Genomic DNA, 43,494 nt, shown 5'->3' with positions numbered 1-43,494 from the left:
CTTATACTGTCTATTTCATGAAGGATCAAACCCTCATTATGATGTTCAATAAACGCTTTTTTGTTATGCTTGTGATATGCCTGTGGCGTATAGCCCAACAGTATACATAACTGCTGTATACTTATTTTTTTGTGCGATTCTTTAAGTTGTTTTACTGTTGGGCACCACCCTTTTTTCTGATGGAGATATTCAGGTCTTTTTCAGCAATATCAATCATGGTATTCAACGCTTCTGTGCGCAGTTTCTCCCATTCCAGTTGTTTTTCTAATGCAGCTATCTTTTGCTGCAGTACTTCGGCTGATTGTTGCTCTTCTGTATTTAATTTCTTGCGCTTATTGGTCATGCTATAAACGGAGTGTTTCTGTTGTTTTTCTGTGAGCGGCAAGTTATGAATACCCTGGTGAATCATTACCCATTTACAAATAGTGGTTCGGCTAATGCCATACTTTTCGGCAAGCTTTCTGAAGCCGCCGCCTTGTGTTAAATACTCCTGAATAATCTGCTCTTTAAAATCCATAAAATTGGTTGTTTTTTACTCAACCTATTTCAGGACGAGACAAAATATTAGTTAATAACCAGGTTGTCAAGTCCCAGGTATATACTTCGCCCAACGCTGCAATGTCATATACTTTTCAATAAAAAAACTGTGCATAATATTAAAAATAAAAGTACATGGCATGAAAAAAATGTTCAGCACTTATTTAGTCTACATAATCTTTTCAGTATTCTCTTTTTCCTGCAGTAAAGAAAGGTATATTGATGCTCCTGGGAACTTAGTGCCAAAAACGGTTGACCAGGATTCTACGCTACCCTCGATTTCGATTAATGGTGCGTTGCTACATTCCGAAGCTTTTGGCCCGGCGGACAGCACATTAATTATATGTATTCACGGTGGGCCCGGAGGCGATTACCGTTACATGCTTAATTGCAAAACCCTAGCAACAAAAGGTTATAGAGTTGTGTTTTACGACCAAAGAGGAGCCGGACTTTCTCAAAGGTTTCCAAGAAATTGGTATCTCTCCCAAGGAAATGATGGAATGGATAAAATATTTTATGATGAACTAAAGGGAGTTATTGCACATTACAAAACATCTGCCTCACAAAAAATCATACTGTTGGGACAATCTTGGGGGGCTATGTTAGCAACAGCCTATGCAGGAAAATATCCTAATGAAATAGACGGACTTATTGCAGCAGAGCCTGGCGGCTTAAAATGGAATGATGTGGTTGACTATATTTCCGAATCCAGGTCTTTCAAGTTATGGAGCGAAGCATTAAATGACGCTACTTACATTGACCAGTTTATTACAGGGCAAGAAGACCAACACGAAATTTTAGATTATAAAGCTGGTTTGATAGGTTCTGTAAATACAATAGTTGGCGATGCAGGTTCTGATTTAGGGAATAATGCACCATCTTATGTTGCTTCCCGAAGTGGTGCCGTTGTTAATGCTGCATCGTTTGAATTGGGACAAGATATTAAACCTGATTTTTCGGCTGGTATCAATCAGTTTTCAAAAAAAGTGTTATTTATCTACAGTAGCAATAACAAAGCATATCCTGATAGTTGGGCGTCAAAGATTGCTGCTGCTTATCCAAGCAAAGAAATTTTTAAAGCGCAGGGAGTAGGTCATTCGGGAATGTTAGACCAGGTAGATTTCTGGACAACAACTATGGAACCTAAAATTATTTCTTATATACAATCACTATAACAACACAATGAAGACGGTTACTATTAAATCAATTATAATAATTATTGCTTTTGTCTTTTCTCAAAATATAATATATGCACAGGTTATAAACTGGAAAAATATTTCAACCCAAAATAAGCATCTGTTACATATTAATGCAGGAGTAGAATATGGCGCAATAGCCGGCGTGGGTTATCATCACTTAATACCTATTAAAAGATTTCCTTTTTGGATTGGGGGCGAATTCTCTGTACCATCAGGAAACCAGTTGGCAGATGACGATTTTAAAGTAAGGTTAGGTGGACAAATTAAGATTGTTGAATTCAATCATTTTCAATTTTCAGCAAGGGTTCAAGGTATTGCAAGGCGCTATCACAATCAGTCGGTTAGACTTTTCAATTTTGGAAGTGATTTGGCCGGAACAATGGGATATTATCGCAAACAATGGTTCCTGGGAGCTGAAGCAGGTTTTGATAAAGCCATTGTAACTCATTTTAAACATACTGATTGGTTCAAACGCAATATTTACAACAATGTACAGGACGGCTGGTTTCAGCCTGCAACCGGAGGCAATTTCTATTATGGATTGCAAGGTGGCTTTTCTATGAATAAAGTAGATATTACTGTTAAAGCCGGAAAAGTATTGCAACAAGATTTTAAATCACAGCCACTGCTTCCTTTTTATGGGCAAGTTGGGGTGAATTTCCGATTTTAAAAAAGATAACAATACGTCTATAATTCGTTAAACACTAAAAATTATGAGAATAATGCATTTAGTGAGTTTGTTGCTTTTATCAGCATTTGCCTTTGCTCAGAAGGGAAATAAAGTGTTGCAAATGACGGGAAATGCAATAATTCCTGTACTACAAGAACCTGCTGGTTTTGGATTGTCACTAAAAGGATTATATAGGGTTAATAGAAATGGGCTTTTATTGTTGGTTTCTCTAATTATAAATTAAAAAATCAGTACGGGTTTGTAAAAACGAAAGTTCTGTTGATACCATTTTTAGTTGGCTACAGGCATAATATTGATAGATTTTACCTTGAGCCAAAATTTGGGATTGGAGAATTAGGTGGCAAAATATTATCGAATGGGGATCATTTAAGATTGGTAGAAACAAAAATCTCATTGTAAGATTAAGTAATAGCTATTAGAGATTAACAGATGTTACACCCTTTTGCCCTGGTAATACGCCGTCAAGTTTTTCACTGCTGTTAGTAGTGCTTTATATATTTTTGACTGTTTCATGGCATTAAAAGCAAAATATAAGACCATTATTTATACCGCTATTTTAACTACGCCATTTATAGGTTTATTTGGAATAACGCCGATTATAATGCCTATCGTAATGCAGTATACAGGTCATGACCAGGTTGTGATGCATCGCATATTAGAGGCGCGTGAAAAGCTATTACAGCAATCTTCTCCGGCAACATTTCCATTTCGCCCGGAAAACAGCTTGGTGCCTTTTCTGATTATAACCCTTCAGGTGACGCTTATATGGCTGCAGAATATTTTGCTGCTTATATATGGTTCACGTTTGTTTTCGGGAAAAAATTTTGGTAATGTATTCAGGTTCGTATTAAGCTATATTATTACTGTAGCCATCGCAGTATTTATACGAAAAACGATTTTTCATCCTGGATTTCTGCTACGCGAACAACGCTCATTTGACATGTTAATGCCAATTATTTCAGCCGCCGCCACCAATACTATTGTGCTTATTATTATGCAGCTTTTGCTGATACGATATTCTGAAACGCAGGTGAGGATAGAAAATGCCGAACTTAAGATGCAGCATATACAGGCTGAACATGAAAAGTTGCTACACCAGTTGCAGCCGCATTTCTTATTCAATTCATTAAATGCTTTAAAAACGCTCATTAAACGCAATACAAAAGAAGCTGAAGATTACCTGGTAAAGCTCTCTGAATTTTTACGCTTTTCCTTATCGCATAATGAACATACAGTTGTACTGCTGCAGGAAGAAACCCAGTTCTCGCTTACTTACCTGCAAATGCAAAAAACAAGATTTGGCGAAAGCCTGCTTTACGAAATAAATGTACCAGAGGCGATAGCTGCACAAAAAAAAGTACCGGTATTTTCATTGCAACTGCTGGTGGAAAATTGTCTGAAGCATAATAAATTTACACAGGAACAACCGCTTAAAATAACTGTTTATCTTGAAGATAATTATCTTGTTGTCTCCAATAATATGCAAAGCCGCGAACAGGTTGAAGCCCCACCAGGCGTAGGTTTAGCAAATCTTTCTCAAAGATATAAATACCTTGCTGGCGAAGACGTAAAAATTGAACAAACTGAAAACCGCTTTACAGTTTATTTAAAGCTGCTGTAATGAAATCATCAAAGATTCCATCAGGCCATTGAAAAAAGAAAAAATAAACTGATGAAAATAGTAATTATTGAAGACGAGGCGATGAATGTAGAAGACCTCCGTTTAACACTCAGCGAAATTTCTTACCCGGTTGAAGTGGTAGCCGAATTGTCATCGGTGAAGGAAGCAGCGCTTTATTTCATACAAAACCGTGACTACGATCTTATCTTCAGCGATATTCATCTCGGCGATGGTTTAAGCTTTGATATTTTTAAAGAGATTGATATAACCAAACCCATTATTTTTTGCACGGCTTATGATAAATATGCGCTTGAAGCATTTAATAATAATGGCATTGCGTATGTTCTGAAACCTTATAATAAAGCAACAATTGAAAGGGCTGTTTCAAAATTTGTTAATCTTACCCAAAGCAATAATCCTTATAATAAATTACTGGAAGGTCTCAATGCAGTTGCTGATAAATTAAGACATGAAGAAAAGCAGGTACTGGTGCATCATAAAGATAAAATTGTGCCTATTGCCGCCGATTCCATTGCTGTTTTTTATATAGAGAATGATGTTACCAAACTCTGCTGCTTTAATCAGTCTATATTCATGCTGTCATCTAATCTTGATGACATGGAAAACCAATATGCTTCCAAATTTTTCAGGGCAAACAGGCAGTATCTTATTAATAAAAAAGCCGTAAAAGAAGTATCTAAATTCTTTGCAAGAAAATTACTGGTGCATCTTACAATCCGCTTTCAGCACGAAATAATTGTCAGTAAAACTAAAGCTCCCCAGTTTCTTACTTGGCTGGCCAGCTAAGCTGTCCACTTCAGGTTCAAAACTGTCCACTTTAATCCCCTTTAACTTTTCATAACGATAAGGCGAAAATATTTTCGTCGCGGTTTCATTAATGGGTCATGCAACGTTCGGCTGAGTCTTCAGCGGAACCGGTTAAATGAGGGTAAACATGACCCATTTTTTTTAAATTAAATTAAACTATAAATATGTTGAACCTGAAACAGGCCAGGATTTTAAACTGGAATGCATGGATGCTTATGCTTCTGTGCGGTCTTTTCTATAGCTGTGATAAAACCTCTTCCGCCTCCGATGATTATGAAGGTAACTGGGCACGCAGTTCAGACTTTGAAGGCGTTGCCAGAACGGAAGCCGTAACCTTTACCATTGGTAATTATGCTTATGTAGGCACAGGCTATAAAGGCAGCGATACAAGATTGAAAGATTTCTGGCAGTTTGATGCTTCCACCGGCACCTGGAAACAAAAGGCTGATTTGCCAGGTGTAGAAAGAAATTTAGCTGTCGCTTTTACTATTGGCGAAAAAGGTTATGTGGGCACAGGGTATGACGGCGTGAACAAACTGAAAGATTTTTATGAATACGATGCTGCTAACAATGCATGGACACAGAAAGCAGATTTTGGAGGCACTGCACGTTATGACGCTATTGGTTTTTCATTAAACAATGAAGGCTATATAGCTACAGGTTTTGATGATAATTATTTAAAAGATAACTGGCAATACAATCCATCTGCAGATACATGGACGCAGAAAGCAAGCCTTGGCGGTTATAAAAGAAAAGGCGCTGTTGTATTTGTAATTGATGATCTGGCCTATGTGTGTACCGGTATTAATAATGGCGATAACATTAATGATTGCTGGGTGTATAACGGCAACGCTGATGAGTGGACAGAAAAAAGAAAAATATCTGATGCTAATTCAGATGAGGACTATGATGATGATTATAACATTGTGAGGGACAATGCAGTTGCATTTGTAATGAATGGCAAAGGTTATGTAACCTGCGGCCAGCAAAGCGGCATTATTTCGACCACATGGGAATATACGCCTTCAACCGACTTATGGGTGCAGCGTACCAGCTTTGAAGGCACTGCCCGTATAGGAGCTGTAGCTTTTACACTTAACGATGTTGGTTATGTAGCCACTGGTAATAACAGTACTTACCAATTTGATGATTGCTGGAGTTTTAATCCAGCTAAAGACCAGACAGATGACGATAACTAATTGGAAAAGGGCGCTGACAGTTGCCTTGCTCACTGTTTGCATTGCGGCATGTAATAATGAGGTCGATACAAATGCACATGCGTATCAGCAGCATGCTGACAGCAACAGGGTAGAGGTTTATACCTTTCCAACGCAACAAGGTTTTGGGTATTCTATTGTTGTTGATCACAAAGAATTCATAAGGCAGGATTGTATTCCCGTTATACAGGGCAATAAACCTTTTCCAACAGAATTGATGGCAGCACAAACAGGCAAACTGGTGGCACAGAAAATAAGGAATAACGAACTGCCCACATTAACGTTACAGGAATTAAATAAACTCGGTATAACACAGCAATAAACCATGCTACATTACTGATGTATAAAATGAATTGTATCAATCATACATACAGGTATATTTTGATGTTCGCCCTTTTGGCAACAGGCTTTTTCTCCTGCGAAAAACAGGAAGTTGATTTTGGCGGAAGTGCTTTAACAGACGATCCCAACATTGTTGCAATAGATACCATCAGCGTAAATGCTTTCACAACACAGGTTGATTCTTTTAGCACAGTTAACAGCGGATATTTCATTGCGGGCAATCATTACGACAGTACAGTTGGCAAACTGCAGGCAACCGCATATTTTGATTTCACTATTCCCTATGACAGCGTCCAAGTGCTTAATGGCTGTACAAGCTGTTACTTCGATTCGCTTGTTTTGATTACGCAATTTTCAGGCGGCTTTTATGGCGATACCACAGTCCCGTTTACATTAAACGTAAACCAGCTTACACAACTTATTTCAGACAATAATACATTCGGCTATAATGTTAACAGCCGTGATTATACAACAGAACCGTTAGGAAGTTTTACGGCAACGGTATCTCCGGGAAGGCAAAGTACTATACGCATAAAATTGTCAGATGATTTAGGTAAGGATTTATATAATAAGATCCAGCGCAATTCAGATACCATTACCGATAACGATGTTTTCTTGAAGTATATAAAAGGTTTCTGCTTAACAGGCGCTTCAAGCAACAACACGGTTTACTACATGAAGCCAACCGGAGATTCCAGCCTTGTTTTGTTATACTATCATAAAAATGCGCCGCTGCCGGTAAATTATGCTATAAAACTGCCATTGAATACAGCACATCAGTTTAATGGTTTTACAACAGATCATTCAGGTACCAATCTTTCTGTTTTTACAGCTAAAAAAACACAAACATTGGAAAGCAGTAAAACCGGCGGCTATGTATATATGGAGGCAAATCATGGATTGTACCCTAAGTTTAATTTTCCGTCTTTGTATGCACTAAAAGAAATAAGTAATTATGTAAATATTGTGAGCGCAACGCTGGAGATATATCCATTAAAAGGCAGTTATGGATTACAGTCTTTTTACAGCCTGCCCGATACAATAAATTTAAGTATACTGAATGAATATGATGAAACATCGGGCTATCTGTATTATTCAGGTACAAGCACACTTCAAACAGGTAATCTGTACACAGATTATCTCTATGGTGAGAGCACGAAATACACTTACGATATAACCGGGTTTGTAAGTACCGTTTTAGCAACAGGCACATCTTCTACTTATTATCTTTATATGCAGCCTACAGATAACGCTTCAAATTCAAATGAACAACGCCTCATTTTACAGGCTCTGAATAACGGAAGTTTCAAATTAAAACTTAATGTACTTGGTTTGTGAAAAAATATACATACGGTTTACAAAGCTGCTGTTAAGCATGATTGTAATAATCAGCAGTACGGCGGCTTTGGCGCAAAACGTTACATCGCCTTATTCCATATTTGGCGTGGGCGATATAGAAACAAAAGACTTTGGGCGTTATTTTGGAATGGGCAGCACCTCTATTGCTTTGCGCAATGGCGCTGCATTTAATTTCAGCAACCCGGCATCATTAACGGCGCTCGACCCAAAGGTGATGAACTTTGATTTTATCATGCGCGGCAGGGTCAGTAACTTTTTAGTGCCTGGCAGGGATACTGTTACATCCCCTTCCAAAGATTATGCTATACGCAGAATATCTTTAGCATATAAGCCGGAAAAAAGATGGGCCTTTGCATTCGGCTTAAGACCGTACAGCACCGTAAATTATCTGCTCAACGATTCCGCAAAGCTTGCTGACAATACGAGTGTATTAAATAAATCAGTTGATGGCAATGGCGGTCTTAACCAGGTTTTCCTGTCTAACGGGTTTGGGTTAAACAAAAATTTTTCTGTTGGGGTAACCACATCGGTTTTGTTTGGAACACTTCAAACAAATACTACTTATACAAGCTCCGGCATTGGCCTCGATGTTACCAGGAATGAATACGATGCTTTGCACGCATTAATGTTTACGGGCGGCCTGCAATACGTGGGCAAATTAGGCAAACATATAAGGCAGCAATTAGGGTTTGTTATTTCCAATGTTGCTAAGCTTACAGGCCAGTGGTCAACAGAATATATTACCAGCGATTCAACCATTACAACAGAAGTAAATGCTGCAAAGCACATTACATTGCCTGTGCAGATTGGTGTTGGATATGCCCTGGTGTTTAATGATAATCTTACCGTTAGCGCCGATTATACATCTTACAACTGGAAATATCAGAAAGTGGATTATCCCGGTTCTTACATTGATAAGGCATTTCGCTTTTCTACCGGTCTTGAATACAGCTTTAAAGGAAAAGCAGGGTTACAAACTGTTGAAAAATATTATCTACAGGCAGGCTTTTCTTATGAGCAAAGCTATATACACGTTAACAATAACCCTTTAACTGATTATTCCTATTCAATTGGGTTTGGCAACAGGGTAACGAACGGTTTCGGCTATCGCAGATCCAGCGGCGGGTTGAGCTACAATTTAGGTTTTGAATTTGGTAAGAAAGGATCAGTAAGCAACAACCAGATACGGGAAAGCTATACGCAGTTTGTAATTGGTCTGTCCCTCAAAGGTTTCTGGTTCAACAGTGCGAAGTATGGTAAGTATCAGTAGCCCTGCCTAATTTATCGGATTTTTATGTTCTTTATAATTTAGCCCTTCAAAAGACGATACTACCTCACCTGTTCACTGGCAGCGGCACAAAAACGGTTGGCAACACTTACACCACCGGTACCGCAAAAAAGGCTCAACAAAAATTGCTGCACATGAAGATGGCCTTGTTAAAAACTATGTATACCCAACCAGCTATTCAGTCAATAATAAAGCGGTACCCAATTCCTTTAATAGTTAGTATCTCCAGGTTTTTATCTGCTTTTAAATAATTTCTCAACCTTGTGATATACACATCTAAATTGCGGCTGTTAAAAAAAGAATCGTTACCCCAAATAGTATTTAAAAGATCGCTCCGGTTTATAATTGAATTACGATGTTTCCACAAATATTTAAGTAGCTCATTTTCCCTATAAGACAGTTTTCTTTCCTCGCCTTCAAAGCGAAGCATTTGCTGAACCGTATTAAAGCGGTATTTTCCAATAGGCAATGTTATGGGCTCTTTTTGATCGGGCAGCTCTTTCTTTATGCGCAAAACATTGTACAAGCGGGCAATAAGTTCTTCAATGCTAAAAGGCTTTCGTATATAATCATTACCACCCATCCTGAAACCGTTTAGCACATCCTCCGTTTGCGTTTTTGCGGTCAAAAAAATTATAGGAATATCATTGTCGAGCCTGCGTATATCTTCTGCCAGCTCAAAGCCATTGCGATGGGGCAGCATTACATCCAGCACACACACATCAGGCTTTACTGCAGTAAAGCGTTCCAAAACTTTATTGCCGTCTTCTTCCATGTAAACAATAAAGCCGCGGCTTTCAAGTGTGTCGCTTACAATCTTGCCAAGACTTGCTTCATCTTCTGCATATAATAATTTTATCGTCATTATTGCTCATGGTTTTTCTTTTCCAATGCAGTATTAACAGGCGTTTCATAAGGAAGTTTAACGGTGAATGTACTACCCTGGTCTTGTACTGATTCAACTTCAATAATCCCCTCGTGCAATTTTACAATGTGGTTAACATAGCTTAATCCAAGTCCATAGCCTTTCGCTTCATGATGTGCATTTGAAGGCACGCGGAAAAACTTATCAAATATTTTTGTTTTGTATTCGTTTGAAATTCCAATACCCTTATCGTTTACACTTAATTCTACAAACGTTTCGAATGATACAAGCTGTACAGTTATGTGCGGCGCATCTTTACTATATTTCAAAGCATTATCCAGCAGATTATAAACTAAGCCGCTAATATGTACCTTATCTGCATAAATCTTGAAATGTTCACCTTTTTTGTGCAATATTACTTCAGCATGTGCTTTTTCAAATTGCAACTTCATGGCAGCAATTATTTCTGCGGTTAGTTCATACATATTAAACCACACTTTATTAAGTTTTATTTCTTTATTTTCAAGCATAGATAAACGCAGCACTTTATCAACCAGCATGGAAAGCCGTTGCAATTCTGCTGACGAAATTTCCAGGTATTCCTGCGTGCGGGCGGCATCGGCTATTGCATTAAAATTTTTTAGTGCTTCCACAGCTACAGTTACGGTGGCTATAGGTGTTTTTAATTCATGTGTTATGTTGCTTACAAAGTCATCTTTCATTGTTGAAAGCTTTCGTTGGTTTTCCAGGTTTCTATATAAAAAAATAAATGAAGCAACTGTAATTAAAACAAGCAGAAAAGAAAAACAGATTTGCCATTTTATGTTATTGATGATATAACTAAATGGGTTTTCAAATACGGCTTTATAAGCACGGTTCTGCCTTAAGCCAACATAGCTTAGGCTTGTTTGCAGCCGGCTGCTATCGGTGCTTTTTATCGTATCATTTTTAAAAGACAGAACGGTAAAAGGAAGTTTAATATTATTCTTTAAAAGTGTGGCTTTATAAGCTGAATCAATCTGATAAACCGGCAGCGAATCGTTCAAAGCCCGGTTACCGGCTAAATGACGAATGACATGTACAGGTTTACCAGGTAGAGGGGCAGGTAAGCTGGAATCATCATCTATATTAATAAACTGTACATTCTGTACACCCGCTTCACCTTTAACAGATCCTCTTATTGATACAATGGGGCCATCTTTGCGTCTTGTACTCACACCCACAAAATCAACAGAATCGGCCAATGCCCGCCTCGTACTGTCGATTACATCCATTAAAAATAAATTATCACCAATATTTCTTGGGAAGAATGTGGTATCAGTGCGAAAACGCTGCAATTGCAGGCGATACAATGTTTCTTTAAATAATACATCTGTACGGGAAGCAAGGTTATTATTTTCCTCCTTATACAAACGCATTATCCAGTACATCTGAAATGCAACTACCAATATGATAGAACATGTCATTAACAGGGTTCCTAACTTTTTACCTGTCGCCTGCTTTTTCATGATGTGAAATTAATTGTTCCGCCGCATCATACGCCTGCCATCAGGTGAAGCAGGCCCAAATATTTCATCCATCTTTTTTTCAAAATCTGCCCGTGTAATGCGCTTCCCCTTTGCAGGTTCTTTCAGTTCACCGATATCATCGTTAAAAACGGTTGCTGTAAAAACAATATCACCATTATTTACATCAAGCAGGAGAATAGCGCCGGGCAGTCCGCCATAATTTTCGGGGCCAACGGGGGCAGCAATATCTTCCGCATACCATGCAGTTACATCATTGCCAAGCGGGCTTTTTGCAGATGCTTTTTTGCAGGTATGCCCAATTATATTTTTTGTTTCTTCGCCAAGCTTCCATGATAAAATTTTTATACTATCGCTGATCAGGTATGTTTTACCGGCAAGATCAGTTTGTTCTGTAATCTTTTGGCGTGCATAGTCTTTATACAAAATATTATTTTCTCCGGGGCCGCCAATTCTTATCATTATCCTGTTCCCGTTATCATCAAAAGGATCAGGCCTTTGCGCTTTCTCTATATTTTTATAAAGCGATATATTCTCTTTAAAAATAAGTTCTTTCTGTGATGTTTGAAATTGCGGTACCATCGCCTTCATCTGATTATCATCTTTCATGTGGCGCCAATTATCTAATTTACATTCAAGGATAATCGTGCCTTGTTTTGTTTGGGCCTGAACAAAACTATGCATGGTGCACAAGCATATAAACAAAATGGTTTGTTTCATATTTATTGATGTTAATTATTAAAATTTCTTATAACTGCTCTCGGGCCATTATTCTTTAAACCGGATTTATTCAGGCTAAAAGTGAAGCTGATGAGGAAGTAACGTTTTAATGCATTGTATCTTTCATCCGTAATAAATCCATTGTTAGTGTAACGGTTGATGCCTGTATTATTATTGAGCAGGTCCTGCACGCTGAATTTTAATTCACCCCTGTTGTTCTTTAAAAAACTTTTGCCTATAGTAACATTCCATAAAGCAATGCCGGTATTAAAACCATCGCTTCTCCCTGTATAAATGTTGTAATTAAAATCGTTTTGAAGATGAATATTTCCAGGTAAGTAATTAATGATATTTATTCCATACACCTGCTGGTAATACATTGCATTAGCAGCCCGCTGCGCCGAATACTTTGTTGAATTGATTGTAGCTTTTGCAGATACATCAATATTAATAATATCATCTTTATCAAAATGGTAACTTATGTTTGGGCCAACCGAAAAATCCCTGATCACATTTCGTTGTGCATTAATGAATGAAATATCGTTGTTAAATTTTATAAATGCACCTGTTTCAATTCTTGACGCTGATTTCTTTACCGGAAACCCATAAACAAAATGGCCAGCCAGTGAATAAACGCCATTGGCATTTGTATATGTTCTGGTGCTTGTAGCATTTTCCATGATATTATCTGCATTTACAATAGCATTGTTAACCGTTGAGAAATTGAGCAACCCCAGAAGGCTTTTTCTCATAAGAGGATTGCCCGCAAAAAAATGAATGCTTATTTGCTGCTGGTATTCACGTTTAAGGTTGGGATTGCCTGTTATAATGTGCAGCGGGTCGCTAACATCTGCTACGGGTTGCAACTGCGTTGTAGAGGGTTGGATAGTGGATGTGCTGTATTCAAATCTCAGGTTCTTAATATTACTAATATTATATTGAAGAATAACTGAGGGCAGCAGATCTGTGAAATTCCTTTGTGTAGTTTGCTGATGCGTATTGTCTATTGTTTTAAGGTTTGCCGACTGGAGCTGTGTGCCCGCCGTTATATTTAATTTGCCAGGGTTTGTTCTAAAATTTACTCCGCCTCCTGTATAGGTGTAATTATTTTTAAAATCATTGCTGAGCGCAGAATTGAATGCATCATATTTATCCGAACTATTATTAAAATCATGGGTTTGCTTACGGCTGTTGCCCATATTCGTGTTGAAATAACCGCTGAATTCAAATAGTGATCTTTTGCCAACAGGCTCTGTATAGGTTATGTTTGAACCTATATTAATAGTATTGGCGTCTTTATCATATTGCTGGTTTACCAAAGAATCAGTTGCAATGCCATCCGGTTTGTATAACTTATTTTCTGATACGATATCTCCATGCAAACTACTGTTGTTATAAGTGATGACTGCGTTTACTGAAAAGGTTCTGCCGGGCTTATTCAACTGCTTACGAAAAAGCAGGGTGTTGCTTATATTAAAAGCATCAGCACCGGTATTGGTATTGCTAAACCCTTCGTTTAATTTACTGCCACTATTATCAAGCGCTGAATAAGCTGCATTTGTTTGTTTATTTGTCTGCTGAAAAGTAACCACGGGTGTAATTTTTAAAGAAGACGAGCTGTCGAATTTTTGATCAACAGATAAATTGACCCGGTGTTGCGTGTTGCCCGTTACTACTTCTTCTGTTTGATAATTTGTAAACAGGTTTGATGGTGTTACACTTTGGGCTTCTACCTCTTTACTGGTTATAAGCCTGATATTGCTGCCCATATAATTCGAGCTCCAGTCCGTTTTGCCTTCATTCCATAAATTGTTATAATTAATCCCTCCCGCAGTAGTAGTGGCAACGCCTTGTTGTTTCTGGCCTAAACCTGTTACCGGCAAGCCATCATTATCCTGCCCTTTGCTAGTTTTTATTACCATACCCCGGCCATTTCGCACACCTTTTGAGAGCTCTCCCGTGAAGTTGAGCACGTCTGTTATTTCAAAACCCTGTTTGTTTATATCATTGCTCATGCCCAAAAGGGAAAGTTGTTCATCGCCATTCAGCTTATTAATATTTGCCTGCGCATCATAATGTTCCTTATTGCCTGCACCAGCCATAAGCTTTCCGAATAGCGCATGGTCTTTGTCTTTTTTGAGTTTTAAGTTGATTGTTTTCTCACTATTACCATCATCAATTCCTGTAAATTGAGATTGGTCACTTTGCCTATTATATACCTGTACTTTATCAACTGCATCTGCGGGCAGATTTTTAGTTGCAGCTTTAACATCGCCAGTAAAAAACTCTTTCCCGTTTACCAATAGCCGTTTTATTTTTTCACCATTTACGGTAATGCTGCCATCATCTTCAACAGTTACGCCGGGCATGCGCTTCAGCATATCTTCCACTACTGCATTGGGCATGGTTTTAAAATTTTCTGTATTGAATTCAATCGTGTCTTTATTAATTACAACGGGCGGTCGTTTCGTGTGCACTACAACTGTATCTGCATGCAACAGTTCCTGCATATACAGATTAATATTAATCAGCGTATCATCGATTATAATTTCTTGCCACAACGGCACATAACCCACGTAGGAAGTGGAAATGAGATAACTGCCTTGTCTTATTCCCGTAAAACTGAAATAGCCTTGTTCATCCGCACGTGAAAAAGTTACAAGCGTGGAATCTGTATGCAGAAGATTAAGGGTTGTATAAGCCAAAGGTTGTTTGGCTATACTGTCATATACGCGTCCATGAATAATAGAAGATTGTGCCATTGCGGAAGTAGGCAAAAGAATGATAATTGAAAGGATAAAAGCACGCATGTGAAGCATTTGAAATCAAAACTATTCTGCCTCGTTTGTAACAAGGGTTAACGAACCTTGCTTTAAGGTTAATGAAGGTTAAAGGATTTAAAAAGCGTGATATGCACTCAAATGCCTTCAAGCCATTTTAAAAATGCGGATGACCTTGCTTTGCTTATAATTATTGTTGCAGGAATATCCACAGTGAGTGTAACGGCCAGTTTTCTGGCAAAGAATCTTTCTGCGTTTACAACAGATACTTTGTTTATAAGGAATTGCCTGTTTGCCCTGAAAAAAAAGTATGGGTCCAACATCTTTTCCATGTCATCGAGCGCGGCGGACATATAATATTTCTGATTGGAAAGCATGGTAATACCGAGTATGTTATTATTGAAATAAAAGCAGGCAATATCCTTTACGGGCAAGGGGATTATTTTATTTTTTTGTGACACAAGAACAACGGTTTTGTACGGGCAATTTATATGCCTGGAAGATTGTTTATGACCAGGCAATGTATTACCGGAAAGCCATTGCGTGATATGTTCTGCCGAACTCAAAACAGCGAGCACATTTACGCCATCTGCTACATGTTCGAAAATATTTTCCAGTTTTTTTACATACTCCACTTCAGCTTCGATTATTAAAACATTCTTCATGGATGAATGAGTTTTTCAATGTGAATCTTATACATTATAAATGCAATTTTTTTTATAAGTTGACCGACAGCCGTATTTGACGTCAAAACTATTTGAGGATGACAATAGCAATAGTTAACAAACGTTGTTTTAAGGTTAACGAATGTTAATGAATTTAAATGCAACCTTGTGCTGTTTTACTAATTTTCATGAGATACATAAATTACTAATAATTATAAACAGATTTATTTCTTTATTAAACCACCAGTATTCATGCCAATGAGTTTATTTTTTTGTTACGATTACGGCTCCGGGAAGTGGTAAAGGATAAGTATAAGATCATTAAAAGTTTGAGTGAAGCCAGTGTTTTGTATGCAATCAATAGAAGGTCATGCCTGCCTGCTATTAACTTAAGTTTCTTATTCGGCCCTCAGGCTTTTTACCGGGTTTGTTATGGTTGCTTTAATGGATTGAAAACTTACTGTTGCCAATGCAATTGTAATGGTTACGATGGCCGTCATAATAAATATGTAAGTGTGTATTGAAATCCGAAAAGCAAAATGCTGCATATCGTTTCCATTAATGCGCAGCATACAACACCATAATTATTCCCCGATCAAAAAAAAATGGGGTTAATTAAAAAGATCAAGAAGCAAATCAATAAATTTGAAATCACTGGCAATGACCAGGGGTTAAATCCATCACAAACTTAAACTACATGTTACATTAGTCAGAATTTTAAACAACCTTTTAATGACTGTAAAAAATATTGCGAAACATCGCCCACTTTTTTCATTCTTTTTTTTAGCCTATCTATTTGCCTGGATAAGTTGGTTGCCTTTAATTCTTTCACAAACAGGATTAGGTCTTATTCCTGTAAAAATTTCTATGGCATACACAGTTATTGGAAGTTATGCACCATTGTTTGCAGTTTTATTGCTTCAATGGCTGGCACACCATAATTTAAAATTTTTTCATCTTCAATTTTCCTGGAAACACTTACTGTTGGGACTGCTCATTGGGTTTGCTTTGATTGCATCTGCTTTTATACTTATACCAAGTGCAATTATGACAAGGCCGCCTTTGAGTTTTTGGAATTGGAAAGCGTTTCTTTCATACCCATTCGCTATTATTCACAGCATCTTTTTAGCAGCAGGACCCTTAGGTGAAGAACCAGGTTGGCGAGGATTTGCATTACCAAGATTATTACAAAAATTTAATCCATTTTTGGCTTCACTTATTTTAGGCACTGTGTGGTTTTGTTGGCATTTACCATTGTTCCTTTTACCTGCGTGGACATCAAGTCCAATGTACATTTATGCTTTATTAGTTATCAGTCTTTCATTCACAATGACATTCATTTATAATATTTCTAAAGGCAACATTGCTATCGCTATAATTATGCATGGTATATTCAATTGCAGTCCTTTTATATTAAATGACTTTCTTTCTAATGCAGTAACTAAAGACTTTATTTCATTTGAGCAACTTTTAGCGTTATCATTTCTATTTCTTGCTATTATATTATTATTGTTTACACGTGGGAAACTTGGATACATAAAGTCAACCGCATATTCTAAACCCAAACAACTAAAGTCTCACAAAGAAAAAACGGCAGCTGATAACTAAGCATTAAATAGATATGATGTGCGGACAATGAAGGCGATGTTAAACATAACCTGCGGTTGCCGGCATTGGCCTAAAAAAAAGAAAAAAACATTTGGATAATTCAAAGATTAACGTTTACATTTGATTTATGATTACGTATTCATAAATTATGTTGCTCGTAAAAAGTGAAAAAAAATTATACTTCTGAAGATGTTGCAAAGTTGGCGGGTGTTTCACAGTCAACTGTGTCCCGCGTTTTTGCGGGTACGATAAACGTTTCCGAGAAAAAGAAGAAAAAAATTCTGGATGCGGCCGCAAAATTAGAATACAGTCCTAATGCGCATGCCAGAAGTCTCATCACCAAGAAGAGCATGATGATAGGAATCATTATGCGTAACATACGCAATCCCTTTTATTCGGCGGTGCTGGAGATTTTCCATAACAGGTTGTCTGCACTAGGGTATCATATTATATTTATTAATTCGGAAAACGAAGAAATACAGGAAAAAGAAATTTCAAAATTATTAGAGTATAATGTTGAAGGTGTTATCATCACTGATGCACTATTATCCTCATCTGCTTCACAAAAGCTAAAGCGATATGGTATAGTGGTAATACTTTTTAACCGCTACACACAAAAGCCGGGAACGAGCGCTGTATTTTGTGATAACTACCTTGCCGCTAAACAAATAGCCGCTTATCTGGTAGAAATGGGCCATAAATCTTTTGCATTTATATCAGGCCCATCCGATACATCAACTACAATTGACAGGCTGAATGGCTTTAAAGAAGTGCTTGCCGAAAGAAATATAAAGGATTTAATAATAGAACCGGGTAATTATACATATGAGAGCGGTTTTAGTTCTGCCCAGGAATTAATGGTTCGAAATAAAAACATAGACTGTATTTTTTGTGGTAACGATATTATTGCATTGGGTGTAATGGATGCCCTAAGGGTTATAGGTTTAAAAATACCCGAAGATGTTTCTGTGGTTGGTTTTGATAATATTCGTATGAGTGCATGGCCATCATACGCGTTAACTACCTGGGAGCAACCGATTGAAGAAATGATAGACAGTACAGTTAAATTATTGTTGGAGGAAATAAATGAAAAGAATAAACAGCCGCAAATAATAATGATGAAGGGCCATATAGTGATACGCAAATCAGTAAAACAAAAAAGCCAATAATTTTTTTTATTATATAATTTTTTGACTACGTAGTCAAATTTGTTTTAACATTAAAAATACGCCATGCAAAATCTAAAATGGATACTTTCCGGATAGGCATGCCTTAGCCGCAATTAAACTTAGTTTACTATAGCTCAGCTTGTATAAGATTGCTTTTCTAATGATTGTATTAACTAAAACCAGCTTATGTATCAACTTATAAAAAAATTCTGCTACTGTTTTTTACTTTTTCGAAAACTATTGTGTTTAACAACAATATTGCTTCTATGTGCATTTGTATCTGAAGGAAAAACTGGCCTGGAAAGATTTGGTTCGAGTAACAAAAATGCTTTTCAAGACACTATACCCTCTTTTGTTTTGCATGGTATCGTACATGATGAAAATGATAATCCCATAGTCGCTGCAACGGTAAGTGTTAAGGGTACAAACAATACAATACAAACGAATTTGGAGGGCAAGTTTATTTTAGAAGTTAAGCGTACGGATTCCCTTGTCATTTCTTATATCGGTTATTTAACGAAAACTATTACTGCCGGCAATAATCAAACAACCGCAATTAATTTACAACCCAATATTGAAGGACAAAAGCTGAATGAAGTTGTGGTGGTTGGGTATGGCACACAGAAAAAAACAACGATGGTGGGTGCTGTTGCAACGGTATCCGTAAAAGAAATTCAAAAGTTTTCAACGCCATCTATTACCAATGCCGTTGGTGGAAAGCTCGCCGGCGTTATCACACGGCAAACTTCCGGCGAGCCGGGTTATGATGCTGCCAAGATATTTATCCGCGGCCAGGTTTCGCAGTCAGGCGGTAATTCCCCTTTAATAATTATTGATGGAGTAGAGCGCGAATTGCAGGATTACTGGACCACCATGAATATACAGGACATTGAAAGTTTTTCTGTATTGAAAGATGCGTCTGCCACGGCCGTTTATGGTAACAGGGGTGCAAACGGCGTTGTTTTGATAACTACAAAAAAAGGTGCGACAGGCAAACCGGTAATTACGCTAAGGTCAGAAGCGGCCGTTGTAAAACCTTTGCGCATACCCGATTACATTAATGGATATGAATATGCGCAATTAGTAAATGAATCACTTATAAATATTAATGAAGCGCCTAAGTATTCTGATGCGGAACTGCAGAAATATGAAGATGGCAGCGATCCCTATTTATATCCCAATGTAAACTGGGAAGACATTGTTTTAAGAAAACACACCAAACAGTCGATTAACAACCTCGGAATTTCAGGCGGTAGCGAAACGGTAAAATATTATGTGAACTTAGGTTATACGCTGCAACAGGGTATTTATAATGAGGATCCGGACGTTGCTTATCCCACAAACGCAGCGCTAAAACGATATAATTTCAGATCGAACACCGATTTTAAACTTTCAAAATCATTCTCATTATCCTTAGGTATTTCAGGCATTATATCTACTACGAATTTTCCCGGCCGGTCTGCGCCGCAAATTTTCCAGGCGCTCATGTTTACGCCTCCCAATGCTTATCCCATCGTTAATCCCGATGGTTCAAACACAGGCGGTTTTGGCAACATCCAGCTGAACCCATACGCGGTTATAACCCAAACCGGTTATACTAAACAATATTATACTACGCTGATGAATAATTTATCAGCTAAATGGGATTTATCGTCTATTACCAAAGGACTTTCAGTAACAGGTTTAGCGGCTTATGATGTAGTAGATATCACCCAAAACGTGCGGCAAAAAACACCAGACTTATACAGCTATACAAAAGATGCTGATGGAAACGATGTGTATACTATTGTTTCAACTGAAACACCATTGGGTTTTTATTTGCTGAATGAAAATTATAAAACCGTTTATTTTCAAACCGCAGTTAATTATGCGCGTTCTTTCGGAAAACATAATGTTAGCGGATTAATTGCGGCTGAAAGGAGAGAATACACCAACGTAAATACTACCAGTTCTGTTGACAACCTGCCGCAGCGAAGGCAGGGAGTGATAAGCCGGTTAACCTATAACTACGATGCCCGTTACCTGCTTGAATTAAACGGCGCTTATAACGGTTCCGAAAATTTTCCCAAAGGAAAGCGTTACGGTTTTTTCCCTTCTATTGGTGCAGGCTGGGTTGTATCGAATGAGAAATTCTGGAATAAAAATATTATCAGCACACTTAAAATAAGAGGCAGTTACGGGTTGGTAGGAAATGACCAGATTGGAGGTGCCCGTTTCTTATATCTCTCCACCTATAATAAAACGGCAGATGGTTACACTTTTGGCATCAATCAAAATGTAAATCCTGGTGGTAAAAGTGAAGCCAGGATAGGCAATCCCAACTTAACATGGGAAGAAGCATATAAAAAAGACCTGGGTTTGGATATCGAATTTTTGCAGGGGAAGATTGCGCTTACCGCTGATGTTTTTCATGAACGCAGGGAGGGCCAGCTTTTGGCAAGAGGTTCAGTACCCGCGTACGCTGGTTATCCTGGCGGCACGCTGCCTTATGCTAACGTAGGTATTACAACCAATAAAGGTTTTGATGGAAGTTTTCAAATCAGAAATACAACACGAGGCGGATTTTATTATTCGTTTAACGGCACATTTACGTACGCCAAAAATACCATTATAGAAAACGATGCGCCGCCTGCCTTATATCCATGGCAGGAACTGAGAGGCTACCCAATTGGAGCCAATTTAGGTTATGTAGGAATTGGGTTTTTTAAAGACCAGGAAGAAATAGATAAAAGCCCCAGCCAAACTTCGTTGCAGTCAGTTATAAGACCGGGTGATATTAAGTACAAAGACATTAATAGCGATGGTCAGATAAATAATGCTGATATGACTGTTATCGGAAGCTATGGTTCAGAGCCACAGATGATGTTTGGGTTTGGGACAACGCTTGCCTGGAAAGGTTTTGATGCATCGATATTTTTTACCGGTGCTGCACACCGTGATTATTTTATGTCTTCCGGCAACCAGGCATACACGGTTTGGATATTTTCTGCAGGTGCCGGCAATTATAATGCTTTAAGTGAAGTGTATGATCAACGCTGGGTGAGCGGAGCGGATAACAGCAATGCAAAATTTCCAGCCGTAAGGCCACAAAGTACCAATAATTACGTGGGCTCTACTGTTTGGCAAAGAGGGGGTGATTATCTGAGAATCAAGAATGCAGAAATTGGTTATACACTGCCTGTAAGTGTAGCCAAAAAATTAACACTGAAAAACGTAAGGATATTTATACAGGGCACAAACCTGGCAACCTGGGATAAAATAAAAATAGTTGACCCTGAATCTAACTTCAGTACAGGCGCATATCCCATCACCAGGAATTACAATTTTGGATTAGATGTTAGTTTTTAATCACAAACTTTTAATCATGAAACTAAATACAACAACAATTATAATTTTCTCATCACTTTTTGTTTTTTCATCCTGCAAAAAAGATTTTCTTGACAAAACACCGGACGGAGATTTAACGCAGGAGCAGGTATTTACTAATCCAACGTATGCAGAGCAGTATTTGACTAATATATATACTGGCTTACCTTCTGAATTGCAAATGGTGGATAACCCGCCGGCCAATAGCGCTCCTTATAATCCATTTACCGGTGCTTCGGATGAAATGGAAATGAGCTATGAACCCAACTTTACCAATAACATGAATATTGGTAATTGGAACCCTACTTCTAATGTGGATGATATATGGGGTCAGAGCTATATCGCCATAAGAAAAGCAAATATTTTCCTTGAAAATATTGCACAGTTGCAGCCATCGTCTTTAGCGCCTGCAGACAAAATAAGCAGGTGGCGTGGTGAAGCCATTTTTCTCAGGGCTTTTTATCATTTTCTGCTCATCAGGGTTTATGGTCCTGTACCGATTGTAGATAAAAGTGTGGTTTTGGATGCAGATTTTCTTGCTTACAAACGGCAACCCATTGTTGATTGCGTTAACTTCATTACCAGCCAGTGCGATTCTGCCATCGCTTTACTACAGCCGAGAATTACTGCAGCTAATGATTATGGACGACCTGACCAAACAACAGCACTTGCCTTAAAAGCAAGGGTACTTTTATATATGGCCAGCCCTCTATGGAATGGCGGGACTTCGCTGGCAGATAAAGATGGTCAACAACTTTTTCCTGCACATGATGATGCGAGATGGCAAACCGCAGCCACCGCTGCAAAAGCCTGTATTGACCAGGCAGAATCTGTTGGGCACAAATTATACAGGTCTCCTTCTAATAATCCAGAATTCAATTACCAGGAAATATTCTACAATAATTTCAATGATGAAGTTTTTTGGACAAGAGATGACCCGGGTTATCAGAACATTGATGCCTATAGCGAACCAAGAGGAATGCCGGGTGCTTTCTGGCCTTTGCAAACGCCTACACAAAATATTGTAGACGATTATCAAATGGCAAATGGCACGCAACCCATTGTAGGATACAATGCTGATATGACGCCCATCATCAACCCACTTTCAGGTTATAACGAAACAGGCCAGGCAAATACTGAAACCGATTATTATGTTGCAGGCACGCGCAACATGTACGTTGGCAGGGAACCGCGTTTTTATGCAAGTATTATGTTTACGGGTCAAAAATATAAGTGGGCACCTCCACAAAACAGAACAACACCTTTAGAGTTCTGGAAATTAGGGCTTGACGGAAGACCCTTTTCAACGGGCGATAATTATAGCAAAACCGGTTATATGTTGAAAAAACTTACAAACCCTGCATTTGTTATGTCGCCAAAAGCTGACCCTATAAGAGTTTGGATATTCTTTCGCCTTGGCGAACAATACCTCAATTATGCAGAAGCGTTGAATGAGGCACAGGGCCCTGTTGCAGATGTGTACAAATATGTAAACCTGATACGCGAAAGAGCCGGCTTGCCGGATTTAGCACCCGGGTTATCAAAAGATGATATGCGGGAAGCTATTCACCATGAAAGAAGGATAGAACTGGCTTTCGAAACACATCGTTATTTTGATACACACCGCTGGATGACTGCCCAGTCTATTGACAGCAAAAATATTTACGGGCTGAATATTAACGGTATGGTAAGCGATAATGAACCTTATACAATGAGCAGCGATGATTTTTATAAAAGAACGGTGGTTGAAAAACGCGTTTTTGAAACCAAACATTATTACTGGCCTATTCCTCAAAGCGAAATTGAAAAAAACCAGGATTTAGTGCAAAATCCAGGCTGGTAAAGGCGCAGCATAATTGTAAAATGAATTGAATGAAAAAGAAATCAGTGCATCTAAGTTGGATAATAATAATGTGTTTTCTGGCAATAAACTCAGGTGCACAACAGCTTTTTGAAATATCAAAAGATGCTGATACGCGATGGATAAGTTTTGAAAACCCAACCGGAGAAAAGGGCAAAGGTGCTATGGAGAATAAAGGCGCAAAGGGAAATGCCAGCCAATGGATAAAAGCCGGCGATAGCATTGTGCTGGTTAATTATACGGGTGCAGGTATTATTAACAGGATATGGATGACCATCATAGACCGTAATCCAAAAGCATTAAGGGCTATTCATCTGGATATGTACTGGGATGATGCATCCAGGCCCGCAGTATCTGTGCCTTTGGGAGATTTTTTTGGCATTGGCCTCGGGCGGATGGCAGCCTTTCAAAGTGCGTTGTTCAGCAATCCCGAAGGCAAATCATTCAACTGTTATATTCCAATGCCTTTTAAGACGCATGCAAAAATTGTTTTTGTAAACCAGTCAGAACAAAACCAGTTGCTTTTTTATGATGTTGACCTTACAGCATTAAAAGCGCCGGTGAAGAATCTTACTTATTTCCATGCATACTGGAATAACAAACATAGTACTACGCTGGGACAGGATTTTGAAATTTTGCCTGAAGTAAAAGGAGAGGGGAGATTCTTGGGCTCTAATATAAGTGTAAAAGCAGATTCAGTATATGGAGATACCTGGTTTGGTGAAGGTGAAGTAAAGATGTATTTAGATGGCGATGATGCACTCCCCACGCTGGCTGGTTCAGGCACTGAAGATTATATTGGCTCTGCCTGGAACCTCGGGCCATTTAACCAATTATACCAGGGCGCAACCGTTGTTGATAAGGTTAAAAAAGAATATGCTTTTTACCGCTATCATATTCCTGACCCTGTTTATTTCCATAACGATTGCCGGGTGACCATTCAGCAAATGGGCGGTGCTGGAAGAGATTTAATAAGAAATATTATAAAGAGAGGAGGGCAAGCCAAACCGGTAAGTGTAATGACAGCAAATGGCTTAATTAAATTACTGGAAAAGCCTGGCTACCCAAATTTGTTTGATGATAAATTTCCGGCAGACGAGTGGGTGAATTTTTATAGAATAGATGATTATTCATCCACTGCTTATTTCTATCTGGATAAGCCAGAAAGCAATTTGAAGAGATTGGCGCCAGTTGCAGAAAGGCTAAAAGGCTTTTAAATAAATTTTCTTAAAAGACTGAAAAACTATCCAGTAAGTTTTTTTGAATTCCTATTCATAAATGGATAATAAATTTCAAAAGTACATTGTTAAAATAAATGACTACGTATGCATATTTTACTTAATCGCTTTCCCAAATTTGTACTGTTGACACTGGTTATTTTGAGCAATAATTCAGGCGTACTTGCGGCAGAAAATCCAAATCATGTTCCAGCTTACTTTTTTCCGTTAAGTGGAAAAGTTGTGAATGAAAACAGGGAGCCGCTGCCAGGGGCAGTGGTTAAATCAAAAAGCAGCGGTACTTCCGTTATTGCGGATGCGAACGGGCGGTTTTCTATCGAGATGCCGGACGCGCATGATTCCTTAATCGTTTCTTATGTAGGTTATAAAACGCAAACGCTTAACATCGGGCGTGATAAAAACATTACCATTGTTATGGTTCCTGATGATAAAACGCAGACACTAAGTGATGTAGTAGTAGTTGGTTTCGGTACTCAAAAGAAAGTAAATCTCACCGGCGCAGTGGTGCAAATCAGCGGTAAGGAATTACAGAACCGTCCCATTGCCAATATTGGGCAGGCGCTGCAGGGTAAAGTCGCAAATTTAAATGTTACAACTACGGGAGATCCCGGCGGGCCCGGGACAAACGCTTCATTTAATATACGCGGAAACACCTCGCTGTCGGGAGGAGGTCCTCTATACGTTGTGGATGGTATTCCGGTAAGTAATATTAATGATATCAATACCCAGGATATAGAAAATATATCGGTTTTAAAAGATGCCGCATCTTCTGCTATATACGGCGCCCGTGCACCCTACGGCGTGATTCTGGTTACCACCAAACGTGGTAAAAAAGGAGAGAAGGCCAACGTCTCCATCAACTCTGTGGTGGCACAAAGTAGGTATACACGTTTGCCGAAAATGGCTAACTCGCTGCAGTTTGCCGAAGCATATAACGATGCCTCTGTAAACAGCGGACAGGGTATTGTTTTTTCAGATGACATTATATCCAAAATAAAAGATAATATTAATAAACCGGGTACCTGGCCGGTTAGCACCCCCGACCCCGCCAACCCCAATAAATATACGTATGCATCGCCTTTAAACACAGATAATGTAGATTGGTTTCGGGAGTATTTTAAGCCCTGGTCTTTTAATCAGAAACACGATATAAGTGTAAGCGGAGGTTCTGGTAATACAACGTATTATATGGGCGTGGGATATTATGACCAGGGCGGGCAATTAAGATATGCAGATGAAAAGTTTAAGCGTTACAACTTAACCGGTAATATTCATACAGAGCCCACGAAATGGTTACGCTTGACTTTAATAACAAGGTTTTCCAAACACAACACCGATTTACCTTATCCTTATGCCAGCCAGTTAGGCAACTGGATACACATGGCTTCAACCCGTTGGCCAAACTGGGCTTTACGCAATCCCGACGGGCAATTCAGTACTGCATCCAATGTGGAGTTTTTAACAAGCGGCGGAAGAAGCATTAACAACCTGAATGATTTATCATTAACCGGTTCAATTGAAGCCGAGCCGATAAAAAACTGGAAGATCAATGTGGATTATTCTTTCAACAATCAATCTACTTATTACCAGGATCACAGCGCTTATGTTTACTCCTGGAATGTGGATGGAACAAAATATAATATCGGGCCATCTGTAAACTCCATAGGCGAAGGTGGTATTTCCAATAACTATAATACGCTTAACCTGTATTCATCCTATGTGAAAAATATCAGCAAACATCATTTTAAAATACTGGCCGGTTCACAAATAGAAGCCTTTAAAAGCTTTGATGTAAGTGGCAGCCGTTCTGATCTTATAACAGATGACTTGCCATCAATTAGTACAGCAACGGGAACGCAATATGCCTATGATGCGCTGTCGCAATATGCTACTGTAGGCACTTTCGGCAGGTTTAATTATGATTATGATGAAAAATATTTAATTGAAATAAATGGCCGTTATGATGGTTCTTCAAGATTCAGACAAGGCAGCCGTTATGGTTTTTTCCCGTCGGTTTCAGTTGGATATAATCTTGCCCGTGAATCATATTGGAACAGTCTAAAAAGTACCATCAATGAATTTAAAATAAGGGCTTCTTATGGTTCTTTGGGTAATCAAAACGTGCCCAATTATCAATACCTGGCTACTGTTCCAATCGGTACCAATCTTGGTTATGTTTTAGATGGACAAAGACCTAATTTCTTAAACGCCCCCGGGCTCATCAGCCCGGACCTTACCTGGGAAACTTCTAAAACCATTGACTTTGGAATAGATGCCGCTTTTCTGCAATCAAGACTGGGTTTAAGTTTTGATATTTATTCCCGCACTACCTTAAATATGCTAGGCCCCGCATCTGTGTTACCAGCAACACTTGGCGCCGCCGTTCCTTACCAGAATAATGCGGATATGAAAACCAAAGGGTTTGAGTTAACCTTAAACTGGAGAGACAAAATAGGTGAAGAATTTAGTTACGGTGTTTCATTCGTTTTATCTGATTATATGTCCACCATTCATAAGTATTATAACCCTAATAATCTTTTATCGGGTTATTATCCGGGCGCAAAAATCGGGGACATATGGGGCTATGAAACTGCCGGCCTTATTCAAACGGATGATGAGATCGCTAAAATGCCTGATCAATCCTATTTATTTGGAAACTGGACGAAGGGCGACGTGGAATATAAAGACTTGAACGGTGACGGTAAAATTAATGTTGGCGATAACACGGTTGGCAATCATGGCGACCTTGCTATTATCGGTAACAATACGCCAAGATATAGTTATGGCATTAACCTGGATGCAAGTTGGAAAGGTTTTGACATAAGCATTTTCTTGCAGGGTGTTGCGAAGCGAGATCTCTGGCTTGGCGGCAACGCAGGCAATAATTCGGGTAATTTATTTTGGGGCTTTACACCAAATTTCGGGAACAACGTTTATGAAACAACACTTAATTACTGGACAGATGATAATACCGATGCTTATTGGCCAAAACCATATACTTCATCAGAGGGTGCAAAAAACCATCAAACACAAACAAGATACCTGCAAAACGGCGCATACCTGCGTGTTAAGAACCTGCAGCTAGGGTACAATTTTTCAGCATTATTTAAACACTCTGCATTAAGCAGGATGCATCTCTATATAAGTGGTGAAAACATTCTTACTTTTTCACACATCAATAAAAATTATGATCCCGAGGTTGTAAATGGTGGTTGGGGAACAGGTAAAATATACCCATTATTAAAAACCTGGTCCATAGGTGCCAACATCAATTTTTAAACTATAAAATTATTGCAATGAATAAACGTACAATCTTTTGTTATGTGTGCATAGGGATAATAGCTTTCGCTTCCTGCAGCAAAATATTGGATAAACCACCTCTTGCGCAAATTACAGATGAGCAATTGGATTTTACGGCATCTGAAATGGAGCTGTATTCTAACCAATTTTATCCGGCATTTCCCGGCTGGTTTCCCGGTGCGTATACGTGCGGCATATTCTGGCTGGATAATGCATCTGATAACCTGGTGCACGGAAACTATAACTATAATGCGCAGTTATCGGGTACCGGCACCGTGCCGGCTTCCGGCGGTGGATGGAACTGGGGCAATATAAGAGCCGTTAATTATTTTCTTGCCAATTACCAAAAAACTACCGATCCACCGGCATCAACCAATACCTATGTTGGCGAAATGTATTTTTGGAGAGCATGGTTTTATTATAACATGCTCAAACAATTTGGCGATTTGCCCTGGTATAATAAACCATTATCTACAGACGATATCGAGGCACTACAGGCGCCAAGACTGAAGCGGAATATTATTGCCGATTCTATTTTAAAGGATTTGGATTCTGCCGCCAACTTACTGGCAGAACCCGGCAGGGCAAAAGCATTAAGAATAAACAGGGGAGTAGCCTTAACTTTTCAGTCAAGGGTGGCTTTGTATGAAGGTAGCTGGGAGAAATATCATAACGGTACAGCTTTTGGCGTGGACAACGCTGACTATAACAAGTATTTTAGAAAAGCGGCTGACGCGGCACTGGCCGTTATGAATGCAGGCTATTATAGCATTACGCCTTTAACCGGCGACCCTGAATTCGGTTACTGGCGCCTGTTTAATCAACAAGATCTTTCCGGCAACACTGAAATGATTTTATGGAAGAAATTTGATAAATCGCTGGGCTTAACACATTTCGGCCAGAATATGATGGCGTATGGTGGCGGAAATACCGGTTTATCAAAACAATTGGTAGATTATTATTTGTGTACGGATGGTAAACCCATAACGGTAAGTAACCTGTATAAAGGTGATGCAACAATTAACGAACAGGTAATTAATAGGGACCCGAGGCTTGCGCAAACTATATTACTACCCGGGTATCCAAGAATTATTATCAGCGGGGATACGACCGGTAAATTTATCCTGCCGGATATTAATCTTCCCGGTGATGGCAGGTGTACCACAGGATTTGAAATTTTTAAAGGCATTGCGCCCGAAGATGCAGACGGAACCGGTAGCGCTACTGCCAGTATTATATTCAGGTATGCAGAAGTACTTTTAAATTATGCGGAAGCCAAAGTAGAACTTGGGGAAGGAAGCCAGGATGTTTTGGATAGAACCATTAACATTTTACGCAACAGGGTAGGTATGCCTCCGTTAACGGTGGCAGTAGGGTTTACTGATCCGAACTGGGAATTTAAAGATATAACACCGCTGTTAAATGAAGTAAGAAGAGAACGCAGGATTGAACTGGCAGTAGAAGGTTATCGTTTTGATGATTTGATGCGCTGGGCTGCAACCCAGTTAATTAAAAGGCCGTTGTATGGAGCAAAATACCAGCAGTTTGTTGGCCAGCCTTTTGACCCGCCATTATCAGGTATTCCGGTTTCAGATGAAGGGTACATATTCCCGCTGAAAAATACACCGGCACTTAATGGCTGGCAGTTTAACCCGGATAGAGATTATCTTTTACCGATACCATCAAATGAGTTGGTACTGAATAAAAGTCTAAAACAAAATCCGGGGTGGTAATGCCAATAGCCGAACAATTATATTTTTTCATTATTGCAGTATAATAAACTATGAATTGGAGTCAGCCAGATATTTGGATAATCATCGGTTACCTGGTTTTGATGTTTGCCATGTCGCTGTGGCACCGCAAATTTTCTTCAAAAAACATGGAGAACTTTTTCCTGGGAGGGCGCAAAATACCGGGCTGGCTGAATGGTGTATCTTATACCGCAGCCCTGGTAAGCCCGGATGCCGCCACAGGTTATGGGGGGTTGGGTGTAGTAACCGGTGCATTTATTTCCTGGTGGTATTTAAGCCGTTTCGGACTGGCGTTATTTTTTGGCGGTGTATTGTTTGCCGTTTTCTGGAGAAGGCTGAACCTGTTTACTTCACTTGAATTTTACGATTTACGCTTTCCCACAAAAGCAGCATCGGCCATGCGCCTGTGGATTGCCTTTCGCACCTCGCTTATTGCTATGCCTGCCTGGACGGGCATTACGTTGCTGGCTGCCTATAAGATTATGGGACCGGCTTATGGGCTTACCAAACCTGAAACCATGTACCTGGTGGTACCTGTATCAGTTTTGTTTGTATTCTTTTCCGGGTATAAAGGTGTGGTCATCTCTAACTTAATCCAGATGATTATTTTTTTTATTGGTACGCTTACGCTAGCCTGGCTAACGCTACAACATTTCGGCGGACCACAGGCAATGACAGCCAGTCTAAGCCATTTTTTGGGTAATACTCATCCGGAAATATTACAAATGACACCCCCCAAAAATCATGATGTCTTTCCGCTGGCTGCGGCCATGGCCTGGTTACTCGGTCAAAGCATTGGTTACGGCGGTGATGCAGCACCTATGGGCGGAGCGATGGAAGGACAACGCATTTTGTCAACACGCACACCTTCGGAAGCATTAACCATGTATGTGGTGGCAGCAATAACTATGTTTATTCTTTTGTTGCTGGTTACATTGCCCAGTATATCAGCCACCATGTTATGGCCTGAATTGCGCAATACCGGTGCAGATCGGGAGTTGGTTTATGGACGGCTGATGAAAATGATGCTGCCTGCAGGCGCTATGGGTTTATTGATAGCCGCAATGATGGCTGCAACCATGTCCACCGTAGGTGATAACCTCAATTTTGGAAGCCAGGTATTAGTAAGCGATCTCTATCGCAAGTGGCTCGTGCCAAACGCATCTGAAAAGCACTATTTAGTAATGAGTAAAATAGGAATGTCCATCATTATATCAATAGCAATAGCCGTTGTGTTTAATGTAAGTATAATTACCGATGTAGCCATTTTTATGTTACAGTTAAGCGCTGCAGAACTGCCTGCTAACTGGGCGCAATGGTGGTGGTGGCGTTTTAACGGGCCTGCACGTATTGCCGCTTCATTTGGCGGGGCAGTTATTTTTTGCATAGTCGTCTTAGGGCCTAAAATGCTGGTGTTTTTTGGTGTGGCGGCAGCTCAAAAAATGATATTGCCCTGGTGGTGGGCAACCCTGCTGGTTATGGGAATTACTACTGTTTTATGGGTTGTTGTTGCATTACTAACCAAACCAGATCCGGATATATTATTAAACAATTTTTATCAGCGGGTGCACCCGTTGGGTTTTTGGAAACCTTTCAGAACCAAACGCGAATTAGCACCTCCAAACAATATTATTAAGCCCATTTTTTGGGGGCTGGGCGTTGCAATAATAGGATTCGCGGCTACCTGTTTACTTATACAAGGATTAACAGAAGCCTGGTTTGGTTATTATCAAGCCAGCATCATTCAATTAATTATATCAGTACTACTTTTTATAGTATTTAAAAAAACATCCAAAAAATACCTGGATTACCTGGCATTGCGCACTGCCGGGAACACAGCGGCAAGCACAGTAGCGAGGCCACACTTATCAGTAATTGATTAGAAATAAAAATTAAAACATACGAAGTAATTTATGAGAGCAAAACAAGTTATCAGGTCAAAAGAAGCGCATGTATTATATCTTGGCGACTGGGTATTTCATGTTGGTCCAACTTTTATTGAAACCCCTTTTGGAACGGAAACAAAAGATGCAGACCTGCATTTTTATGGAGAGCGCCTTACAGAAGCACTCGAGCAACAGGCGGATGTAACACCGTTGGCAAACTGGGAAATCTATCGTTTGCAACCAGGCTGCCTCGAAGATTACCTGAAAGCATCAAACTGTCTTATCATCAGCGATGTAGAGGCGAAATGCTTTCATTTATACCCCAGTTTTTTTGACAGGGCAAGGCGTGAAAATCGCATCGTTACTTTTCCTGACAGGTTGAAGGTTATAAAAGAATGGATACATGGTGGTGGTGGCATGATGATGTTAGGCGGCTGGTTATCCTTTAGTGGTGTGCAGGGAAGATCAGGATGGGGGCGCAGCTCATTAAAAGAAGCACTGCCCGTCGAATGTTTATTAATAGAAGACTTGGTTGAATCATCTGAAGGGTTTACGGCTGAAGTAATTGAGCCGGAGCATCCTGCTATTAAAGGGCTCGCCTGGGATATGTTTCCACCCATATTTGGATATAATGAAGTAAAAGAAAAGACGGAGGGCCAGGTACTCGTTCGTGTAAAAGAAACCGGTGATCCGTTAGTTGTAGCAGGCGAATATGGTAGCGGGCGTGTGTTTACCTATATGTCTGACCCGGCGCCGCACTGGGGTATTAATTTCGAATTATGGGAAAGCTATGATGCGTTCTGGCTGCAGGCTTTAAACTGGGTAAAAAAGAAAGGCTAGTCAATGAAAGCATTACTATTACAAGCCGGGGCCTCCCTTACAGATATTACACCACCACTCGAAGTGGGTTTGCTTACATCATCGGTCAATGGCACTTATGCGCCTTTTGAATCTGTAAGATTGCCATTAAAGGCAAGGGTGTTGGTTTTACGTTTCGCTGATGAATTGATGGCAATTGTATCGCTGGATTTATTGGCGTTGAATGATACAGCTGTAGATGGATGGGAGCAGTTTAAAGCCGGCATGGCTGGCCCAATTCAGCCTGATAAAATCATATTGACTTATACGCACACGCATACGGCGCCGGAGTCGGTGGCTCTATCCAATCTTTATCTTACAAAAGCCTATAAAAACTGGATCCGCGATATACAGTTAAAAATTAAAGCAGCGATTTCTTCGGCTATTGATAAACTAAAGCCCTGCCATTTGTCTGCCGGTGTTGATACACTGGAAGGCTTTAATATGCAAAGGCGTATTTATAAAGACGGTCATATTATCATGTCTGATGCAGTGCAGCCAATAGGCGAAGAACTACTGAACCATGAACCGGTTGACAGGCGTGTAAAAGTGCTTCGTTTCTCTGATGATAAGGGCAATGTCATTTCCACAATCGTACATGCTGTTTGCCACCCGGTACATGAAATGTGTATGAAACATATATCATCTGAGTTTCCGGGTGAAATGTGCCTGCAGTTAGAATCACTCAATCAAAACGGTATGCCTTTGTTTGTAAATGGTGCTGCGGGTGATACCAATCCGCCAACCGTTTCTATGGGCCCCAACTTCGCGCATAAACATGGCGTTGCTTTAGCAGGCGTAGTGCAGCAAATGAAAGATATGAAGGCTGTGGATACATCAACATTTAAAATAACCAATAGCTTTTTGCAACTTCCGGCAAGGCCTGAAACGGGCATCACTAATCCCCTCGATGCGGTAGCAAGGTTCAGTGCTTTGCGTATTGGCGAATTAGCATTGCTTTTTCTGCCGGGTGAACCATTTACAGAAACTGCATCGGCGATTGAAAAAGATTCACCTTTTCAATACACAATTGTTATAGCTTATAGCGAAAACAATATCGGTTATATACCAACAGAAGAAGCATTTGATTTGGGTGGCTATGAAGCGGGGCCAGGCAAATGGTCCTACCTGGAAAAAGGAGCCGATAAGATAATATACCGGGAAGCCATAAGGCTTTTACATGAACTGAATAGTTAAACCATTAAGGATATAAACAATAAGAGAATGAGAATAAACAAAACTATACAATGGCTTCTCTGTTTAAGCCTGTTTGTTTCATGCTTTACATTAAAAAGTTATGGAAAAGGAAGCGACCTGTATTTTTATGGCAGTGAGCAAAATGACCTCTTTCAACTTTTAAAACGTGAAGGATATACGGTAAAAAAATTCAATACGCCGCAGGATGCAGTAAATGCTGCGCCTCAAAATTCCGGCGTGTTTATTATTGCAAAAACGTACCCGGAAATAGACCCGGCAAACAGCATAACCCAGCAGTTGCTGGATGCAGCCGCAAAAAAACATCTTCGCCTGTATATTGAATATCCTTCATCTTTTCCCGGTTTAAATATTCCGGATAAACCAATAGAAACGCATCTGGAACGTGGCGTTATCACTGCAGATGTGTTTGGCGGCAGCCTGGAACCTATGGATTTATTAGGCATCAATAACAGTTATATTTTATCTGTTGATGTTGACAAGCCTTTAATCGTGCTGGCGAAAGTTGTCGGTTTTGATAAAGCCGTATATGGTTTAAAAGATACTAAAGCATATCCTTTGTTGTTTGAACAAAACGGTGCTTTAATAAGCATGACCGGTTTGAGTAATTTTGAAACAGGTCGTTACGGGCCACAACAATCGATAAAAACGGTATGGAAATATATTCTTTCCCGTATCACTTCTCAAAAAATTGAACATCTTGACAAATGGGCAGAAGACGTTAAACCCATGTTTCAACGGAATGATGTGCTGCCCGCGAATGCCAGGTTAAACAGCATACAAAAAGGGGTGCAATGGTTTAACAATGGCCGTTTCTTTATTGATTCAAGCTGGAAAGCCGATTGGTTAAAATATGGTGCTGACGGATTAAAACCGGTTGGGCCACCTGTTGCACAAAGTAAACCTGTTGGAGATGGAAGCCTTGGTATTTTGGAGGGCCATACATCTACTATATATTATGATGGCACACAACAATACCGCTATTGGATGCGCGCCGATGTTCAGGGTGAAGCAAGTATGGCATTAGCTGCTGCAGGAGACCTTTTGCATAACAGAGAATATCAAACAAAATCAGCAAACCTTATCAATTTTCTGTTCAATACTTCAAACCTGCGTTCCGGTGAAAAAGATGATGCTTCAAGTGCTGCGTTTGGGCTTTTAGGATGGGCAACCACCAATGCTGGTACATTTTACGGCGATGATAATTCAAGGGCTATTTTAGGTATGATAGCAGCATCCGCTTATCTGCACACTGATAAATGGGATAAGCAGCTTGCAGAAGCAATTATGGGCAACTTCAGAACAACCGGCAAAGAAGGTTTTAGAGGTGAGCGGCTGGAAGAAGCTGATATCATAAAAAACGGATGGCAGTATTATTATAACCGCGACGTGGTGCATATTTCACCGCATTTTGAATCATGGATGTGGGCTTGCTATTTATGGCTATATAGTAAAACCGGCTATGCGCCATTACTGGAACGAACGAAAGCAGCCATTAAAATAACAATGGATGGCTACCCGGATAAATGGCTTTGGGGCAGCAGCATGCAAACGCAGCGGGCCCGCATGATTCTGCCGCTTGCCTGGCTGGTAAGAGTGGAGAATACAGAACAAAACCGCCAGTGGCTCGATAAAATGGTAAGTGAACTTTTGAAATACCAGGATGCAAGCGGTGCTATACAGGAGGAGTTGGGTAAAGGAAAAGGCATGTTTAAGCCTTTAAACACAAACAACGATTATGGCTCGGATGAAGGTTCCTTAATAGATAAGAATGGTGAAAAAGTTTCGTGCATGTTATACACCTGCAATTTCGCCCTGTTTAGTTTGAATGAAGCCGCGAAGGCAACCGGGAATAAACAATATAAAGCTGCAGTTGATAAACTATCCGATTTTTTAACCAGAATACAGGTGCAAAGCACAAAGCATAATGATTTGGATGGCGCATGGTTTCGCGCTTTTGATTATGGACGCTGGGATTACTGGGCTTCCAATTCGGATGCGGGTTGGGGCGCCTGGTGTACACTTACCGGTTGGATTCAAAGCTGGATTGTTACTACACAAATCCAGATAGAAAAGAATGAAAGTTTTTGGGATGTTACCAAAAAATCAAACATGAAAAACACGGGCCAGGCTGTTATCAACCAAATGATGAAAACATCCCAATAGATATAATAGCATGATTGAAAAATCTTTTAAGAAGAACAGAATCCTTTAGCCATAATGCAGCAAAATTTCAGAAAACTATCAATTATTTGGATAACCCAGATGGTGGTGTTATTGAGTACATCTGTAAACGATGCATCAGCCCAGTCAAATGAAAATGCAAACAAAGATTCAACGTTTCAAAATCCTTTATTGCCCGGCGGTGCAGACCCGTGGGTGATAGAAAAAAACGGTGTGTATTATTACATGAGTACAAACGGAGGCAATATTTCTATTTGGAAAACTTCAGCCATAACGGAGGTTGGTCATGTAAAACCAGTTGTGGTATGGCAGCCGCCTTCAAGCGGCGTTCATTCCAGGAATATATGGGCGCCGGAACTGCATTACCTGCAGGGCAAATGGTATTTATATTATTCCGCAGGAAGTAGTCCTAACCTGGCAACGCAACGGGTATTTGTACTTGAAAACAATGCTGCTGACCCAACCAAAGGAACATGGGTTGATAAGGGAGAAATCAGAGATGTTTCTGCCAATCATTTTTCAATAGACGGTTCTGTATTTCAATATAAACACAAAACATATTTTATATGGAGCGGCACTGCATCTGACACGGATAACATTCAGCGTATTTATATAGCTGAAATGAAAAATCCATGGACATTAAAAACGCATCGCATTCAAATATCCATGCCGCAATATGAGTGGGAAAAAATAGGCGGCCAGGTAAATGAAGGCCCGGAAGCACTTATAAATCCAACGGGTGATTTGTTCATTACATTTTCTGTCAGCCAGTGTTCTACAGACGATTATGGATTAGGTATTTTAAGGCTTAAACCAGGCGGCAATCCTTTAAATCCTGCAGACTGGATAAAACATCCTCAGCCAGTTTTCAGCAAGAGCATTCCACATAAAGTATTTGGTCCGGGTCATAACGGTTTCTTTCAATCAAAAGACGGCAAAGAAAACTGGATTATTTATCACGCAAATGCCGAAAGCGGACAAGGTTGCGGTGGCGCCAGGAGTCCGCGCATACAAAAATTTACGTGGAATAAAGATGGCTTCCCAAATTTCGGCGAACCCGTAAGCACCTTACAAAAAATAAAAAAGCCCTCCGGCGAATATTAAATTTATACTTATGATAAAATATATCAAGCAGGGAAAAAGTGAAACTGATATTAAAACGGAAAATTCAGCAATTAAAAGAAAAGTAGAGACAATTATAAAAGAGATAGAAACGAAGGGCGATGATGCGGTAATGGAATATTCAAGGGTGTTTGATAATTGGTCGCCCGATTCCTTCCGTCTTACCGGTGAACAGGTAAAAGAAGTTATGGACCGTATGCCAAAACAGGTAATCAGGGATATAAAATTTGCGCAGAAACAAATCAGGTTTTTTGCCGAACAACAACGAAATTCTCTTAATGATATTGAAGTAGAAACCTTACCCGGTGTTTTTCTGGGTCATAAAAATATCCCGGTAAACAGCGTAGGCTGTTATATTCCCGGTGGGCGTTATGCAATGGTAGCTTCGGCGCACATGAGTATCATTACAGCCAAAGTAGCGGGCGTAAAACGGATAATTGCCTGTACGCCACCTATCAACGGGCAAATACCGGATGCTACTATTTGTGCAATGCACCTGGCAGGAGCAGATGAAATATATATACTTGGCGGGGTGCAGGCGATTTGTGCAATGGCCATAGGCACAGAAACTATATTGCCTGTTGATATGATTGTCGGCCCCGGTAATGCATATGTAGCGGAAGCAAAGCGGCAATTGTTCGGGCGTGTAGGAATTGATTTACTGGCTGGCCCAACCGAGATACTGGTAATTGCCGATGAAACAGCAGATGCCGAAATGATTGCGTGTGATTTATTAGGCCAGGCAGAACACGGACCAACTTCTCCTGCTGCCTTAATCACAACTTCAGAAACGATAGCACAACAAACTTTACTGGAAATTAAAAGACAACTGAAATATTTGCCTACTGCTGAAATTGCAGGTAAGGCGTGGGAAGATTATGGTAGGGTTATGCTGGTTGAAGATGAAGCCGAAGCTATACGCGAAGCAGATAATCTTGCTTACGAACATGTGGAAGTGCTTACTAAAAATCCGCAAACTTTTCTTGATAACATGACAAACTATGGTGCCTTATTCCTGGGACCTGAAACTAATGTGGCATATGGTGATAAGGTAATTGGAACCAATCATACATTGCCTACAATGAAAGCGGCGAGGTATACAGGAGGTCTTTGGGTAGGGAAGTTTTTAAAAAACTGTACTTACCAGCGTTGTACACCTGAAGCAAGTGCTATGTTGGGTGAATATGCAATGCGTCTTTGTGAGCTGGAAGGATTTGCTGCGCACAAGGAACAGGCTGCTTTGCGGGTAAGAAAATATAATGATAAAGTGAGTGCTATTTAGATATTGGATGCTTAAACGATACTTCAAAGAAATAAGCATAAGTAATTTTCTAAATTGAATTTGTACCCGCAAACCGATTACCAAATGAATAGATGTAAACACTATCTTTTTTTATTGGCGATGATAATGTGCTTGCCTGGTAGAGTGCCGGCACAAAGCAATGCGCAAAAAGAACTGCCTGTTATACCAACAGGATACGATGCTTTTAGAATGTGGAACCTGTTACCACAACAGCGTATTGGTGTAAGAGCCTACATGCGGAGCACGTATGACCGCAGTGGCGGACCCGTTGATGCATCTAACTTTTTGTTCATGAAAAAAGAAGATGAAAATGTAACGCTGGACGTAAAAGGAAAAGGTGTTTTATATTTTTTCAGGGCGAATCACTGGCATGGCACGCCCTGGCATTTTATGGTTGATGGTAAGGATAACATAGTAAAAGAAACAGCAACTGCCGACCCTGTTGATGCAGATAAAAAATATAAGTCAACTGAATTTATTCCGGCCAAACCTTTTCCGCAACCACTAGCGTGGACATGGGGTGTAACCAAGGGTGCAGATTTACTCTGGATACCGATGGCTTTCAGCGATTCGCTGCAGCTTGCTTATTCGAGAACTTTTTACGGAACCGGTTATTACATCTATCATTTATATGCTAATGAACAATCGCTTTCTAAGCCTCTTAAATCATGGAATATTCAGCAGGTGCCGGATAAGGATGTAATAGATTTAATTAATAAAGCAGGAACAGATATTGCCCCGAAGTCTATTAAAAAAATAAATAGTAAAATCAATCTTGATAAACAAACAATAACGCTGGCAAAAATTCAATCGGCGGCAACGGTAAGGGCTTTAAAGATAACACTACCTGCAGATAAAGCAGAGCAATTAGAGCGTATGCGTTTGCGTGTTACATGGGATGATGCAAAATATCCTTCCATAGATGCACCGCTTTGTTTATTTTTTGGTGCGGGAACTTTTTTTAATCGTGAAAAAAAAGAATACCTGGTAAAAGGGCTGCCTATAAATATCCATTTCAATTACAAAAAAAATATAATTGAGCTCGCCTGTTATTATCCTATGCCGTTTTTTAAATCGGCTAAATTTGAATTAACGAATATTGCTGCGAACGATGCAGCGATTAACTATGAAATCCGTTATGAAGATTTAAAGAATTCTTCGCCTAATACCAGCAGTTATTTTCATGCTACGTACCGCGATTTTCCAAAACCTGCATATGGACAAGATATGGTTTGGCTGGATACGAAGAATATAGAAGGACATGAGGATTGGTCAGGCAATTTTATGGGCACTTCATTTATATTTTCTCATAATGCATATTTAAATACGCTTGAGGGCGACCCGCGTTTCTTTTTTGATGACAGTCAGACGCCTCAGGCTTATGGAACAGGCACAGAAGAATGGGCGGGTGGCGGTGATTATTGGGGCGGTGAAAATATGACCTTGCCTTTTGCAGGTCATCCCTGCGGTTCAACAGAGAAGAAAACCGCTGTAAATGAAAAAGATTTAATCCAGTCGGCTTACCGATTTCTCTGGGCTGATTTGATGCCTTTTGGCAAAAGAGCTGTTATCCGTTTTGAACATAGTGAAAACGTTTCGCAGGAACATTATGAAAGCGTTTGTTACTGGTATGGTTTACCTGCTGCTTCTTTAATTAAAACCGATTCACTTGATATTGGCAATGTGGCTGATGAAAAACGTCATGGTTACTTATCGCCTGAAGCTTCTGCGGTAAAGAATATTTACTCAAGGTATGAATGGGGTGCCGATGTTTATCCTGCAAACGCATGGGGTTATGACCTTTCAAAACGCGAGGATTATAAAAATCTGATTGGAAAAGAAATCTATCCGGCACATGAGGAAGATGGGCGCACCACAACAGGCATATCAGCATTTAATGTACATCTCAGCAAGGATAATGTGGGTGTGTTATTGCGCCGTACACTCGATTACAGTTATCCTAATCAAACTGCGGAAGTTTTTATTGCCGATGTTTCGAATAAAAAAATACCTGCTGAAAGTGACTGGAAAAAAATTGGTGTTTGGTATTTGGCGGGTTCCAATACATGGGTTAGATCAAGACCGAAAGGCGAGTTGGATTCACGGGTATATGAAGTAAAAACTTCAAACCGTCGTTTTCATGATGATGAATTTTTAATACCTGCTGCTGTAACACAAAACTGCTCTGATATAAGAATCAGGATAAAATGTATACCTAATAGCCAGGAACTGTATCCCGGGCATCCTTTTCCTGAAAAAAGTGCGTGGAGTGAACTGCGTTATGATGTGTACAGTTATGTTATCCCTTCCTTCAAATAATTCAGAAACGCTTATGAAGTACGGTTCATTTATTATTTTATTATTCATTTCATTATATGCAAAAAGTAATATCAGGTTACCTGATGTTATAAACAATAATATGGTGCTTCAGCAACAAAGCGAAGTAAAGTTGTGGGGTTGGGGAGAACCAAATGAAAAGGTTGCAGTAACTACTTCGTGGGATAATAAAACATATGCACCGGTTACAGTAAGTGGCAATGCTGAATGGGAATTAAAAATCAAAACACCTGCGGCCGGAGGTCCTTATAAGATAACGCTTGCTGCTAACAATAAGATTTTACTTTCTAATGTGATGATTGGCGAAGTATGGGTTTGTTCCGGGCAAAGCAATATGGAAATGTGTGGCAACTGGGGCTTGCAGGATATAAAACAAGAACTGCCCGTTGCCAATCATGCTGATATTCGTTTCTTCAAAATAGCAAAAGCCACGGCGTCATTTCCTCAAAAAAATTGTACCGGTAACTGGGATATTTGCGATAGCAACACTTTAAAAGAATTTAGCGCGGTTGCTTATTTTTTTGGAAAGCATTTACAGCAAAAAATGAACGTTCCAATTGGTTTGATAGAAGCAGCCTGGGGCGGCACTTCTGCAGAAGTCTGGACACCTGATAGTATTATTCAGCGTGATACTTTTTTGCAGCAAGCCAGCGCAAAAATAGCGGCGAATGGTCAATGTCCTAATTTGCCGGGATATGCTTATAATGCAATGATTGCGCCCATTACCAATTTTTCTGTTGCCGGAACAATTTGGTACCAGGGAGAAAATAATACAATCAACGCTTACGCCTATAAACATCTTTTTACTTCAATGATTGACGCCTGGCGAAGAAGATGGAATAATAATATGCCTTTTTATTTTGTTCAGATAGCACCATTTAGTTATGCGTTAAAAAATACAGGAGCGCTGTTACGCGAAGCGCAAAGCGAAACTTCAAATTATACAAATGTTGGTATGGTAGTTATAAATGACCTTGTGAGCGATGTGCATAATGTTCACCCGTCAGATAAACATAATGTGGGGTTGCGGTTAGCCAATTGGGCATTGGGTGACCATTATAATATTTCGGGCACTGTATATAAAAGCCCTGTGCTAAAAGATTTCCACATCAACCAAAATAAAATAATTATTACTATTGATAATGCGCCAAATGGTTTAAAATTAAAAGGCAAAAAAGCAACCGGATTATTTGTTGCCGGAGCTGATAGTATATTTTATCCTGCTGAAGTTGTTATAAAGAAAAATATACTTGAAGTATGGAGCAAAAAGGTATCAAAACCTATAGCAGCCAGGTATTGTTTCTCTGATACAGCCACAGGCAATATTTTTAGCGAAGAAGAATTGCCATTAGCGCCTTTTAGAACGGATAAGTGGCCGGTTAAGGCTGAGTAACCATTAAAGTTATAGGAACGATTTTTTGAAAAAGATAAATCGGATTACTATTATCAAGTTTTATTGGAAGGCTCACCCTGGAAACAACGTACACGCAAGATGTACGACAAATTGATTCCTGATCCGGGACTTACTGCGTGGTATAGCAGCGCAACACCGGCATGGCCGCCGGTATTATTGGAAATAAAGGAACGTGTTGAGCAGGCATGCGGGATTGCATTTGATAGTGTATTGCTTAATTACTATCGTGATGGCAACGATTCTGTGGCATGGCACAGTGATACATTACCATCTTCGGGGAAGCATCATGCCATCGCGTCTGTTAGGTTTGGAGAGAGCCGCTTGTTTAAGGTTCGTTACAAAACCAATAAAAGCTTTCGCAGCTTGACATTCCGCTAAGATATCTTAGCTTGTCAGATATCGAAAGGATTTGCACCTGTAAAGTATGTTTAATGCATTAAGATTTATGCATTCTTCATTTAGATGCCGGCTGTTTGTTTTTATCCAGCAATATAACCAGCCCGATGCCCAACGTATAAGCTACTAAGTCTGTCCATTCAAATGAAGTCCCGATCATGACCATGGCAAGATTGGAGTTTTGAAGCCCGAGCATTTTTTACAAGATTAAAATATTGAAGCACTTCCATAAGGTATGAAAACAGCAGCACGTCAATGGCCATCATTACCAGGGTGTATTGAAAAATGATCTAATAAAACAGCAGATTAAAATAACGACCAGGAAATCTCCGAAAAAAGGCCGTATAAAATTGTCACGGGCAAGTAATGCAATAATAACTTCAATTAAAAGTAATATGACAAAGAAAATAACATACCTGCGTTGAAATCTTAGCATGGCCTGCGCTTATATTATTGTTTCCGGATTGAAGCTGTAAAGTAATTCAAGTGTATAAAAAATTCTCTTCATTTCTTGAATTTCATAACTCCTTATGCTAAATTGCTTGTCTAATTCAACTCCTTAACAGAATCCTTTGTGAATGAGGAGACGTAGTATTCTTTGTGTTGGGTGTAAGGCTAAACCTACCACTGTACAGGCATTGAACGAGAGACTAAATCCCGACTACCACGCATACGGCAAGGTGATTTTTTGGCTACAACAAAACGCATTTCACGTACATCTGTTTTCTGAATGTTGTGGAATTTTACACAAACAAAAAATTAGAAAATGGAATTAAAAAACAAAACGTTTTTAGTTACGGGTGGTACTTCGGGCGTAGGGAAAGCTATTGCCACAGGTATCGCACAGA

The 43,494-nt window shown here is 39.6% G+C and carries 32 protein-coding genes; 25 read left to right on the top strand and 7 right to left on the bottom strand.

What is annotated here, in order from left to right:
• Nucleotides 1-151 precede the first annotated feature (151 nt).
• Nucleotides 152-517: a helix-turn-helix domain-containing protein gene (locus ACTHN6_RS07250; protein WP_440435073.1), complete on the bottom strand. Its 366-nt coding sequence runs from the start codon at nucleotides 515-517 to the stop codon at nucleotides 152-154.
• A gap of 160 nt (nucleotides 518-677) precedes the next feature.
• Between ACTHN6_RS07250 and ACTHN6_RS07245 the strand changes: the two genes are divergently transcribed.
• The 9 genes from ACTHN6_RS07245 to ACTHN6_RS07205 all read left to right on the top strand — a co-directional run bounded on the left by ACTHN6_RS07245 (nucleotide 678) and on the right by ACTHN6_RS07205 (nucleotide 9,064).
• Nucleotides 678-1,712 carry an alpha/beta fold hydrolase gene (locus ACTHN6_RS07245; protein WP_440435072.1) on the top strand — a complete coding sequence of 345 codons (1,035 nt, stop codon included), beginning with the start codon at nucleotides 678-680 and terminating at the stop codon, nucleotides 1,710-1,712.
• Nucleotides 1,713-1,719: 7 nt separating this feature from the next.
• Nucleotides 1,720-2,406: a hypothetical protein gene (locus tag ACTHN6_RS07240; protein ID WP_440435071.1), complete on the top strand. Its 687-nt coding sequence runs from the start codon at nucleotides 1,720-1,722 to the stop codon at nucleotides 2,404-2,406.
• Nucleotides 2,407-2,449: 43 nt separating this feature from the next.
• On the top strand, nucleotides 2,450-2,650 hold the full coding sequence (locus tag ACTHN6_RS07235; protein ID WP_440435070.1) for a hypothetical protein: 201 nt from the start codon (nucleotides 2,450-2,452) through the stop codon (nucleotides 2,648-2,650).
• A 288-nt stretch (nucleotides 2,651-2,938) separates the two neighbouring features.
• Entirely contained in the window at nucleotides 2,939-4,048 is a 1,110-nt protein-coding gene (locus ACTHN6_RS07230; RefSeq protein ID WP_440435069.1) for a sensor histidine kinase, read from the top strand.
• Nucleotides 4,049-4,099: 51 nt separating this feature from the next.
• On the top strand, nucleotides 4,100-4,855 hold the full coding sequence (locus ACTHN6_RS07225) for a LytR/AlgR family response regulator transcription factor (RefSeq protein WP_440435068.1): 756 nt from the start codon (nucleotides 4,100-4,102) through the stop codon (nucleotides 4,853-4,855).
• A gap of 185 nt (nucleotides 4,856-5,040) precedes the next feature.
• A complete protein-coding gene (locus tag ACTHN6_RS07220) occupies nucleotides 5,041-6,075 on the top strand; it encodes a Kelch repeat-containing protein (RefSeq protein WP_440435067.1) in 1,035 nt (344 codons plus the stop codon).
• Nucleotides 6,062-6,415: a DUF4907 domain-containing protein gene (locus tag ACTHN6_RS07215; RefSeq protein ID WP_440435066.1), complete on the top strand. Its 354-nt coding sequence runs from the start codon at nucleotides 6,062-6,064 to the stop codon at nucleotides 6,413-6,415. The genes ACTHN6_RS07220 and ACTHN6_RS07215 overlap by 14 nt, the downstream gene beginning before the upstream one ends.
• A gap of 17 nt (nucleotides 6,416-6,432) precedes the next feature.
• Entirely contained in the window at nucleotides 6,433-7,773 is a 1,341-nt protein-coding gene (locus ACTHN6_RS07210; RefSeq protein WP_440435065.1) for a hypothetical protein, read from the top strand.
• Between the two features lie 37 nt (nucleotides 7,774-7,810).
• Entirely contained in the window at nucleotides 7,811-9,064 is a 1,254-nt protein-coding gene (locus tag ACTHN6_RS07205) for a hypothetical protein (protein ID WP_440435064.1), read from the top strand.
• Nucleotides 9,065-9,260: 196 nt separating this feature from the next.
• Here ACTHN6_RS07205 and ACTHN6_RS07200 read toward each other — a convergent pair whose 3' ends face one another.
• The 5 genes from ACTHN6_RS07200 to ACTHN6_RS07180 form a co-directional block, all read right to left on the bottom strand.
• The gene (locus tag ACTHN6_RS07200; protein WP_440435063.1) at nucleotides 9,261-9,947 is read right to left on the bottom strand and encodes a response regulator transcription factor; all 687 of its coding nucleotides are present in this window, start codon (nucleotides 9,945-9,947) and stop codon (nucleotides 9,261-9,263) included.
• A complete protein-coding gene (locus ACTHN6_RS07195; RefSeq protein ID WP_440435062.1) occupies nucleotides 9,947-11,455 on the bottom strand; it encodes a sensor histidine kinase in 1,509 nt (502 codons plus the stop codon). The genes ACTHN6_RS07200 and ACTHN6_RS07195 overlap by 1 nt, the downstream gene beginning before the upstream one ends.
• A gap of 9 nt (nucleotides 11,456-11,464) precedes the next feature.
• Nucleotides 11,465-12,193, bottom strand: coding sequence for a GLPGLI family protein (locus tag ACTHN6_RS07190; RefSeq protein ID WP_440435061.1), 729 nt, complete (start codon nucleotides 12,191-12,193; stop codon nucleotides 11,465-11,467).
• 11 nt (nucleotides 12,194-12,204) lie between these two features.
• Nucleotides 12,205-15,003 (bottom strand): outer membrane beta-barrel protein, encoded by a 2,799-nt coding sequence (locus ACTHN6_RS07185; protein ID WP_440435060.1) that lies wholly within the window; start codon nucleotides 15,001-15,003, stop codon nucleotides 12,205-12,207.
• 107 nt (nucleotides 15,004-15,110) lie between these two features.
• A complete protein-coding gene (locus tag ACTHN6_RS07180; RefSeq protein WP_440435059.1) occupies nucleotides 15,111-15,638 on the bottom strand; it encodes a LytR/AlgR family response regulator transcription factor in 528 nt (175 codons plus the stop codon).
• Between the two features lie 732 nt (nucleotides 15,639-16,370).
• On the opposite strand from ACTHN6_RS07180, the gene ACTHN6_RS07175 reads away from it, so the two are divergent.
• The 16 genes from ACTHN6_RS07175 (at nucleotide 16,371) to ACTHN6_RS07100 (ending at nucleotide 42,628) form a co-directional block, all read left to right on the top strand.
• Complete coding sequence (locus tag ACTHN6_RS07175; protein ID WP_440435058.1) at nucleotides 16,371-17,246, top strand: CPBP family intramembrane glutamic endopeptidase; 876 nt, start codon at nucleotides 16,371-16,373, stop codon at nucleotides 17,244-17,246.
• A 164-nt stretch (nucleotides 17,247-17,410) separates the two neighbouring features.
• Nucleotides 17,411-18,415 (top strand): LacI family DNA-binding transcriptional regulator, encoded by a 1,005-nt coding sequence (locus ACTHN6_RS07170; protein WP_440435057.1) that lies wholly within the window; start codon nucleotides 17,411-17,413, stop codon nucleotides 18,413-18,415.
• A gap of 258 nt (nucleotides 18,416-18,673) precedes the next feature.
• Nucleotides 18,674-21,763, top strand: coding sequence for a SusC/RagA family TonB-linked outer membrane protein (locus ACTHN6_RS07165; protein WP_440435056.1), 3,090 nt, complete (start codon nucleotides 18,674-18,676; stop codon nucleotides 21,761-21,763).
• Between the two features lie 16 nt (nucleotides 21,764-21,779).
• Complete coding sequence (locus ACTHN6_RS07160) at nucleotides 21,780-23,624, top strand: RagB/SusD family nutrient uptake outer membrane protein (RefSeq protein WP_440435055.1); 1,845 nt, start codon at nucleotides 21,780-21,782, stop codon at nucleotides 23,622-23,624.
• A 29-nt stretch (nucleotides 23,625-23,653) separates the two neighbouring features.
• Nucleotides 23,654-24,859 (top strand): glycoside hydrolase family 172 protein, encoded by a 1,206-nt coding sequence (locus ACTHN6_RS07155; RefSeq protein WP_440435054.1) that lies wholly within the window; start codon nucleotides 23,654-23,656, stop codon nucleotides 24,857-24,859.
• A 108-nt stretch (nucleotides 24,860-24,967) separates the two neighbouring features.
• The gene (locus ACTHN6_RS07150) at nucleotides 24,968-28,159 is read left to right on the top strand and encodes a SusC/RagA family TonB-linked outer membrane protein (RefSeq protein WP_440435053.1); all 3,192 of its coding nucleotides are present in this window, start codon (nucleotides 24,968-24,970) and stop codon (nucleotides 28,157-28,159) included.
• Nucleotides 28,160-28,176: 17 nt separating this feature from the next.
• Nucleotides 28,177-29,913: a RagB/SusD family nutrient uptake outer membrane protein gene (locus tag ACTHN6_RS07145; RefSeq protein ID WP_440435052.1), complete on the top strand. Its 1,737-nt coding sequence runs from the start codon at nucleotides 28,177-28,179 to the stop codon at nucleotides 29,911-29,913.
• Between the two features lie 50 nt (nucleotides 29,914-29,963).
• Nucleotides 29,964-31,814: a sodium:solute symporter family transporter gene (locus ACTHN6_RS07140; RefSeq protein ID WP_440435051.1), complete on the top strand. Its 1,851-nt coding sequence runs from the start codon at nucleotides 29,964-29,966 to the stop codon at nucleotides 31,812-31,814.
• Between the two features lie 30 nt (nucleotides 31,815-31,844).
• Nucleotides 31,845-32,657 carry a glutamine amidotransferase gene (locus ACTHN6_RS07135; protein ID WP_440435050.1) on the top strand — a complete coding sequence of 271 codons (813 nt, stop codon included), beginning with the start codon at nucleotides 31,845-31,847 and terminating at the stop codon, nucleotides 32,655-32,657.
• Between the two features lie 3 nt (nucleotides 32,658-32,660).
• A complete protein-coding gene (locus ACTHN6_RS07130) occupies nucleotides 32,661-33,872 on the top strand; it encodes a hypothetical protein (RefSeq protein ID WP_440435049.1) in 1,212 nt (403 codons plus the stop codon).
• Nucleotides 33,873-33,899: 27 nt separating this feature from the next.
• Nucleotides 33,900-36,056, top strand: coding sequence for a hypothetical protein (locus tag ACTHN6_RS07125; RefSeq protein WP_440435048.1), 2,157 nt, complete (start codon nucleotides 33,900-33,902; stop codon nucleotides 36,054-36,056).
• A gap of 54 nt (nucleotides 36,057-36,110) precedes the next feature.
• Nucleotides 36,111-37,178, top strand: coding sequence for a glycoside hydrolase family 43 protein (locus tag ACTHN6_RS07120; RefSeq protein ID WP_440435047.1), 1,068 nt, complete (start codon nucleotides 36,111-36,113; stop codon nucleotides 37,176-37,178).
• Nucleotides 37,179-37,188: 10 nt separating this feature from the next.
• The gene (gene hisD / locus ACTHN6_RS07115; protein ID WP_440435046.1) at nucleotides 37,189-38,478 is read left to right on the top strand and encodes a histidinol dehydrogenase; all 1,290 of its coding nucleotides are present in this window, start codon (nucleotides 37,189-37,191) and stop codon (nucleotides 38,476-38,478) included.
• Between the two features lie 84 nt (nucleotides 38,479-38,562).
• Nucleotides 38,563-40,818: a DUF2961 domain-containing protein gene (locus ACTHN6_RS07110; RefSeq protein ID WP_440435045.1), complete on the top strand. Its 2,256-nt coding sequence runs from the start codon at nucleotides 38,563-38,565 to the stop codon at nucleotides 40,816-40,818.
• Between the two features lie 13 nt (nucleotides 40,819-40,831).
• A complete protein-coding gene (locus tag ACTHN6_RS07105) occupies nucleotides 40,832-42,229 on the top strand; it encodes a sialate O-acetylesterase (protein ID WP_440435044.1) in 1,398 nt (465 codons plus the stop codon).
• Nucleotides 42,230-42,328: 99 nt separating this feature from the next.
• The gene (locus ACTHN6_RS07100) at nucleotides 42,329-42,628 is read left to right on the top strand and encodes an alpha-ketoglutarate-dependent dioxygenase AlkB (RefSeq protein ID WP_440435043.1); all 300 of its coding nucleotides are present in this window, start codon (nucleotides 42,329-42,331) and stop codon (nucleotides 42,626-42,628) included.
• A 76-nt stretch (nucleotides 42,629-42,704) separates the two neighbouring features.
• Here ACTHN6_RS07100 and ACTHN6_RS07095 read toward each other — a convergent pair whose 3' ends face one another.
• Entirely contained in the window at nucleotides 42,705-42,842 is a 138-nt protein-coding gene (locus ACTHN6_RS07095) for a hypothetical protein (protein WP_440435042.1), read from the bottom strand.
• Nucleotides 42,843-43,494: the final 652 nt, after the last annotated feature.

Source organism: Parafilimonas sp., from assembly GCF_051953455.1.
Lineage (GTDB): Bacteria > Bacteroidota > Bacteroidia > Chitinophagales > Chitinophagaceae > Parafilimonas.
The sequence above is the reverse complement of the archived record's forward strand: the minus strand, read 5'-3'. Positions and strand labels throughout refer to the sequence as shown.

Bases quoted from the DNA above. Each gene is read 5' to 3' on its own strand.
- ACTHN6_RS07105 (WP_440435044.1), top strand. From the start codon at position 40,832: ATGAAGTACGGTTCATTTATTATTTTATTATTCATTTCATTATATGCA.
- ACTHN6_RS07200 (WP_440435063.1), bottom strand. From the start codon at position 9,947: ATGACGATAAAATTATTATATGCAGAAGATGAAGCAAGTCTTGGCAAG.
- ACTHN6_RS07245 (WP_440435072.1), top strand. From the start codon at position 678: ATGAAAAAAATGTTCAGCACTTATTTAGTCTACATAATCTTTTCAGTA.
- ACTHN6_RS07155 (WP_440435054.1), top strand. From the start codon at position 23,654: ATGAAAAAGAAATCAGTGCATCTAAGTTGGATAATAATAATGTGTTTT.
- hisD (WP_440435046.1), top strand. From the start codon at position 37,189: ATGATAAAATATATCAAGCAGGGAAAAAGTGAAACTGATATTAAAACG.
- ACTHN6_RS07125 (WP_440435048.1), top strand. From the start codon at position 33,900: ATGAGAATAAACAAAACTATACAATGGCTTCTCTGTTTAAGCCTGTTT.
- ACTHN6_RS07120 (WP_440435047.1), top strand. From the start codon at position 36,111: ATGCAGCAAAATTTCAGAAAACTATCAATTATTTGGATAACCCAGATG.
- ACTHN6_RS07095 (WP_440435042.1), bottom strand. From the start codon at position 42,842: ATGCTCGGGCTTCAAAACTCCAATCTTGCCATGGTCATGATCGGGACT.
- ACTHN6_RS07210 (WP_440435065.1), top strand. From the start codon at position 6,433: ATGTATAAAATGAATTGTATCAATCATACATACAGGTATATTTTGATG.
- ACTHN6_RS07100 (WP_440435043.1), top strand. From the start codon at position 42,329: ATGTACGACAAATTGATTCCTGATCCGGGACTTACTGCGTGGTATAGC.
- ACTHN6_RS07240 (WP_440435071.1), top strand. From the start codon at position 1,720: ATGAAGACGGTTACTATTAAATCAATTATAATAATTATTGCTTTTGTC.
- ACTHN6_RS07130 (WP_440435049.1), top strand. From the start codon at position 32,661: ATGAAAGCATTACTATTACAAGCCGGGGCCTCCCTTACAGATATTACA.
- ACTHN6_RS07205 (WP_440435064.1), top strand. From the start codon at position 7,811: ATGATTGTAATAATCAGCAGTACGGCGGCTTTGGCGCAAAACGTTACA.
- ACTHN6_RS07235 (WP_440435070.1), top strand. From the start codon at position 2,450: ATGAGAATAATGCATTTAGTGAGTTTGTTGCTTTTATCAGCATTTGCC.
- ACTHN6_RS07215 (WP_440435066.1), top strand. From the start codon at position 6,062: ATGACGATAACTAATTGGAAAAGGGCGCTGACAGTTGCCTTGCTCACT.
- ACTHN6_RS07190 (WP_440435061.1), bottom strand. From the start codon at position 12,193: ATGAAACAAACCATTTTGTTTATATGCTTGTGCACCATGCATAGTTTT.
- ACTHN6_RS07250 (WP_440435073.1), bottom strand. From the start codon at position 517: ATGGATTTTAAAGAGCAGATTATTCAGGAGTATTTAACACAAGGCGGC.
- ACTHN6_RS07150 (WP_440435053.1), top strand. From the start codon at position 24,968: ATGCATATTTTACTTAATCGCTTTCCCAAATTTGTACTGTTGACACTG.
- ACTHN6_RS07225 (WP_440435068.1), top strand. From the start codon at position 4,100: ATGAAAATAGTAATTATTGAAGACGAGGCGATGAATGTAGAAGACCTC.
- ACTHN6_RS07175 (WP_440435058.1), top strand. From the start codon at position 16,371: ATGACTGTAAAAAATATTGCGAAACATCGCCCACTTTTTTCATTCTTT.
- ACTHN6_RS07180 (WP_440435059.1), bottom strand. From the start codon at position 15,638: ATGAAGAATGTTTTAATAATCGAAGCTGAAGTGGAGTATGTAAAAAAA.
- ACTHN6_RS07160 (WP_440435055.1), top strand. From the start codon at position 21,780: ATGAAACTAAATACAACAACAATTATAATTTTCTCATCACTTTTTGTT.
- ACTHN6_RS07135 (WP_440435050.1), top strand. From the start codon at position 31,845: ATGAGAGCAAAACAAGTTATCAGGTCAAAAGAAGCGCATGTATTATAT.
- ACTHN6_RS07195 (WP_440435062.1), bottom strand. From the start codon at position 11,455: ATGAAAAAGCAGGCGACAGGTAAAAAGTTAGGAACCCTGTTAATGACA.
- ACTHN6_RS07220 (WP_440435067.1), top strand. From the start codon at position 5,041: ATGTTGAACCTGAAACAGGCCAGGATTTTAAACTGGAATGCATGGATG.
- ACTHN6_RS07185 (WP_440435060.1), bottom strand. From the start codon at position 15,003: ATGCGTGCTTTTATCCTTTCAATTATCATTCTTTTGCCTACTTCCGCA.
- ACTHN6_RS07140 (WP_440435051.1), top strand. From the start codon at position 29,964: ATGAATTGGAGTCAGCCAGATATTTGGATAATCATCGGTTACCTGGTT.
- ACTHN6_RS07230 (WP_440435069.1), top strand. From the start codon at position 2,939: ATGGCATTAAAAGCAAAATATAAGACCATTATTTATACCGCTATTTTA.
- ACTHN6_RS07110 (WP_440435045.1), top strand. From the start codon at position 38,563: ATGAATAGATGTAAACACTATCTTTTTTTATTGGCGATGATAATGTGC.
- ACTHN6_RS07145 (WP_440435052.1), top strand. From the start codon at position 28,177: ATGAATAAACGTACAATCTTTTGTTATGTGTGCATAGGGATAATAGCT.